The sequence below is a fragment of the Rhodobacter lacus genome (genome assembly GCF_042683065.1).
In the GTDB taxonomy this organism is placed as follows: domain Bacteria; phylum Pseudomonadota; class Alphaproteobacteria; order Rhodobacterales; family Rhodobacteraceae; genus Rhodobacter; species Rhodobacter lacus.
In genome coordinates this window covers 111,392-169,062 of the sequence record NZ_JBHUIX010000013.1, presented here as the reverse complement: position 1 = coordinate 169,062, position 57,671 = coordinate 111,392, and the positions used below count along the sequence as shown (strand labels likewise).

Annotated in this window: 45 protein-coding genes and 1 pseudogene (2 of these 46 running past the window's edge); 25 read left to right on the top strand and 21 right to left on the bottom strand. The window is 66.8% G+C overall.

Annotation, left to right across the window (positions count from 1 at the left end; genetic code table 11):
• On the top strand, positions 1-1,707 hold the 3' portion of the coding sequence (locus tag ACFSM0_RS12970; protein WP_377391028.1) for an RNA degradosome polyphosphate kinase. Its footprint begins 471 nt before the window's first position; 1,707 of the gene's 2,178 nt are visible here — the last part of the coding sequence; its start codon lies off the left edge, out of view; it ends in the stop codon at positions 1,705-1,707.
• 35 nt (positions 1,708-1,742) lie between these two features.
• Positions 1,743-3,296, top strand: a complete 1,554-nt coding sequence (locus ACFSM0_RS12965; protein WP_377391026.1) for a Ppx/GppA family phosphatase — start codon at positions 1,743-1,745, stop codon at positions 3,294-3,296.
• A gap of 93 nt (positions 3,297-3,389) precedes the next feature.
• Here ACFSM0_RS12965 and ACFSM0_RS12960 read toward each other — a convergent pair whose 3' ends face one another.
• The 7 genes and pseudogenes from ACFSM0_RS12960 to ACFSM0_RS12930 form a co-directional block, all read right to left on the bottom strand.
• On the bottom strand, positions 3,390-3,767 hold the full coding sequence (locus ACFSM0_RS12960) for a DUF1850 domain-containing protein (protein ID WP_377391024.1): 378 nt from the start codon (positions 3,765-3,767) through the stop codon (positions 3,390-3,392).
• Positions 3,764-5,838, bottom strand: a pseudogene (locus tag ACFSM0_RS12955) (TRAP transporter permease). Before ACFSM0_RS12955 ends, ACFSM0_RS12960 begins: the two are co-directional and overlap by 4 nt.
• Positions 5,839-5,906: 68 nt before the next feature.
• Complete coding sequence (locus ACFSM0_RS12950) at positions 5,907-6,854, bottom strand: TAXI family TRAP transporter solute-binding subunit (protein WP_377391022.1); 948 nt, start codon at positions 6,852-6,854, stop codon at positions 5,907-5,909.
• A gap of 150 nt (positions 6,855-7,004) precedes the next feature.
• Positions 7,005-8,240 (bottom strand): pyridoxal phosphate-dependent aminotransferase, encoded by a 1,236-nt coding sequence (locus ACFSM0_RS12945; RefSeq protein ID WP_377391020.1) that lies wholly within the window; start codon positions 8,238-8,240, stop codon positions 7,005-7,007.
• 8 nt (positions 8,241-8,248) lie between these two features.
• A complete protein-coding gene (amaB, locus tag ACFSM0_RS12940) occupies positions 8,249-9,760 on the bottom strand; it encodes an L-piperidine-6-carboxylate dehydrogenase (RefSeq protein WP_377391018.1) in 1,512 nt (503 codons plus the stop codon).
• A 29-nt stretch (positions 9,761-9,789) separates the two neighbouring features.
• Complete coding sequence (locus tag ACFSM0_RS12935; protein WP_377391016.1) at positions 9,790-11,223, bottom strand: hypothetical protein; 1,434 nt, start codon at positions 11,221-11,223, stop codon at positions 9,790-9,792.
• Between the two features lie 14 nt (positions 11,224-11,237).
• The gene (locus ACFSM0_RS12930) at positions 11,238-12,521 is read right to left on the bottom strand and encodes an NAD(P)/FAD-dependent oxidoreductase (protein ID WP_377391014.1); all 1,284 of its coding nucleotides are present in this window, start codon (positions 12,519-12,521) and stop codon (positions 11,238-11,240) included.
• Between the two features lie 180 nt (positions 12,522-12,701).
• Here ACFSM0_RS12930 and ACFSM0_RS12925 point away from each other — a divergent pair, with 180 nt between their 5' ends.
• Positions 12,702-13,631, top strand: coding sequence for a LysR family transcriptional regulator (locus ACFSM0_RS12925; RefSeq protein WP_377391012.1), 930 nt, complete (start codon positions 12,702-12,704; stop codon positions 13,629-13,631).
• A 4-nt stretch (positions 13,632-13,635) separates the two neighbouring features.
• On the opposite strand, the gene ACFSM0_RS12920 is transcribed toward ACFSM0_RS12925, so the two are convergent.
• Complete coding sequence (locus tag ACFSM0_RS12920; RefSeq protein ID WP_377391010.1) at positions 13,636-14,835, bottom strand: pyridoxal phosphate-dependent aminotransferase; 1,200 nt, start codon at positions 14,833-14,835, stop codon at positions 13,636-13,638.
• Between the two features lie 2 nt (positions 14,836-14,837).
• Positions 14,838-15,479 carry a TetR family transcriptional regulator C-terminal domain-containing protein gene (locus ACFSM0_RS12915; protein ID WP_377391008.1) on the bottom strand — a complete coding sequence of 214 codons (642 nt, stop codon included), beginning with the start codon at positions 15,477-15,479 and terminating at the stop codon, positions 14,838-14,840.
• A gap of 268 nt (positions 15,480-15,747) precedes the next feature.
• Here ACFSM0_RS12915 and ACFSM0_RS12910 point away from each other — a divergent pair, with 268 nt between their 5' ends.
• From ACFSM0_RS12910 to ACFSM0_RS12880, 7 genes are read left to right on the top strand one after another with little or no spacing between them, the layout of a single operon-like run.
• Positions 15,748-16,521: an ABC transporter ATP-binding protein gene (locus ACFSM0_RS12910; RefSeq protein ID WP_377391006.1), complete on the top strand. Its 774-nt coding sequence runs from the start codon at positions 15,748-15,750 to the stop codon at positions 16,519-16,521.
• A 42-nt stretch (positions 16,522-16,563) separates the two neighbouring features.
• Positions 16,564-17,340, top strand: a complete 777-nt coding sequence (locus ACFSM0_RS12905) for a transporter substrate-binding domain-containing protein (RefSeq protein ID WP_377391004.1) — start codon at positions 16,564-16,566, stop codon at positions 17,338-17,340.
• A 56-nt stretch (positions 17,341-17,396) separates the two neighbouring features.
• A complete protein-coding gene (locus ACFSM0_RS12900) occupies positions 17,397-18,116 on the top strand; it encodes an ABC transporter permease (RefSeq protein ID WP_377391002.1) in 720 nt (239 codons plus the stop codon).
• On the top strand, positions 18,113-18,901 hold the full coding sequence (locus tag ACFSM0_RS12895) for an ABC transporter permease subunit (protein WP_377391000.1): 789 nt from the start codon (positions 18,113-18,115) through the stop codon (positions 18,899-18,901). Before ACFSM0_RS12900 ends, ACFSM0_RS12895 begins: the two co-directional genes overlap by 4 nt.
• Position 18,902: 1 nt before the next feature.
• Complete coding sequence (locus ACFSM0_RS12890; RefSeq protein WP_377390998.1) at positions 18,903-20,081, top strand: M20 aminoacylase family protein; 1,179 nt, start codon at positions 18,903-18,905, stop codon at positions 20,079-20,081.
• Positions 20,082-20,104: 23 nt separating this feature from the next.
• A complete protein-coding gene (locus ACFSM0_RS12885) occupies positions 20,105-21,025 on the top strand; it encodes a DMT family transporter (RefSeq protein WP_377390996.1) in 921 nt (306 codons plus the stop codon).
• Positions 21,022-21,819, top strand: a complete 798-nt coding sequence (locus ACFSM0_RS12880; RefSeq protein ID WP_377390994.1) for a dimethylarginine dimethylaminohydrolase family protein — start codon at positions 21,022-21,024, stop codon at positions 21,817-21,819. The genes ACFSM0_RS12885 and ACFSM0_RS12880 overlap by 4 nt, the downstream gene beginning before the upstream one ends.
• A gap of 57 nt (positions 21,820-21,876) precedes the next feature.
• Here ACFSM0_RS12880 and ACFSM0_RS12875 read toward each other — a convergent pair whose 3' ends face one another.
• On the bottom strand, positions 21,877-23,391 hold the full coding sequence (locus ACFSM0_RS12875; protein ID WP_377390992.1) for an aldehyde dehydrogenase (NADP(+)): 1,515 nt from the start codon (positions 23,389-23,391) through the stop codon (positions 21,877-21,879).
• 247 nt (positions 23,392-23,638) lie between these two features.
• On the opposite strand from ACFSM0_RS12875, the gene ACFSM0_RS12870 reads away from it, so the two are divergent.
• From ACFSM0_RS12870 to ACFSM0_RS12855, 4 genes are all read left to right on the top strand, one after another.
• Positions 23,639-24,445, top strand: a complete 807-nt coding sequence (locus ACFSM0_RS12870; protein ID WP_377390990.1) for an ABC transporter substrate-binding protein — start codon at positions 23,639-23,641, stop codon at positions 24,443-24,445.
• 77 nt (positions 24,446-24,522) lie between these two features.
• Positions 24,523-25,188 carry an amino acid ABC transporter permease gene (locus tag ACFSM0_RS12865; protein ID WP_377390988.1) on the top strand — a complete coding sequence of 222 codons (666 nt, stop codon included), beginning with the start codon at positions 24,523-24,525 and terminating at the stop codon, positions 25,186-25,188.
• 10 nt (positions 25,189-25,198) lie between these two features.
• Positions 25,199-25,852 (top strand): amino acid ABC transporter permease, encoded by a 654-nt coding sequence (locus tag ACFSM0_RS12860; protein ID WP_377390986.1) that lies wholly within the window; start codon positions 25,199-25,201, stop codon positions 25,850-25,852.
• The gene (locus ACFSM0_RS12855; RefSeq protein WP_377390984.1) at positions 25,845-26,567 is read left to right on the top strand and encodes an amino acid ABC transporter ATP-binding protein; all 723 of its coding nucleotides are present in this window, start codon (positions 25,845-25,847) and stop codon (positions 26,565-26,567) included. The genes ACFSM0_RS12860 and ACFSM0_RS12855 overlap by 8 nt, the downstream gene beginning before the upstream one ends.
• 60 nt (positions 26,568-26,627) lie before the next feature.
• Here the strand turns inward: ACFSM0_RS12855 and ACFSM0_RS12850 are convergent, their stop codons facing one another.
• A complete protein-coding gene (locus tag ACFSM0_RS12850) occupies positions 26,628-27,665 on the bottom strand; it encodes an Ldh family oxidoreductase (protein WP_377390982.1) in 1,038 nt (345 codons plus the stop codon).
• 51 nt (positions 27,666-27,716) lie between these two features.
• Entirely contained in the window at positions 27,717-28,367 is a 651-nt protein-coding gene (locus tag ACFSM0_RS12845) for a helix-turn-helix domain-containing protein (protein ID WP_377390980.1), read from the bottom strand.
• A 156-nt stretch (positions 28,368-28,523) separates the two neighbouring features.
• Here ACFSM0_RS12845 and lhpI point away from each other — a divergent pair, with 156 nt between their 5' ends.
• The 4 genes from lhpI (at position 28,524) to ACFSM0_RS12825 (ending at position 33,431) form a co-directional block, all read left to right on the top strand.
• Positions 28,524-30,200 carry a cis-3-hydroxy-L-proline dehydratase gene (gene lhpI / locus ACFSM0_RS12840; protein ID WP_377390978.1) on the top strand — a complete coding sequence of 559 codons (1,677 nt, stop codon included), beginning with the start codon at positions 28,524-28,526 and terminating at the stop codon, positions 30,198-30,200.
• Between the two features lie 33 nt (positions 30,201-30,233).
• Entirely contained in the window at positions 30,234-31,193 is a 960-nt protein-coding gene (locus tag ACFSM0_RS12835; RefSeq protein ID WP_377390976.1) for a dihydrodipicolinate synthase family protein, read from the top strand.
• Complete coding sequence (locus ACFSM0_RS12830; RefSeq protein ID WP_377390974.1) at positions 31,184-32,116, top strand: 4-hydroxyproline epimerase; 933 nt, start codon at positions 31,184-31,186, stop codon at positions 32,114-32,116. The genes ACFSM0_RS12835 and ACFSM0_RS12830 overlap by 10 nt, the downstream gene beginning before the upstream one ends.
• A gap of 64 nt (positions 32,117-32,180) precedes the next feature.
• Positions 32,181-33,431 (top strand): NAD(P)/FAD-dependent oxidoreductase, encoded by a 1,251-nt coding sequence (locus tag ACFSM0_RS12825; protein ID WP_377390972.1) that lies wholly within the window; start codon positions 32,181-32,183, stop codon positions 33,429-33,431.
• A 40-nt stretch (positions 33,432-33,471) separates the two neighbouring features.
• Here ACFSM0_RS12825 and ACFSM0_RS12820 read toward each other — a convergent pair whose 3' ends face one another.
• The 4 genes from ACFSM0_RS12820 to ACFSM0_RS12805 all read right to left on the bottom strand — a co-directional run bounded on the left by ACFSM0_RS12820 (position 33,472) and on the right by ACFSM0_RS12805 (position 42,661).
• A complete protein-coding gene (locus ACFSM0_RS12820) occupies positions 33,472-35,529 on the bottom strand; it encodes a putative bifunctional diguanylate cyclase/phosphodiesterase (RefSeq protein WP_377390970.1) in 2,058 nt (685 codons plus the stop codon).
• A gap of 384 nt (positions 35,530-35,913) precedes the next feature.
• Entirely contained in the window at positions 35,914-38,292 is a 2,379-nt protein-coding gene (locus tag ACFSM0_RS12815; RefSeq protein ID WP_377390968.1) for a methyl-accepting chemotaxis protein, read from the bottom strand.
• A gap of 153 nt (positions 38,293-38,445) precedes the next feature.
• Positions 38,446-41,691 (bottom strand): efflux RND transporter permease subunit, encoded by a 3,246-nt coding sequence (locus ACFSM0_RS12810; protein ID WP_377390966.1) that lies wholly within the window; start codon positions 41,689-41,691, stop codon positions 38,446-38,448.
• Positions 41,681-42,661, bottom strand: coding sequence for an efflux RND transporter periplasmic adaptor subunit (locus ACFSM0_RS12805; protein WP_377390964.1), 981 nt, complete (start codon positions 42,659-42,661; stop codon positions 41,681-41,683). The genes ACFSM0_RS12810 and ACFSM0_RS12805 overlap by 11 nt, the downstream gene beginning before the upstream one ends.
• Positions 42,662-42,873: 212 nt before the next feature.
• Between ACFSM0_RS12805 and serS the strand changes: the two genes are divergently transcribed.
• Positions 42,874-44,163: a serine--tRNA ligase gene (gene serS / locus ACFSM0_RS12800; RefSeq protein WP_377390962.1), complete on the top strand. Its 1,290-nt coding sequence runs from the start codon at positions 42,874-42,876 to the stop codon at positions 44,161-44,163.
• An 86-nt stretch (positions 44,164-44,249) separates the two neighbouring features.
• Here the strand turns inward: serS and ACFSM0_RS12795 are convergent, their stop codons facing one another.
• The 3 genes from ACFSM0_RS12795 to ACFSM0_RS12785 form a co-directional block, all read right to left on the bottom strand.
• Positions 44,250-46,532, bottom strand: coding sequence for a methyl-accepting chemotaxis protein (locus tag ACFSM0_RS12795; RefSeq protein WP_377390960.1), 2,283 nt, complete (start codon positions 46,530-46,532; stop codon positions 44,250-44,252).
• 151 nt (positions 46,533-46,683) lie between these two features.
• Entirely contained in the window at positions 46,684-48,054 is a 1,371-nt protein-coding gene (locus ACFSM0_RS12790) for an ATP-binding protein (protein ID WP_377390958.1), read from the bottom strand.
• Entirely contained in the window at positions 48,051-48,710 is a 660-nt protein-coding gene (locus tag ACFSM0_RS12785) for a response regulator (RefSeq protein ID WP_377390956.1), read from the bottom strand. Before ACFSM0_RS12785 ends, ACFSM0_RS12790 begins: the two co-directional genes overlap by 4 nt.
• 129 nt (positions 48,711-48,839) lie before the next feature.
• Here ACFSM0_RS12785 and ACFSM0_RS12780 point away from each other — a divergent pair, with 129 nt between their 5' ends.
• From ACFSM0_RS12780 to ACFSM0_RS12755, 6 genes are all read left to right on the top strand, one after another.
• The gene (locus tag ACFSM0_RS12780; protein WP_377390954.1) at positions 48,840-49,193 is read left to right on the top strand and encodes a PepSY domain-containing protein; all 354 of its coding nucleotides are present in this window, start codon (positions 48,840-48,842) and stop codon (positions 49,191-49,193) included.
• Between the two features lie 144 nt (positions 49,194-49,337).
• Complete coding sequence (locus tag ACFSM0_RS12775) at positions 49,338-49,820, top strand: hypothetical protein (RefSeq protein ID WP_377390952.1); 483 nt, start codon at positions 49,338-49,340, stop codon at positions 49,818-49,820.
• 12 nt (positions 49,821-49,832) lie between these two features.
• Positions 49,833-50,300, top strand: a complete 468-nt coding sequence (locus tag ACFSM0_RS12770; protein ID WP_377390950.1) for a DUF2271 domain-containing protein — start codon at positions 49,833-49,835, stop codon at positions 50,298-50,300.
• A gap of 24 nt (positions 50,301-50,324) precedes the next feature.
• Positions 50,325-52,532: a PepSY domain-containing protein gene (locus ACFSM0_RS12765; RefSeq protein ID WP_377390948.1), complete on the top strand. Its 2,208-nt coding sequence runs from the start codon at positions 50,325-50,327 to the stop codon at positions 52,530-52,532.
• The gene (locus ACFSM0_RS12760; protein WP_377390946.1) at positions 52,513-53,436 is read left to right on the top strand and encodes an FAD:protein FMN transferase; all 924 of its coding nucleotides are present in this window, start codon (positions 52,513-52,515) and stop codon (positions 53,434-53,436) included. Before ACFSM0_RS12765 ends, ACFSM0_RS12760 begins: the two co-directional genes overlap by 20 nt.
• Positions 53,437-53,553: 117 nt before the next feature.
• On the top strand, positions 53,554-55,353 hold the full coding sequence (locus tag ACFSM0_RS12755) for an ABC transporter ATP-binding protein/permease (protein WP_377390944.1): 1,800 nt from the start codon (positions 53,554-53,556) through the stop codon (positions 55,351-55,353).
• Here the strand turns inward: ACFSM0_RS12755 and ACFSM0_RS12750 are convergent.
• Complete coding sequence (locus tag ACFSM0_RS12750; RefSeq protein ID WP_377390942.1) at positions 55,315-56,541, bottom strand: glucoamylase family protein; 1,227 nt, start codon at positions 56,539-56,541, stop codon at positions 55,315-55,317. The two genes, ACFSM0_RS12755 and ACFSM0_RS12750, sit on opposite strands and share 39 nt — an antisense overlap.
• On the bottom strand, positions 56,538-57,671 hold the 3' portion of the coding sequence (locus ACFSM0_RS12745; protein ID WP_377390940.1) for a glycoside hydrolase family 3 N-terminal domain-containing protein. Its footprint extends 1,212 nt past the window's final position; only the last 1,134 of its 2,346 coding nucleotides appear in the window; its start codon lies beyond the right edge, outside the window; it ends in the stop codon at positions 56,538-56,540. The genes ACFSM0_RS12750 and ACFSM0_RS12745 overlap by 4 nt, the downstream gene beginning before the upstream one ends.

Genomic DNA, 57,671 nt, shown 5'->3' with positions numbered 1-57,671 from the left:
CTTTCGCCGCTCGCCATCGACCCGGCGCACCCCTTCCCCTTCATCCCCAACACCGGCTTCTGCCTGGCGCTCGAGCTTGAGCGCAAAGGCGACAAGCGGCGGATGCAGGCGCTGCTTCCGATCCCGCAGCAGATCGACCGGTTCGTCACCCTGCCGGGCGAAACGGCGCGGTTCCTGCCGCTTGAGGAGCTGCTGCTCCTTCATCTCGACATGCTGTTTCCGCGCTATACCGAGACCGGGCATTGCGCCTTCCGGGTGCTGCGCGACAGCGATCTTGAGGTCGAGGACGAGGCCGAAGATCTCGTGCGCGAGTTCGAGACCGCGCTCAAGCGCCGCCGCCGCGGGCAGGTGATCCGGTTGAAAATCACCGCCGGCGCGCCCAAGGCGCTGCGGCGGCTGATCATGGAAGAGTTGCAGGTCGCCCCCGACGAGGTGGTTGAGGTGAAGGGCCTGCTTGGCGTTGCCGATCTGAAGGAACTGGTGCTCGATTCGCGCCCCGATCTGCTCTGGCCGCCGTTCGTGCCCCGCGTGCCCGAACGTGTGCAAGACCACGATGGCGACATGTTCTCCGCGATCCGGCAAAAGGACATGCTGCTCCATCACCCCTATGAAACCTTCGACATGGTGATCCGCTTCCTTACCCAGGCGGCGAATGACCCGAATGTGCTCGCGATCAAGCAAACGCTCTACCGCACCTCGAAAGACAGCCCCGTGGTGGATGCGCTCTGCGAGGCGGCAGAGAACGGCAAATCCGTCACCGCGCTCGTGGAACTCAAGGCGCGCTTTGACGAGGCCGCGAACATCCGCCAGTCGCGCCGGCTCGAACGCGCGGGCGCGCATGTCGTTTACGGCTTCATGCACCTGAAAACGCACGCCAAAATTTCGACCGTGGTGCGGCGCGAAGGGGACAGCCTTGTCACCTACACCCATTACGGCACCGGCAACTATCACCCGATCACGGCGCGGATCTATACCGACCTGAGCTTTTTCACCTGCAACGCGCCGCTGGGCCGGGATGCCACCAAGGTGTTCAACTATCTCTCGGGCTATGTGCAGCCCGAAGGGCTTGAAAACCTTGCGATCTCGCCGATCACGCTCAAGCCGCGGCTCCTTGATCTGATCGCGGCGGAGGCCGAGCACGCCCGCGCGGGCCGCCCCGCCGAGATCTGGGCGAAGATGAACTCGCTGATCGACCCCGAGGTGATCGACGCGCTTTATGCCGCCTCGAACGCGGGCGTGAAAATCTCGCTGGTCGTGCGCGGCATCTGCGGCGTGCGCCCCGGCATCAAGGGGCTGAGCGCGAATATCCGCGTCAAATCCATTGTCGGGCGGTTCCTTGAGCATTCCCGCATCGTCTGCTTTGGCAATGGCGCGGGCCTCCCTTCGGATTCGGCGCGGGTGTTCTTTTCCTCTGCCGACTGGATGGGGCGCAACCTGACGCGGCGGGTGGAAACCCTTGTCGAGGCGAAGAACCCGACCGTGAAAGCGCAGATCGTCAGCCAGATCATGGCGGCGAACATGGCCGATACGGCGCAAAGCTGGGTGCTCGGCCCCGATGGCCGGTTTATCCGCTCACTGCCCGAGGGCAAGGATCTGTTCTCCTGTCACCGCTTCTTCATGGAGAACCCCTCGCTTTCGGGGCGCGGATCTGCGGGCGCCAAGGATGTGCCAGTGCTTGCCCACGGCCCCGAAGAGAGGATAGTTTGATACCGCTCACACGGACCGACTCGGAAGGCTGCCTGATGACCCCAAAGACCGTTTCGCCCGCCGATGATGGTGAGGACCGGGACGCTTTCGGCAAACCGCTTTTCGACGATCCGTCGGCACGGGCGGTGTCACGCGTCGGCGTGGTCGATGTCGGCTCGAACTCGGTGCGGATGGTGGTGTTTGACGGCGCCGCCCGCTCGCCCGCCTATTTCTACAACGAAAAGGTGATGGCGGGGCTTGGGCAGGGGCTGGCCGAGACCGGGCGGCTGAACCCCCGCGGGCGCGAGCGCGCGCTCTCGGCGCTGCGGCGCTTTGCGCTTTTGGCGAAGGGAATGGACATTGGCCCGCTCACCTGCGTGGCCACCGCGGCGGTGCGCGATGCCGCCGACGGGCCGGAGTTCCAGCGCCTCGTCGAGGCGGAAACCGGGCTCCGGCTGCATGTGATCGACGGCGCCGAAGAGGCGCGGCTTTCGGCGCAGGGCGTGCTTGTGGGCTGGCCCGATGCGCAGGGGCTCATTTGCGACATCGGCGGCAATTCGATGGAGCTCGCGGTTCTGGGCGGGCGCAAGGTGGGCGCGCGCGACACCTCCCCGCTGGGGCCGTTCCGGCTGCAACAGGTTGAGGGCGGCAAGAAGGAACAGCTCGCCCATATCCGCAATCATATGGCGCGGCTGGCAAGATCTGTCGGCACCGGGCATGAGAAGCTCTATCTTGTGGGCGGATCGTGGCGCGCGATTGCCCGGCTCGACATGGAGCGGCAGAATTATCCGCTGCTGGTGTTGCACGAATACCGGATGGAGCCCGAGGGGCTGTTGAAAACGCTCGACTGGATCGGCAAGCAGGATGTGGCGGAGTTGCGCGCGAAAACCGGCACGTCGGCGGCCCGGCTTGAGCTTGTGCCGCTCGCCGCGCTGGTGCTGCGCGAGCTGATCGAGACGTTCCAGCCCAAGGAGATCGACGTTTCCTCCTATGGCATCCGCGAGGGGCTGCTTTACGAGCAGATGCCCGACAAGCTGCGCGCGCGCGATCCGCTGATCGAAGCCTGCCGCCATGCCGAGCGCACGCAATCGCGCCTGCCGGGCTTTGGCAAAAAGCTCCATGCCTTTATCGAGCCGCTTTTTGGCGAGGTGACACCGGCGCGCTACCGGCTGATGCGGGCGGCCTGCCTGCTGCATGACACGACCTGGCGCACCCATCCCGATTACCGGTTCGAGGCCTGTTTTGACAATGTCACGCGGGCGAATATGGCGGCCTTGAGCCACCCGGAGCGGGTGTTTCTTGGCGTGGCGTTGTTGCACCGCTACAAGAATTCGCGCTCGGGGAGCCGGTTCGAGCCGCTCTTTTCGCTGCTTGGGCCCGAACAATTGCGCGAGGCGGAGATCCTCGGCAAGGCGATGCGCTTTGGCGCGATGTTCGCGATCCATGATCCGGCGGATGCCGGGCAGCTCGCCTATAACGAGAATACCAACAGCATCGAATTGACGCTGACAAAGCGCGGCGCCGGGCTGTTTGGCGAGGTGGCGGAGGCGCGGTTCTCCTCGCTCGCGGCGGCGATGAAGGCGACACCGTTGGCGATTGTGCCAAGCTGATCTTTCGCCTCGGCAGGGCCGAGGCGACCCGGCGGGGGGCCTTGCCCCCCGCACCCCCCGCTGTTCACGGGGGGCGAGGCCCCCCGCGCCCCCCTACCCCGCCCCCTCCTCAGGGCAGGGGCGCAAGAGCAGCGGCTCCGAGGCACTGGCCCCGAGCTGCAGGCAGCCCGCGTTGGTGCAAAGGCGCCAGGCGGAGGGCGTGAGGCCGGAGGCGGCGAGGAGGAGTTTATCCACGGGCGCGGCGGCGGGCTCCCAGACCCACCAGCCGTTCTCCAGCCGGGCGCCCGCCCCCGGCTCCATCCCCGCGCCCGAGCCCTTGACCGCAGCGCGGGTGAGCACGAGCGCGCCCGCCACGACGCGCCACTCCTCCTGCCAGCGGGTCTGTTCGACTGAATGGGTCCATTCGAGGCTGAAGGCGGCATCGGCTCCCAGAGCCAGTGTCAAAGCCCCGGCCAGAAGGCAGGCGCTCATGCAAGCGCCCGCGTGCGGCGCAGCCAGAGCAGGGCGCCAAAGCCCGCGGCGAGGGCAAAGCCGATCTCGTCGGTGAGTGGCAGCGCCGCAATCAGCGTGAGCGCGCCCGCGCCAGCAAGCCCCCGCTCCCAAAGCGCAAGCGCGCGCCCCGCCCAGCCGATCACCGTCACCCCCCAGAGCCCGAGCGCGATCAGCGCCTTCAGCACCACATAAGCGACCGCCGGGACGTAACCGATCGCTTGCGCGAGCGGGCCGCCGTCTTGCAGCATCAGCGCGGGCGTATAGACCGCCATGAAGGGCACGACAAAACCGGCCGCGGCGATCATCACCGCCTGCAGGCTGATTTTCAGCCCGCTTTCACGCGCGATCGGCGCAGCCGCAAACAGGCGAGCGCCACGGGCGGGGTGAGATCTGCCAGAATGCCGAAATAGAACACGAACATGTGGCTCACGATCAGCGGCACGCCAAGCGCAAGAAGCGCCGGGCCCGCGATCGAGGCGGTGATGATGTAATTCGGGATCGTCGGGATCCCCATGCCGAGGATCAGGCAGGTGATCATGGTAAGGATGAGCGACAAAAGCAGCGAGCTTTGCCCCACCCCCACAATGAACTGACCAAAGCTGTTGGCGGCGCCCGTCAGTGTCATCACGCCGATGATCACGCCCACGAGCGCGCAGGCGATGCCGACGGGAAGCGCGGTGCGGGCGCCATCGGCAAGGCTGTCGCGGCAGATCCGCAAAGTCTCGCGCCCGCCTTGCGAGGCGAGCGCAACGAGGGCGAGCGCCGCGACCGCGGCGAGAACCACGGTGATGCCAAACTCGAAAAAGGCCGCGGCCACAAGGCCGAGCCCGATCCAGAAGATCATACGCAGCGCCCCCGCAGGCAGGCCGAGCGCGGCAGAGCCGCCAAGGATCAGGAGCACTGTGAGCCCGAGCCCGACCGTGCCGGCATAAAGCGGCGTGTAGCCCGAAAACAGCAGCCAGACGAGCACCGCGAGCGGCAAGAGCAGATGCCAGCCCTCCTTGAGCGCCGCGCGTGCCGAGGGCAGGGCCTCGCGCGCAAGGCCACGCAAGCCGCAGCGCCCCGCCTCCAGATGCACCATCCAGAACACGCCGACGAAATAGAGAATGGCCGGGATCAGCGCCGCGCGCACGATCTCGACATAGTCGACGCCGAGCGTTTCGGCCATGATGAAGGCCACCGCGCCCATCACCGGCGGCATGATCTGCCCGCCCATCGAGGCGGTGGCCTCGACGCCGCCCGCAAAGGCCGCGCGGTAGCCAAAGCGCTTCATCAACGGGATGGTGAACTGACCGGTGGTGACCACATTTGCCACGCCCGAGCCCGAAATCGTGCCCATGAGACCCGAAGAGAGCACCGCCACTTTCGCCGGCCCGCCGGTGCGGTGGCCCACCAGCCCCATGGCCACATCGGTGAAAAGCTTGATCATCCCCGCCTTTTCCAGAAAGGCGCCGAACAGGATAAAAAGGAAGATATAGGTGGAGGAGACATAGGTGGGGATGCCGTAGATCCCCTCCGTGCCATAGGCGAGATGCTCGACCACCTGCGACAGGTCATAGCCGCGATGGTTGAGCGGCGCGGGCAGATGCTCGCCCAAGAGCGCATAGGCGAGAAAGAGCCCGGCAATGATCGGCAAAGCCGGGCCCATCATCATCCAGGCGGCCACGAAAGTGGTGATCAGCGCGGCGATGCCAAACCAGATGTCGCGCGGGAGCGGGTCGCCCGCGCGCAACAGAAGGTCCGTGTACTCAACGGCCTGATAGGCGGCGACGGCAATGGCCAGCGCGGCACAGCCCATGCCGAGCGCGCGAACGAGCGCGCCGCGGTGCTGGGCGAGGATCAGGAAGGGGAAGCCCAGCGCCATCAAAAAGCCGACATGGAGCGCGCGCGCGATCTGGCTTGGCAGGTCGATCAGATGCGCGGCCAAGGCGATCTGGTAGCTGGAAAAGAGGATCGCCAGCCAGAACAGCGCCCGCCCGGCCGCAGTTTTCGGAAAGCCGTCGCCCAGCGGGTCATGCCCGGCCTGGGCCGGGGCTTTGGTCTCGGTCATTGCATGTCTCCCCTCACGCGCGGGCGGCCCGGCAGGCCACCCGCCTCCAGCTCAGCCGCAGCCTCCCCTCAGAGCAGCCCCTGCTCGCGGTAATAGCGCTCTGCCCCGGGGTGCAGCGGCGCCGGGCCGGGCTTGGCCGCCTCTTCAAGCGAGATCGCGCCCGCCGCGGCATGGGCGGCCTTGAGCGTGTCGAGATGCTCAAAGAGAAGCTTGGTCATCTGATAGACGGTCTCTTCGGGCACATCCGACGAGGTGACGAGATAGTTGATCACGGAGGCCGTGGGGACATCTGCCTCCTGCCCCTGATAGGTGCCCGCCGGGATCACGCTCGCCACATAGGGCTGGCCGATCGAGGCCACCACATCTGCCGGAATGGCGACCATGGTGATTGCCTGCGAAGAGGCCAGATCCTTGAGCGCGGCATTGCCAAGGCCGGAGGATTGCAGCGTCGCCTCAAGCTGGCGGTTTTTCATCAGCTCGACCGATTCCGCAAAGGGCAGATATTCGACCTTGCCGAGATCGTCATAGCTCATCCCCGCCGCGCCCAAAATCGCGCGGGCATTGAGTTCGGTGCCCGATTTCGGCGCGCCGACCGAGAGCGTCTTGCCCTTGAGATCGGTGATCGTGGTGATCCCCGCCTCGGACAGCGCGGCGATCTGCACATGGTTGGGGTAAATCGCGGCGAGCACGCGCAGCTTGTCGAGCGGCGCCTTGAAGCCCGCCTCGGCATTGCCGGTCACCGCCGCCATCACTGAATCACCCAGAGCAAAGCCCAGCTCACCCCGGCCCTGCTGCAACAGGTTGAGGTTTTCGACCGAAGCCTTGGTCGCCTGCACCTGCGTGCGCGCGCCCTCGATGCCCTGCGCGTAGATCTCGGAGAGCGCAACGCCAAGCGGATAATAGACCCCGGACGTGCCGCCGGTCAGAACGTTGATGAATTGCTCGGCCCGGGCCGCGGGGGCCGAGAGTGCGAGCGCGCAGCCGATCAGGGCCGCGAAAGAGACGCGTTGAAACATGGTTCCTCCCTTCAGCCGGCCCACCTCCCGCAGGCCGGATTGGGCCCTCCCTTGGGCCGAAGAGAAGTCTGCCGCGCGAAGGCGGGGGGAGACAAGCCCGAGTTTGCCCGCCGGGCAGGTTTTTACCCCGCCCGGCGGGCAAACGCCGCGTCAGGCGCGGCTCAGCCGCGCGCAGGCGGCGGCAATGCGGGCCAGCGCCTCGCGCAGTTCCGCCTCTGCCGTGGCATAGGAAATGCGGAAATAGGGCGAGAGGCCGAAGGCCGCGCCGGGCACCATCGCCACATCTGCGGTTTCGAGCAGCCAGGCGCAAAAATCGCGGTCCGAGGTGATCGTGCCGCCCTCGGGCGTGCGCGCGCCGATCAGCCCCGCGCAGCTTGCAAAGGTGTAAAACGCCCCCTCCGGCACGCGGCAGGAGATGCCGGGAATGGCGTTGAGCCCCGCCACCACGAGATCACGCCGGCGCTGAAAATCGGCGGCGCGCTCCGCCAGCAGGTCTTGCGGGCCGGTGAGCGCCGCCTCGGCGGCAGCCTGAGAGATTGACGACGGGCAAGAGGTGGATTGGCTCTGCACCACCGCCATCGCCTTGATCAGCGCCTCCGGCCCGCCCGCATAGCCGATCCGCCAGCCGGTCATCGCATAGGCCTTGGAAACGCCGTTGACGGTGAGGATCCGGTCTTTCAGCCGCGGCTCGAGCGCGGCGGGCGTGGTGAAGCGGAAGCCGTCGTAGCAGATATGCTCATACATGTCGTCCACCACCAGCCAGAGCTGCGGATGGGCAAGGAGCACATCGAGAAGCGGGCGGTAATCCGCTTCGGAATAGGCGGCGCCCGTCGGGTTTGAGGGCGAGTTGAGCATGAGCCAGCGCGTGCGCGGCGTGATCGCGGCGGCAAGATCTTCCGGTTGCAGCCGGAAGCCGCGCGCCCCCGCGCAGGGCACGGCCACCGGCACCCCGCCTGCGATGCGCACGATGTCGAAATACGAGGTCCAGCAGGGCGTCGGGATGATCACCTCATCGCCGGGGTTCAGGCTCGCCATCATCGCATTGTAAAGCACCTGCTTGGCGCCGGTGCCCACAGTGATTTCCGAAGCTTTGTATGCCACCCCGTTCTCACGACGGAACTTTTCGACAATCGCCGCTTTCAGCCCCGGCGTGCCGTCGAGCGCGGTGTATTTCGTCTCCCCCCGCGCCATCGCCGCCGTTGCAGCGGCCTTGATCGGCTCGGGCGTGTCAAAATCGGGCTCGCCCGCACCAAGGATGATGGTGGGCCGCCCCGCGCGCTTCATCGCCGCCGCCGTCGCGCCGATCTGCACGATTTCAGAAACGCCCAGCGTGGCGATACGGTCGGCAGGGCGGAAGGCCGCGCCGGTCTGATCCTGGATCGTCATGTCACACCTCAATCAATATCGAAAACGACGCCCTGCGCCAGCGGCAGCTCGCGCGAGTAGTTGATCGTGTTGGTGGCGCGGCGCATGTAGCCTTTCCAGGCATCCGAGCCGCTTTCGCGCCCGCCGCCGGTCTCTTTTTCGCCGCCGAAAGCGCCGCCGATCTCGGCGCCCGAGGTGCCGATATTGACATTGGCGATGCCGCAATCCGACCCCGCCGCCGAGAGGAACTGCTCCATCTCGCGCAGATCGAGCGTGAAAATCGACGACGAGAGCCCTGCCCCGACGGCGTTGTGATCTTCGATCACCGCATCGAACGCTGACCAGCGCATCACATAAAGGATCGGGGCAAAGGTTTCCTCAAGCACCGGGCCGGTTTGTGCGGGCATCTCGACCAGCGCGGGGCGGACGTAATAGGCGCCCTCGCCGCCAAACTCGACGCGGCTGCCGCCATGCACCGTGCCGCCCGCCGCGCGCGCCGCCGTGAGCGCCGCCTGCATCGCCTCATAGGCCGCGCGGTCGATGAGCGGGCCGACAAGGGCGTTCGTTTCCAAGGGGTTGCCGATTGAAACGGAGGCATAGGCACGCACCAGCCGCGGCACCAGCGCATCGTATACGCTCTCATGCACGAACAGGCGGCGCATCGTCGTGCAGCGCTGGCCCGCCGTGCCCATGGCGCCAAAGGCCACCGCGCGCAGCGCCATGTCGAGATCGGCCGAGGCGCAGACCACGCCCGCATTGTTGCCGCCAAGCTCAAGGATCGACCGGCCAAAGCGCGCCGCCACCCTGGGGCCGACAATCCGGCCCATCCGGGTCGAGCCGGTGGCGGAAATGAGCGCCACTTTCGGGCTCTCGACCAGCACTTCGCCCAGCTCCGGCCCGCCGATCAGCACCTGCGCAAGGCCCTCCGGCAGCGCCCCGAAGCGGGCCGCGGCGCGCGCGAACACCGCCATTGAGGCGAGCGCGGTGAGCGGTGTCTTTTCCGAGGGTTTCCAGAGCACCGGATCGCCGCAGACAAGCGCAAGCGCCGCGTTCCAGGCCCAGACCGCGACGGGGAAGTTGAAGGCGGTGATCACCCCCACCGGGCCGAGCGGGTGCCAGGTTTCCATCATCCGGTGGCCCGGGCGCTCGGTGGCGATGGTGAGCCCGTAAAGCTGACGCGAGAGGCCAACGGCGAAATCGCAGATGTCGATCATCTCCTGCACCTCGCCCAGACCCTCGGACGGGCTCTTGCCCGCCTCGATCGACACAAGCCGGCCCAGATCGGCTTTGGCCGCGCGCAGCTCCTCGCCCAGAAGGCGCACCAGCTCCCCGCGCCGCGGCGCAGGCACCATCCGCCAGGCGCGGAAGGCGGTGGCCGCGCGTTCCACCGCCGCCGCCGCGCCCTCTGCCGTGTCGGGCGTGAGCGCGCCCACTTGCGCGCCGCTCACCGGCGAAAAGCTCGCCATCGCGCCGCCCTCAAACCGGTCGGGCGCGACCCCGAGGCGCAGGAGCAGGCTCTTGGTCTCGTCACGAAGCGTCATCGGAAGTCCTTTCGTTCGGCTTTGGCCGGTCATTCGAAGAGATAAAGAAGGGAGACGAGCACCGCCGCCGCCGCCATCAGCCCGAGCGTGAAGCGCAGGTTGAGCGCAAAGGTGACACGGGTTGGCGCCACGCCAAGTTCACGCCCGGTGATGATCGCCATGGCCGAGATCGGCGAGGCGGCAATGGCCAGCGCCCAGGCGAAAAGAAGCGCGATGCCAAGCGCATAGGGATGCTCTGCCCCCACCGGCCCGGCGCCAAAGAGCTGCGCGGCCATGATCATCACGATCGTATGCGGGATCATCATCGCCCCCACCGCCGGGATCAGCACGAGGCAGGCGAGGATCACCGCAAGGGGCGGAAGCTGGCCGCCCGCGATCAGCGCGTCGATGCCCGCGGCCTTGGCGGCGGCGGCAACGGCGGCCCCAATCACCGCGGCGGCAAGAAAGATCGTGCTTTCCGTCGCCATGCCCTCGGAGGCGGCGGAGAGCCGCGCAAGCCCGCCCGGCTCGCCCGGGGCCGCGCGCAAGCCGGGCTCGATGCGCGGCCAAAGCGCTGCAAGCAGCGGCAGCACGAGGCAGGCGGCAATCAGAAAGCTCACCTCCAGCAGCCGATGCGCGGCGAGCGTCAGAACGATCAGCCCGAGGATCGCGGCGATCACCGCGCCCAGCGCCCGGCCCGCACCCGCAGGCGCCGGATCATGCACGGGCACCCCTTCGGGCAGCGGCGTGGCCGCGGCCTGCAGCAGCGCCGCGGCCACCGAGAGCAGCGCGACAAGGCCAAAGGCGAGCGCGAGGATTGCCACCGGATCAAGCCCCGGGATCGCGCTTGTGACGATGGCAAAGCCCAGCCCGATCGGCGACCAGACCGTCATCAAAAGCGTGCCGCGCAGCGCCGAAAGGGTCATCGCGCGGGTGTCGATGCCGCGCTTGCCCGCGGCCTTCCGCGCCCCGTCGTGGTTGCGCGCGATATCCGAGATCATGCCGATCGTGCCGATGTTGAAGAGCACCGAAATGCCCTGCGCGCCAAGGCTGACGGCCAGCACACGGGCGCGGGCGGAATGGGCAAAGAGCCCCTCTGCGGCACGGGCAATCAGCTTTGAGCGGCGCACCGGCGCGCGAATGAGGCCAAGCGCGGTCAAAAAGGCCGCAAAAGCCGTGCCCTGCATCAGCGCCTGTTGCATCGCGGGGAGCGCGCTGGGCAAGAGCACAGCCACCGCGAGTGTCGAGACCACGGCCCCGGCCAGAAACACCTGCGCGATGCGCGAGACCCGGCCAAGGCGCAGGAGCGCCAGCACCACCGCGGCACCGGCGGCAAGCGCGAGCAGCGCGCCCGCGCCGGGCATCCGCCCCTCTCCGATCTTGCCCAGCACCAGCGCGGCGAGCATCACAAGCGAGAGCACACCCCCCGCTGCCAGCGCGATTTGTGGCGCCCAAAGGCGCGCGATACGGGGGGAAAGGCTCACTCTCATCCTGCTCCTCAGATCCGGTCGGCAACAAGATGCAGCGCCGCGGCACCGCCGGTATACCAGGCCTCTCGCAGCCGTCGCCAGGGCGCGGGGGTGATCGTGCTCACCGGCAGCGGCATCGCCTCCAGCCGGCAATCGCCACAGATATACCGGGCAATCGCCTTCCCGAACACCGTGCCCGGCGCGATGCCGCGGCCGTTGTAGCCGCTCACCGCAATGGCGTTGCGCCCGGGCAGATGCAGCCGCGGCAGGTTGTTGGAGGTCATGCCGATCCAGCCGAACCATGCGCTTTCAAAACCGATCCCCTTCAGCTGCGGAAAGATCCGCACCATCGCCCGCTCGGCCCAGGCGCGGTGGAGCGCACGATCTGCTAACCCGAGCCGCCCCACCGAGCCGAACACGAGCCGGCCCGCCGCATCGGTGCGAAACGAGGAGAGCACCTCGCGCGTATCCCAGCAGCCTTCGCCCCCGGGCAGGATCGTGGCGCGCAGCGCCTCTGGCAGGGGCGGCGTCGCCATGTTGAAATAGGGCAGCCCGACCTGCTCACGGCGGAGGGAGTCATTCGGGCCCCGGGTGTAGGTGTCGGTCGCGGCCACCAGCCAGCGCGCGCGCACCCGCCCGGCCGGGGTCGTGACCTCCCAGCCCAGCCCCTGCTCCGCCACGGCGGAGGCGGGGCTTTCGGTATGGATCTGCGCTCCGCAGGCAAGCGCCGCGCGCGCAAGGCCGCGCACATAGGCCAAGGGCTGGATCGTGCCCGCGCGCATATCCAGAAGCGCGCCCATGTAGCGCCCGCCGCCGAGCCGCAGCGCGGTCTCGTCTCCGTCCAGAAGTTCGACCGGCGCACCGCGCGCCGCCCATTGGCGCGCCCGCGCGCCGATTTCGGCCAGACCCGCACCGCCAACGGCACAATGCAGCGTGCCATTGGCCACCGCCTCGCAGGCGATGCCATGGCGCCGCACGAGCGCAAACACCTCTGCCGGGGCATTGCCCAGAAACTCCAAAAGCCGCGGCCCATGGACCGGGCCGAGCGCCTGCGGCAGCTCTTCGGGCATCACCCACATGCCGGCATTGACAAGCCCGACATTGCGCCCCGAAGCGCCAAAGCCAATCATCCCGGCCTCAAGCACCACCACGGATTTGCCTGCCTCAGCCAGATGCAGCGCCGCCGAAAGCCCGGTAAAGCCCGCGCCAATCACCACGACATCGGCCTCGACGAGGCCCGAAAGGGGGGTGGTTGCGGGAGCGGCCGGGGCAGAAAGCGCCCACAGACCATGGCTGGAAGAGGTGTTTTTCATGAGAGATCCGAAACGGCAATCAGGCAAGGCGCCTGCCCCTTCCTGCCCGGTTCCGCGTCCGGGCGCCAGTGCTCTGTCAGACCGAGGTCATTCCATTATGGAATGATCTGGGGCCAAAACCCCTTGCCCTCGCAGGCGCAAGACGGCAGGAATGGTCCATTCCGCCCCGGAGAGACGCCGATGAAAACGCCGCGCCGCTTCCTGCCCTCGCTCTCGCTTTTGCAAGCTTTCGAGACGGCGGCGCGCACGCAAAGCATCACCGCCGCGGCGCGGGAGCTGTCGCTCACGCAAAGCGCCGTTTCCCGGCAGATCCGCGCCCTGGAGGCGCAACTCGGCAGCGTGCTTTTTTACCGCGAAAAGCAGACCATCCGCCTCACCCCAGCGGGCGCGGCCTATGCCGTCGAGATCCGCGCGGCCTTGCACAAGATTTCCAGCGCCTCGCTCACGCTGCGCGCCAATCCGGGCGGGGGCACGCTTTCGCTGGCGATCCTGCCCACCTTTGGCACCCGCTGGCTCGCCCCGCGCCTGCCCGAGTTCCTCGCCCTTCACCCCGGCATCACGATCAATCTGGTGACGCGGCTCACCCAGTTCGATTTCGCCACCGAGGCGGTGGATGCCGCGATCCATTTTGGCGCGCCGGACTGGCCGGGGGCAGAGTGCAGCTATTTGCGCGGCGAGCATGTGGTGCCCGCCTGCGCGCCCGGTCTGGTGGAAAAATACGGCATCACCGCGCTTTCCGATCTGCGCGCGGCGCCGCTCCTGCATCTGGCCTCGCGCCCCGATGCCTGGGAAAAGTTCTTTGAGCGCAACGGGCTCGCGCCGCAGCGGCTGCACGGGATGCTGTTTGACCAGTTCGCCACCGCGGCGCAGGCGGCAATGGTGGGGCTTGGCGTGGCGCTTTTGCCCGAATTCCTGATCGAGGAGGAAATCGGCTCGGGGCGGCTGGTGGTGCCGCTTGAGGCGCGCATGCGCTCGGACGAGGCCTATTACCTCTGCACCCCGCACGCACGCGGCCAGAACGGCCCGGTCGAGGCGTTCCGCACTTGGCTCGGCGCGGTGGCGCAGGCGGCGGAGGCGGCCGAAACCGCCCGCCGCGCGGCACAGCCCTGAGCGCTCAGGCCGTGGCGGCGTGCGTGTCGCGCCCGGCAAAGCCTTGCGCACAAGCCGCAATCCGGCCGCAAGCCTCGGTGAGCAGGGGATCGGGCACGGTCAGGCTCAGTCGCACCAGCCGCTCCGCCTGCGCGCCAAAAGATGAGCCCGGCATCACCGAGACCCGATGCCCGGCAAGCAGCGCCTCGGCAAAATCATGGCCCGAAATGCCAAGCGCGCCGACATCGAGGAGAATGAACATCCCCGCCTCGGGCGGCAGCGGCTCGATGCCCGGCACATCTTGCAAAAGCTCCGCCACAAGCCTTGCCCGGCGCGCATATTGCGTGCGCATCAGTGCCGCGGTGGGCAGATCATGGGTGAGGGCATAGGCCGTCATGTCGGAGATGAAGGGCTGGCCGCCGAACAGCATCGATTCCGAGAGCGGCAGGATCCGCTCGCACAGCTCGGGCGTGCCCACCGCCCAGCCGGAGCGGAACCCCGGCGCGGCATGGGATTTGGAGATCGAGGCGGTAACAACCACCCGCTCTTCGAGCGCGGCAATATCGAGCGGAGAGGCGAAGCTGCCCTCGAACACAAGCTCTTCATAAACCTCGTCGGCGATGATCCAGAGGTCATGGCGCCGGCACACCTCGCCAATCGCCGCCACTTCCGCGGCGCTGAGCACCGCGCCGGTCGGGTTGTGCGGCGTGTTGAGCAAAAGCACCCGGCAGCCGGGCGTGATGGCCGCCTCCAGATCCTCGGCGCGCAGGTGGAAGCGGTTTTCCTTGCGCAGGCGCACCGGCACGATTTCGGCGCCGGTGGCGCGGATCACGCCTTCATAGGTCGCGTAATAGGGATCGGGCAGCAGCACCTTGTCGCCCGTGCTCACCAGCCCCAGCATGACAATGGCAAGCGCGGTCTGCGTGCCCGGAAAGCACAGGAAATTCTCCGGCGTGAAGGTCCGCCCGGTGCGGCGGCTGTATTTGGCCGAAAGCGCCTCAAGCATCGCGGGCTCGCCGCGACCGTTGGAGTAGCGCACCCGCCCCGCCCGCATCGCCCGGTCACAGGCATCGTAAAGCGCGGTATCGGGCGCAATGTCCGGCTCGCCAATCGTCAATTCGATCACCGGCTCTCCCGCCGCCACCATCTGACGGCCGCGGAAATGCAGATCCCACTTGTCCGAGCCGAGGTTTTTGAGCCGATCCGTCATCGGTGCGTAATGCATGGTCAGTCCTTCGTGTTGGTCGGGCGCGGCAAGGCCACGCGCAAAAGCGCCTCGGCGGCCTCGAGGCCGATGGCGACGTAATCTTCCGAGGTTTCAGCCTGTTTCGGCAGGCAGCCCTCAAGCCAGAGCCCGTCGATCACGGCGGTCATGGCAATCGCGAGCCGGGCGATCTCTGCGGGGGCGAGGTGGCGCCCCTCCGCCGCCATCACCGATCCGATCAGGGGCTCAAAGCTTGAGCGGTAGGGCAAATGCGCCTCATCATGGATGCGCTTCATCTCCGGGTCGGCATTGAGCTGGCTCATGAAGGCCGCCCAGAGCGAGAGAATGCGCAGATCCGAGATCTCGCCACCGATGCTCGCGCGGATGAAGCGGGCAAGCCGTTCATGCGGGCTGTCGATCTCGGCCACCAGCACCCGGTCACACGGCGCGGTGAGCATGCGGATGGTCTCGCGGTAGGCCTCGAGCACCATGTTTTCCTTGGTCTCGAAATGGTGCCGGATCAGCCCGATGCTGACCCCCGCCGCAGCCGCAACCGCCCGCACGGTCGCCCCCTGAATGCCCTTGTCGGCGATACAGTCGAGCGTGGCGCGCACCAGTTCCGCGCGCCGGTCGAACTCTTGCATGCGCCGGAATGTGTCCGACATTCTCGCCTCCCTCCGGCTCTGGCCTCTCCCTGCCATCCGGCGCCCCCGCCGCCAGTGCAAGCGGGATTCGCCCCCCGCAACAATACGACCGTATAGTTATTGCACGTTTGTATAGTCTTTGGGCACTGCATACCGAAAACAGCCAAAATTTCATCCCGGCGTCATTTTTGACCGCATTCCGCACGCCGCGGGGCAGACAAGGGCGCAAAGCCCCGTCAAGCCTGAGCCTCGAAGCGCCACGGCGGCGCCAGACCGGCAGGAGGAATGCGTGGCACAACCGGCCCGAGCGATCGAAGTGAAAGACCTGCACAAGCGCTTCGGCACGCTCGATGTTCTCAAGGGCGTTTCGCTCTCGGCCAAGAAGGGCGAGGTGATCGCCATCATCGGCGGCTCGGGCTCGGGCAAGTCGACCTTCCTGCGCTGCATCAATTTTCTCGAAACGCCCTCGGCGGGCTCGATCCGCATTCATGGCGAGGAAATCGAGATGCGGCCGGACCGGCATGGCGACTTGCACCCGGTCGATCCGCGGCAGGTGCAACGCATCCGCACGCGCCTTTCGATGGTGTTCCAGAACTTCTGTCTCTGGCAGCACATGACGGTGCTGCAAAACGTGATCGAGGCGCCGGTGCATGTGATGGGCGTGCCGAAGGATCAGGCGATTGCCACCGCCGAGGCGGTGCTCAAGCGCGTTGGCCTTTATGAAAAGCGCAACAGCTACCCCGTGCATCTCTCGGGCGGCCAGCAGCAACGCGCCGCGATTGCGCGCGCGCTGGCCGTCGACCCCGAAGTGATCCTCTTTGACGAGCCCACCTCGGCGCTCGACCCGGAGCTTGTGGGCGAGGTGCTCACCGTGATCGGCGATCTCGCCCGCGAGGGGCGCACGATGATCCTTGTCACCCATGAGATGGCCTTCGCCCGCAACGTCGCCACCCGTGTCGCCTATTTCTGCAACGGCCTGATCGAGGAGGAGGGACCGCCAGAGCAGATCTTCGGCGCCCCCCGGTCCGAACGGCTGCAACGCTTCCTCAACCCGGCTCAGTGAACGCGCCGGGGTCCACCAACCACTACAACCGACAGGGAAATCATGAAAAAGCAAATCGTTACGCTGCTCGTGGCCGGGCTGGCCGCGGTTTCGGGCGCCACTGTGGCGGCGGCCGATCCGGTCAAGGTCGGCATCGCCGCCGAGCCCTACCCGCCCTTCACCGTGCCCGATGCGGCGGGCAACTGGAGCGGCTGGGAGATCGACTTCATGAACGCCGTTTGCGCGGAGGCAAAGCTTGACTGCGTGCTCACCCCGGTGGCCTGGGACGGCATCATCCCGGCGCTGACGAGCGGCAAGATCGACATGATCATCGCCTCGATGTCGGTCACGCCCGAGCGCAAGCAGGTGATCGACTTCACCGATGGCTATTACCGCTCGAAAGCGGTGGTGATCGGGCTCAAGGACATGACCTTTGACGCCACCCCCGCCGCGCTCGCCGACAAGATCCTTGGCGTGCAGGTCGGCACGATCCACCAAGCCTATGCGCAAAAGCACTTTGCCCCGGAAGGCACGACTTTGCGCGAATACCAGACCCAGGACGAGGCGAATGCCGATCTGGCCGCGGGCCGTGTCGATGCGGTGCAGGCCGACGAGATCACCCTGCGCGACTTCCTCGCCTCGGAGGCGGGCCAAGCCTGCTGTGACCTGAAAGGCGTGGTCGAGAGCGACCCGGAGATCTTGGCCGAAGATGCGGGCATTGGCCTGCGCAAGGAAGACACGGAGCTGAAAGACAAGCTCAACACCGCGATCAAGGCGATCCGCGAAAACGGCACCTATGCCGCCTTCAACGCGAAATACTTCGACTTCGACATCTACTGAGATGCTCCGGGCGGGCCAGCGCTGGCCCGCCCCTTTCCTGACAAGGCCGCGACAGCATGGATCAGACCTTCTGGCAGCTTCTTGCGCTCGCCCCCCCCGGCTGGGGCGGCGTGCTTCTGACGGGGCTGGCGCATTCGCTTGAAATCGCCGTGGGCGGCTATCTGCTCGGGCTGATCCTCGGTGTCGGCGGTGCGGTCGGCAAGCTATACGGCAATGAGATCGTGCGCGATCTGATGGAGACTTACACCGTCGTCGTGCGTGCGGTGCCCGAACTCGTGCTGATCTTGCTTCTCTATTATGCGGGCACCGATGCGCTCAACCGGCTGATGGCGGCCCTGGGCCATGGCCCGGTCGATATTTCGGGGCTCGCCGCAGGCATCTTCGTGATCGGCGTGGTGCAGGGCGCCTACGCAACCGAGGTGATCCGCGGCGCGATCAAGGCCATTCCGGCAGGCGAGATCGAGGCGGGGCGCGCCTACGGCATGCCGGGCGGGCTGCTTTTGCGCCGCGTCACGCTGCCGGCAATGCTGCCCCATGCGCTCCCGGGGCTGGCAAACCTCTGGCTCATCGCCACCAAGGATACCGCGCTTCTGGCGGTCGTGGGCTTCAGCGAACTCACCCTCGTCACCCGGCAAGCGGCGGGCGCAACCAAGCATTACATGCTCTTTTTCCTGGCTGCGGGCGCGCTTTATCTGGCGCTGACGCTCCTTTCCAACCTCGCCATCGCCCGGATCGAAAAATGGGCCCGGCGCGGCATGCCACAGGTGCACGCATGAGCGCCCCCTCCCCTCTGCGCGGCTGGCTGCGCCCGCACCGGCTCGTGATGCTCGCGCTTGCGCTCGGCATCGTTCTTTGGGCGGTGCTCGCGGGCGACTGGACGTGGCTGCCAAAATACACCCCGCTCTTGCTCAAGGGCCTTGGCACCACGCTTGCCATCCTCGCCGGATCGGTGATCCTCGGCGCGGCGGTGGCGCTGCCGATCGGGCTTGTGCAGGTGACCGGGCCGCGCTGGCTCTCGGCCCCGGCGCAGCTCTTTTGCACGGTGATCCGCGGCACGCCGCTTCTGCTGCAACTGTGGCTCCTTTATTACGGCATCGGCTCGCTGTTCCCGATGATCCCCGGCATCCGCGGCAGCTTCCTCTGGCCTTACCTGCGCGAGGCCTGGCCCTACGGGCTGGCCGCGCTCACCATTTCCTTTGCCGCCTATGAGGGCGAGGTGATGCGCGGCGCCTTTGCCGGTGTGCCGCGGGGTGAGTTGCAGGCCGGGCGCGCTTTCGGAATGAGCCCGCTCAAGCTCTTTTGGCGGATCTGGCTGCCGCGCGCGCTTTACCGCGCGCTGCCAACGCTCAATGGCGAGATGGTGCTGCAGCTCAAATCCACGCCGCTCGTCGCCACCATCACCGTGGTCGATCTTTACGGCGTGATCTCGCGCGTGCGCTCGGCCACGCTGCTCACCTATGAGCCGCTGCTGCTGCTCGCGCTGATCTACCTGATCCTGACCGCGCTGATGGTCGCGATCTTCCGCTTCTTTGAAAACCGCCTGCCCACAAGGGGAGCCTGACGTGACCCCGATCTCTTCGCACCAGATCACCGACCTCGACCATTTCATCGCGCTGCGCCAAGACCTGCACCGCCATCCCGAAATCGGGCTGGAGGAGCTGCGCACCGCCGATATCGTCGCGCAAGAGCTGGAGCGCTACGGCTATGCCGTCTCGCGCGGGCTTGCGCGCACCGGCGTGGTGGGCACGCTCAGCTGCGGCGCGGGCAATCGCGCCATCGGCCTGCGCGCCGATATGGATGCGCTGCCGATCCTTGAGGAAACCGGCGCCCCCTACGCGAGCCAGACCCCGGGCAAAATGCATGCCTGCGGCCATGACGGCCATACCGCAACCCTGCTCGCTGCCGCCAAAACCCTGGCGGAGCGGCAAAATTTCGATGGCACCGTGCATCTGATCTTCCAGCCCGCCGAAGAGAATTTTGGCGGTGCGCAGATGATGGTCGAAGAGGGGTTCTTTCGCGCCTTCCCCTGCGATGCGGTCTTTGGCATGCACAACGACCCCGCGCTGCCCTTTGGCCAATTCACCTTTCGGGACGGGGCGATCATGGCCGCGGTCGATGAATGCACGATCACCGTGACCGGCCTTGGCGGGCATGGCGCCACGCCCGAACTCACCCGTGACCCGGTGGTGGCGGCGGCCTCGATCGTGATGGCGCTGCAAACCATCGTGGCGCGCAATGTCTCCGCACTCGACAATGCCGTGGTGACGGTGGCGGCAATCCATTCGGGCACGGCGAGCAATATCGTGCCCGAGCGGGCCGAGATTGTCGTGGGCATCCGCACCTTCGATGCCGGCGTGCGCGACGCGATCGAGGCGCGGATCAAGGCGATTGCCCTTGCGCAGGCGCAAAGCTTTGGCTGCGCGGCGCACATCGATTATGTCCGCAGCTACGACCCCACCATCAACCACGCGGCAGAAACCGCCTTCGCGCGCGAGCTCGCCGCCGAGATGTTTGGCGCGGAGAAGGCCAAGGACTTTCCCCGCCCGATGATGGGGAGCGAAGATTTCGCCTATTTCCTGAACGAATGCCCGGGCACCTATTTCTTCCTTGGCACCGCAAAAGGCCCGAACGACCCGGCCCATCACCATCCGAAGTTCGACTTCAACGATGCGGCCATCGCACCCGGCGCGGCCTTCTTTGTCGGGCTGGCGGAGCGGTTTTTGGAACGTGGCCGGTCATGACCCGGCCCGCGCGCGAGGCTTGAATGAAACGTCTCGATCCCGCCTTGACGGGCGTGCTTTTGTGCGTGCTCGCCTATGGGCTTCTCGGGCTGCAGGATGCGGCGATGAAATGGCTCGTCGCCGATCAATCGGTGCCGGTGTCGCTGTTCTTCCGCTCGCTTGCGGTGACGGCGGCCTGCGTCGCCTTCGGGCGCGGGCCAATGGTGCGGGGCGCGCTCGCCTCCTCGGCGCAGGCGATGGTGATCTTGCGCGCCGCGATCTCGATCGTGGCCTGGATCCTTTATTATACCGGCGCGCGTGACCTCTCGCTCGCCGAGATGACGGTGATCTATTTCTCCGCCCCGGTGATGGTGGTGGTGCTTGCCGTGCTGGTCCTGAAAGAGCGGGTCGGGCCCTTGCAATGGGCCTCGGTCGCGGTTGGGTTTGCGGGGGTGATCGTGGCGGTGCATCCGACCCATGCGCCCGCGCCCACGGCGACCGCGCTCGTGCTGCTTTCGGCCCTCCTTTGGGCCTTTGGCTACATCTTGCTGCGCCGCATCAACGGGCGCATGACGGTGGGCGCGCAAGTGCTTGTGACCAATATCGTCTTTTGTCTCGTCACCGGCGTGATGCTGCCCTTTCAGGGGCCGATGCCGGGGCTTTCGCAGATTGCGCTGATGGCTGCGGTCGGGCTGATCGGCGGGGCCGGGCAATATGCGCTTTTCGCGAGCTTCGAGCGCGCCAGCGCCGCGGTGCTCGCGCCCTTTGAATATACCGGCCTGATCTGGGCCTTCCTCCTTGGCGCGCTGATCTGGGGCACGCGCCCCGATCTCGCGCTGATCCTCGGCGCGGTGCTGATTGCGGCGAGCGGGCTGATAGGTGTGCATGCGGTCAACCGCGACAAACGCCGCCCCGCCCCGCTTCCCGACCCTGCCCTTTCTCCCCTCAACGGACCCACCCCATGACCCAGAAGATCCCCGTTACCCGTTTCAATTCCATCCTCGCGCGCACGCCCTCCCGCTCGATCACCGCAGGGCTGCGCGCTGTCGACATGGGCGATCCGAGCTATGAGGGCGTGATCGCCGAACACCGCGCTTATGTGACGGCGCTTGAGGCGGCGGGCTGCACCGTCACCGTGCTGCCCGCGCTCGAAGACTTCCCCGATTCCGTCTTTGTGGAAGACCCCGCCCTCGTCTTTACCGAAGGCGCGATCGTGCTGCGCCCCGGCGCCCCCACCCGCCGCCATGAGGCGGGGTTCATGGCGCCGGTGCTGGCCGAGCATTTCGAGACGGTGCTGCATCTGCCCGGCACCGGCTTTGCCGATGGCGGCGACATCCTGCGCACCGCCGACAAGGTGATGATCGGGCTGAGCGCGCGCACCAACGCCGAGGGCGCCGAGGCATTGCAGGGCTGCCTGAAAGCGCTGGGTCATGCCTCTGAAATCGTCACCACGCCGAAGGGTGTGCTGCATTTCAAGAGCGATTGCTCGCTGCTTTCGGAAGACACCGTGCTCTCGACCGCGCGGCTCGCCGCCTCGGGCGTGTTTGGCGATCTGCGCACGCTGCTTGTGCCCGAGGGCGAGGAAGAGGCCGCCAACGCACTGCGTGTGAACGATGTGGTGCTGGTGGGCGCAGATTTCCCGCGCACGATCGAGATGCTGACACAGGCGGGTTACGCGGTGGTGCCGCTCGCCACGCGGGAAATCCGCAAGGTCGATGCGGGGCTGTCGTGCATGTCGCTGCGCTGGTTCGCCGCCTGAGTTCAGCGCCGAACGAGAGCCTTGCCCGCCCCCGGCTGCCCGAGGGCGGGCATTTTGTCAGCGCAGGTCTTCGGGCAGAAGATCGGCAGGGATGTCCTGATAGCAGACCGGGCGCAGGAAGCGGCGGATCGAAAGCGTGCCCACCGAGGTGGCGCCAAAGTTCGTCGAGGCCGGGAACGGCCCGCCATGAACCATGCTGTCACAGACTTCGACGCCGGTCGGGAAGCCGTTGGCAAGCACCCGGCCCGCCTTGCGCTCGAGGATCGGCAAAAGCCGCCCCGCCAGCGCGCGGTCGCCCGCATCCATGTGCAGCGTTGCGGTAAGCTGGCCGCGGAAGCTTTGCGCCACGGCCACCATCTCTTCCACGTCACTGACTTCGATCACAAGGCCGAGCGGGCCGAACACCTCTTCCGAGAGCGCGTGATTGCCAAGCCAATCCGCCGCGGACACCTTGTAAAGGAAGGGCCGCGCGGAGCGCGGTTCGCACATCGAGGTGAGCAGCTCCTGCACACCGGTCTGCGCGCCGATTTTTTCGGCCCCCGAAACATAGGCCTTGGCGATCCCCTCGGTCAGCATCACCTGCGCCGCGCTTGCCGCGAGCGCGGCATGGGCTGCGGCCACGAAAGCCTCCGCCGCGGCGCCCTTGATCACCACGACGATGCCCGGATTGGTGCAGAACTGCCCCGCCCCCATCGTCAGCGAGCCCGCCCAGCCGCTGCCCAGCGCCGCGCCGCGCGCCGCCACCGCTTCGGGGAGCAGGAACATCGGGTTCACCGCGCCCAGTTCGCCAAAGAACGGGATCGGCTCGGGGCGCGCGGCGCAAAGGTCATAAAGCGCACGGCCCGCGGCATAGGAGCCGGTAAAGCCCACGGCAGTGATCAACGGATGCTGCACCAGCGCGGCGCCGACCTCGCGCGCGCCGCCCTGCACGAGCGAAAAGACCCCCGCGGGCATGCCGGTGCGCGCGGCGGCGGCGGCAATCGCCTCGGCGACGATCTCGCCGGTGCCCGGATGCGCCTCATGGCCCTTCACCACCACCGGGCAGCCCGCCGCCAGCGCCGCCGCCGTATCGCCGCCCGCCGTCGAGAAGGCGAGCGGGAAGTTCGAGGCGCCAAACACCGCGACCGGGCCGATCGGGCGCTGCATCATCCGCAGATCGGGGCGCGGCAGCGGCGCGCGCTCGGGCAGCGCCGGGTCGTGGCGCCGGTCCAGATAATCACCCGCCAGAATGTGACGCGCAAAGAGGCGCAGCTGGCCCGTGGTGCGCCCCCGCTCGCCCTCCAGCCGGCCCTTGGGAAGGCCGCTTTCCTGCATCGCGATTTCGGTGAGATCGGCGCCGCGGGCCTCGATCTCATCGGCAATCGCCTCAAGAAAGGCCGCGCGCTCCGCACGCGTGAGGGCGCTGTAGGCCGGGAAAGCCGCCTCGGCCGCCTGCGCGGCCTGATCGACCAGCGCGGGCGTGCCCTTGGCAAAGCTGTGCACCGGCCCCTCCACCGGCGCCGAGGCGAAGCGTTCGCCGCCACCGATCCAGGTTCCGGCGATCAGATGCATGCCGCGGGGGGTGAAACTCATGGGAGGTCCTTCCATCTGTGCCCGCAAACCGGGCAACCGGCTCGCGAAATCTGCGTCAACGTGACCTATTGCTCTGGGCTTCCTTCATAAACTGCCCTTTTAAGAGCACGAATTCAGCCGTTTAGATCGCAACTTCGCTCTATCCAAAATTTTCCTGTTGCGCCAGCTTTTTTCTTATATGAAAATTTATTGCGAGAAAGAAAAACCCCGGGCAGGGTTGCCCGAGAATCAGCAGAGAGGTTCCCCTATGAAAACGCTCACCATGGCCGCGGCCCTGATCGCCACCACGGCGCTTGCGGGCACGGCGCAAGCCGACAAGCTCGATGACATCATCGCCTCGGGCACGCTGCGCTGCGCGGTCGTGCTCGACTTCCCGCCGATGGGGATGCGCGACGAGAACAACAACCCGATCGGCTTTGACGTCGACTATTGCAACGACCTCGCGGCCGCGCTCGGCGTGACATCCGAAATCGTCGAGACCCCCTTCCCCGAGCGCATCCCGGCGCTGATGTCGGGCCGTGTCGATGTGGGCGTTGCCTCCACCTCGGACACGCTTGAGCGGGCCAAAACCGTGGGCTTCTCGATCCCCTATTTCGCCTTTGAAATGGCCGTGACCTCGAATGACGCCGCGGGCATCAAATCCTTCGACGACATGAAGGGCCACACCGTCGGCGCCACCGCGGGCACGTTTGAAGCGATCGCGCTCGAAAAGCAGATCAACGAATGGGGTTCGGGCAGCTTCCGCCCCTATCAGACGCAGGCTGACGTGTTCCTCGCGCTGAGCCAGGGTCAGATCGACGCCACCGTCTCCACCTCGACCGTCGCGCAGGCCAACGTGAAGACCGGCAATTTCCCCGGCATCTCGGTGGTTGGCAAGGCGCCGTTTGACACCGATTACGTTGCGCTTTTCACCAACCGCGACGAATACGGGCTGATCAACTACCTCAACCTGTTCGTGAACCAGCAGATCCGCACCGGTCGCTATGCCGAACTCTATGAAAAATGGGTCGGCGGCGACCTGCCGGCCTTGACGGTCCCGAACGCCTACCGCTAATCGGCGCCGGAACCGGCGGCGGCGCGGGCCCTGCCCGCGCCGTTTGCCTTCCGCACTCCTCCAGCCAGGACACAGCCATGTTCGGATATACCTTCCAGTGGAACCAGGCGTTTGCCCGGCTTCCGAAGATCCTGGACGGCGCGGCGGTGACGATGGAAGTGGCGGTGCTTTCGATGCTGATCGGCATCGCGCTCGCCATTTTGCTCACCCTGCTGCGTCTTTCCGGCTCCCGCCCGCTCGGGGCGATCGCCACCACCTGGGTCGAAGTGGCGCGCAACACCCCGGCGCTTTTCCAGATCTACATGGCCCATTTTGGCGTTGCGAGTTTCGGGATCCATTTCAGCCCCTTCGTGTCGCTGCTGATCGGGATCACCTTCAACAATGCGGGCTATCTCGCGGAAAACTTCCGCGGCGCGCTGAAAGCCATCCCGGAAACGCAAACCCGTGCCGGCCGCTCGCTCGGCATGTCGCAGGGGCAGGCGTTTCGCTACATCATCCTGCCGCAGATGCTGCGCATCTCGTTTTTGCCAATGACGAACCAGATGGTCTGGGCCGTGCTGATGACCTCGCTCGGCGTCACCGTCGGCATGAACACCGACCTTTACGGCGTGACGCAGGATCTCAACGCGCTCACCTTCCGCACCTTTGAGCTTTTTGCCATCGCCGCGGTGATCTTCTACCTGATCACCAAGATCATCACCCTCGGCGCCCGGGCAATTGCCTGGCGGCTGTTCCGGTACTGAGGGAGCCATCATGTTTCACACCGCTCTCTCCTCGGCCGATCTGATCTTCCTCGTCAAGGGCGCGGGGATGACGATCCTCGTCACCGCGATCTCGGTGGCCATCGGCACCGTGCTCGGCATCCTCTTCGGGGTGATCAGGGTGCAGCTTGGCGCCGTGCTGGCCGCGCCGCTGACCTTCTTTCTGGATATCTTCCGCTCGGTGCCGCTCTTGATCCAGCTTGTGCTCGCCAATGCCTTCATGGGCATGGTGCTGCATCTGCGGTTCTCGGGCTTTTCCATCGCCTGCATGGTGCTTTCGCTCTACACGGCCGCTTACTGCGCCGAGATCGTGCGCGGCGGCATCGACGCGGTGCCCGCCACCACGCGCCGCGCCGCGCGCTCGCTCGGCATGAGCTGGTTGCAGGACATGCGCTATATCGTGATGCCGCTCGCCACCCGCGTGGCGCTTCCGTCCTGGATCGGCCTCGCGCTCGGGGTGATGAAGGACTCCGCTCTCGTCTATGTCGTGCAGGTGACCGAACTGCTCAAATCCACCCAGATCCTGATCACCCGGCTCCAGGAACCGCTGTTCCTGCTGATGATCTGCGGTGCCTTCTACTTCATCATCAGCTTCCCGCTTGCCCGGCTCGGCGGATATCTCGAAAAAAGGTGGTCCAATGATTGAGATCCAGAATGTCCACAAGTCCTTTGGCATGCTCGAAGTGCTCAAGGGCATCGACCTGACCGTCGAGAAGGGCGAGGTGGTGACGGTGATCGGCGGCTCCGGTTCGGGCAAGTCGACGCTTCTGACCTGCATCAACGGGCTTGAGCCGATCGACACGGGCAAGATCGTGGTGGACGGCACCGAGGTGCATGCAAAATCCACCAACCTCAACAAGCTGCGCCAGAAGATCGGGATCGTATTTCAGCAATGGAATGCCTTCCCGCATCTGACCGTGCTTGAAAACGTCACGCTGGCGCCGCGCAAGGTGCTGGGCATGGGCAAGGCCGAGGCCGAGGCGATCGGGGAAAAGCAGCTCAAGCATGTGGGTCTGGGCGACAAGCTCACCACCTATCCTTCGCGGCTTTCGGGCGGGCAACAGCAGCGCATGGCGATTGCCCGCGCGCTCGCCATGTCGCCCGATTACATGCTCTTTGACGAGGTGACTTCGGCGCTTGACCCGCAGCTTGTGGGCGAGGTGCTCGAAACGCTGAAGATGCTCGCCGAGGAAGGCATGACGATGATCTGCGTCACCCACGAGATGGCCTTTGCGCGCGATGTCTCGGACCGGGTGGCCTATTTCCACAAGGGCATCATGGCCGAGATCGGCAAGCCCGAGCAGATCTTCAACGACCCGCAACACCCGGAAACGCAAAAGTTTCTCGCCAGCGTGCGCTGAGACGGCAAATATAAAAGGCGCGCGCCCCAGCCCGGGACGCGCGCCTTATTATGCGTGGGCTCAGGCCTTGAGCGCGTCGAGGCCGAGCCGCTCGAACCGGTCGAGTTGCGCCAGTTCCGCCTCGCTGAGCGCGATCCCCTCCGCCATCGCTTTTGCCCGCGCCGCAAAGCGGCGCTCGGAGGGCAGCCGCGCGCCTTGCGCGCCAATCGCGGTGAGCAGCTTTTCCCCTTCTGCAATCGGGTCGCGGCCGCTGCGGGCCGCAAAAACCCGCGGATCAAGCGCCAGCACCAGCGCGCCATGCCGCGGCAAAAGATCCGTGCCGCCCATGAAATCAAGCGCTTCCTTGCTCATGAACTCGCCAAGCATCGCGCCCGCAAGCAGCTCCACCATCGTCGAAATCGCCGAGCCCTTGTGGCCGCCAAATGTCAGCATCGCGCCGCCGAGCGCTGCCTCCGGGTCGGTGGTGGGGTGGCCGTCGCTATCCACCGCCCAACCCTCCGGGATCGGTTTGCCCGCGCGGCGATGCAGTTCGATCTCGCCCCGCGCCGCAACGCTCGTGGCAAAGTCGAACACATAGGGAAAGGCGCCGGGGCGCGGCCAGCCAAAGGCAAAGGGGTTGGTGCCCAAAAGCGGTTCCTTGCCACCCGCCGGGGCCACAAAGGCATAGCTCGGGCACATGGAAAGCGCGGCAAGCCCGTCTTCCGCCAGCGCCTCGACATCGTGCCAAAGCGCGGAAAAGTGGAGACAATCGCGGATCACCAGCGCGGCGATGCCATGTTTGCGCGCCCGCGCCACCAGCACCTCCTGCGCGGCATAAAAGGCCGGGTTGGAAAATCCGCCCTTGGCATCAACCTCGATCACCGAGGCGCCCGCATCATGGATTTCGGGCAGCGCCTCGGGGTTGACCTTGCCCGCCGCAAGCACCCGCAAGCAGCCCTCAAGGCGGTAGATCCCATGCGATTTGCAATGGTCACGCTCGCCCGCGACGATCACCTTCGCCACCGCCTTGGCAGCGGCGGGCAGCACGCCCACAGTGGTGAAAATCGTCTCGACGCGCGCCAACAGCGCCGCGTAGGAAATCATGTTCGGCTCGGCCATGGTCGGGCAAACTCCTTGAGAAGGGATCAGATCGGCAGCGCGGGGGCGGTGCTATTTGTCAACGTCGACATAGGTGCAGGCCCAGAACACCCGCGCCTCCTCGGCATCAAGCGCGCGCAGCCCGTGCCGGATCGTGCTGTCAAAATAGGCGCAATCGCCGGGTTCCAGCACGACGGGCTGGTAATGCTCGACCACCAGCTCGATCCGGCCAGAAAGCACATAAAGCGTTTCCTCGCCGGTATGGGCCTCCAGCTCCTCGGGCCTGAGCGGGCCGCGCTGCTCCACCCTGGTCACAAGCGGGATGATCTTCTTTTCCGCGAGCGCGTTGCAAAGCACCTCATATTCGAAGTTCTTGGAGCGCACCTTGCGCCCCTGCCCCGCCTTTGTCACCGTCATCCGCGTTGTCTGCACCGCCTCATGGTCGGCCGAAAACAGCCGCTCCATGCCGATGTCATAGGCGCGCGCGATCCGCACGAGGTTCTCATAGCTCGGCGACACGCGCCCGTTCTCGATCTTGTGGATCGTCGAAAGCGCGAGCCCGGTGCGTTGCGCCGCCGCCTCAAGCGTGAGTCCGCAGGCCTGCCGCACCGCCTTCATCCGGCTGCCCAGATCCGAGCGCAATTGCAGCCGCTCCGCCTCCCAGCCCTCGGCGCTTGACGCGGGCTCGGCCTCATCGCGGGAAGATTTTTCCGTTTGCGTCATATTTTTCTTTTCTTACCATTTGTGATCGTTTAAGCACATTTCCATGGCCGTTGCAACACTCGCAAGCGCGCTGGAGCAAAGAGAGTCCCAAACGCGGATGCGGGCGGATGCCGCTGGGTCAGCGGTGCGACCGTTTTCGACCGAACGAGGTTCATCATGGCACAGGTCATCGTTCCCGCCAGCGTTGAAGGGCCGGTTCTGGTTTGCACCGAGGGTCTGAGCGTCTGGGGCGGGGTTGATCCCGAGACCGGCGTGATCATCGACGCGCTGCACCCGCAACACGGCGCCTCGCTCGCCGGGCATGTGGTGATGATGCCGACAAGCCGGGGCTCGTGCACCGGCAGCGGCGTGCTGCTGGGGCTCGCCTTTGCAGGCACTGCGCCGCGCGCGCTGATCTTTCGCGAGGGCGAAGACATTCTCACCCTCGGCGCGCTCGTGGCCGGGCGGCTCTTTGATCATCCGATCGCCGTGGTGCGCCTTTCGGCGGCGGAATATGACGCGCTCGCGCAGGAGCGCCACGCCGCGATCACCCAAACGCATCTGCACGCCGGTGCGCTCACCCTCCCGCTCGCGCCGGTCTCCGAAACGCTGGAGCTGAGCGCCGAAGACACGGCCTTTCTGGCGGGCGCGCAGGGCCCGGCAGCGCAGCTCGCGATGGAGATCATCACCACGATGGCGCGCGCGCAGGGCGCGCCCCGGCTCATGGATGTGGCGCGCGTGCATATTGATGGCTGCATCTATGCAAGCCCCGCCTTTCTGACCTTTGCCCGCGCCATGGCGGATCGCGGCGGGCGGGTGCGCGTGCCCACGACGATGAACGCAATCTCGGTCGATCATGCGAACTGGCGCGCTCAGGGCGTGGCGGAGCGCTTTGGCGCGAGCGCCGCAGCCCTTGCCGATGCCTATGTCGAGATGGGCGCCGAGCCAAGCTTCACCTGCGCGCCCTATCTGCTCGCAAACCGCCCCGCACAGGGCGAAGACATCGCCTGGGCCGAGAGCAATGCGGTGATCTATGCCAACAGCGTGCTGGGCGCGCGCACCGTGAAACACGCCGATTTCATGGATCTGTGCATCGCGCTCACCGGCCGCACGGCGCAGGCGGGGGTTTACCTCTCCGCGCAGCGCGCGCCGCGCCGGATTGTGGATGTGGTGATGCCCGCAGGCGCGGACGATGCCTTCTGGCCGATGCTCGGCTGGCTTTTGGGGCAAGCCGCGCCGGACCGCATTCCGCTTTTGCGCGGGCTTGAGGCCAGCACCCCCTCCGAGGATGACCTCAAGGCGCTTTGCGCGGCCTTTGGCACCACCTCGGCGGCGCCGATGCTGCATATCGCGGGCCACACGCCCGAGGCCGATATGCCCCCCGCCCCCGGCGCCGATCAGGTGACGATCACACAAGCGGATTTTGCCCGGCTCTGGGGCATCTTCAATCGCGGCGCCGGCAAGGTCGATCTGATCGCGCTTGGCAGCCCACATTTCTCGGGGGGCGAATGCGCCGCCTTTGCGCAGCTTGTTGAGGGCGCAACGCCTGCCCCCGGTCTGAGCACCCTCATCACGCTGGGGCGCGCCACGCTCTCCGAGATCTCGCAAAACGGCGTGCGGGCCACGCTGGAGGCTGCCGGGGTGCGGATCATCCCGGATCTGTGCTGGTGCTCGATCTCCGAGCCGGTGTTTCCGCCGCAAACGAAAGTCTTGATGACCAATTCGGGCAAATACGCCCATTACGCGCCGGGGCTGAGCCAGCGCGCGGTGCGCTTTGGCAGCCTTGCCGATTGCGCGCGCACCTTGCGCACCGGCCTTGCCCCCGCCGCGCCCCCCAAATGGATCACGGCCTGAGCGCCCCCACGAACAACCAACGGAGCCCCCACGATGAACAAAGATGTTTTCCTCGGCACGATCCCCGCGCTGCTGACCCCCTGCACCCCCGACCGCCGCCCCGATTTTGACGCGCTGGTGGCGAAGGGGCAGGAGCTGATGGCGGCGGGGATGTCGGGCGTCGTTTATTGCGGATCCTGCGGAGAATGGCCGCTTTTGACCGACGCAGAGCGGATGGAGGGCGTGGAGCGGCTCACCAAGGCGGGCGTGCCCGTGGTGGTTGGCACCGGCGCGGTGAGCCCGAAATCGGCGGTGGCCCATGCCGCCCATGCGCAAAAGATCGGCGCGGCGGGGCTGATGGTGATCCCGCGGCTGTTGTCCCGTTCGCTCTCGGTGCCCGCGCAACGCAACCACTTCAAGGCGATCCTCGAAGCGGCGCCCGATGTGCCCGCGATCATCTACAACAGCCCCTATTACGGCTATTCGACCAAGGCCGATCTGTTCTTCGCGCTGCGCGCCGAACACAAGAACCTCATCGGTTTCAAGGAATTCGGGGGCCGGGCCGATCTGAGCTATGCCGCCGAGCACATCACCTCGCAAGATGACGAGGTGATCTTGATGGTCGGCGTCGATACCGAGGTCTACCACGGTTTCGTCAAATGCGGGGCCGTTGGCACGATCACCGGCATCGGCTCGATCTTCCCGAAAGAGTCGCTCCTGCAAGTCGCACTGTCGAAACGTGCCGCCGCGGGCTGCCCGGAGGCGGACCTGCGCGCGCGCGAACTGGCCGAGGCTTTCTCGGTGCTGGCAAAATTCGACGAAGGCGTCGATCTCGTGCTCTACTTCAAGCATCTGATGGTGCTGAAGGGCGAGACCCAATATGCAATCAACCTCAACGAAACCGATGCGCTCTCGCCCTCGCAAGCCAAGTTCTGCGAGGCGCAATTCCACCAGTTCAACCGCTGGTTTGCGAACTGGTCGAAACAGGGCGGGGTGATCGCTGAATGCATGTGATCGACAGCCACACCGGCGGCGAGCCGACGCGGGTGATCCTCGATGGCGGGCCGGACCTTGGCACCGGGCCGCTTTCGGAACGCGCGGCCGCCCTCGCCACCGACCACCGCGATTTTTACCGCTCGGTGATCCTTGAGCCGCGCGGTCAGGCGGCGATGGTCTGCGCGCTGCTGGTGCCGCCGGTCGATCCGAGCTGCGTCACCGGCGTGATCTATTTCGACGCCGAGGCCGTGCTTGGCATGTGCGGGCACGGCACCATCGGGCTTGCGGTGACGCTTGTGCACATGGGCCGGATCGGGCTTGGCCAGCACCGCATCGAGACGCCGGTGGGCGTGGTGACGGTTGATGTGCGCGACCCGAACACCGTCACCGTGACCAATATCGAGAGCCGGCGCATTCACCGCGCCGTCTCGGTCGAGGTGGCGGGGCTTGGCACCGTGACGGGCGATATCGCCTATGGCGGCAATTGCTTCTTCCTGGTCGATCCGAGCCCGATCCCGGTCGAGCCCGGCAACATCAAGGCCCTGACCGAGGCGACCATCGCCGTGCGCACGGCACTTCATGAAGCCCGGCTTGGCGGCGAGAACGGGATGCCCGTCGATCACGTGATCTTCTATGGCCCCGCGCGCACGCCCGAAGGGCATTCGCGCAACTTCGTGCTCTGCCCCGACGATGCCTATGACCGCTCCCCCTGCGGCACCGGCAGCTCGGCCCGGCTCGCCTGCCTCGCCGCCGAGGGGCGTTTGCCCCAGGGCGAAGAGATCGTGCAGGAAAGCGTGATCGGCAGCTCCTATCGGCTCTCGTGGCAGCCCGGTGCGGGCGGCGGCGTGATCCCCTCGATCACCGGACAGGCGCATGTGATGGCCGAAAGCCAGCTCTTCTTCCTGCCGAATGACCCGTTCCGGCAGGGCATTCACCTCTGACCTCCTGCGCCCCCGGCACCCGCTGCCTCGGGGGCGCCTTTCCTCCAACCGCGCGAGCCTCGCCATGCCTCAGTCGACCCAACCGGATATCCTCGTCATCGGCGCCGGGATCATCGGCATCAGCACCGCCCTCGCCCTTCAGGCAGAGGGGCATCGGGTCTATATCCTTGACCGCAAGGGCGTGGCGGCAGAGGCCTCGCGCGGCAATGCCGGGGCCTTTGCCTTCACCGATGTCGAGCCGCTGGCCGCGCCCGGCATCATGCGCAAGGCGCCGAAATGGCTCCTCGATCCGCTCGGGCCCTTGTCGCTGCGCCCGGCCTATGCGCTCAAGATCCTGCCCTGGATGGTGCATTTCTGGCGCGCCACCGCCAAGGCCCGCTTTGCCGCCGCCATCGAGGCTCAGGCGGGGCTGATGGCGCTCTCGCGCGCCGCGCTGGAGCGCCAGATCGCGGCTGTCGACGGCGAGGCGCTGATGCGCCGCGAGGGCCAGCTTCAGCTTTATGAGGGCCGCGGAGAATTCGACGCCGCCGCCCCCGCCTGGGCGCTGCGGCGTGCCCATGGCATCGCCTTTGATCTGTTGCAAAGCCCCGAAGCGATTGCAGAAATTCAGCCCGGGCTGAGCCCGCGCTTTACCCATGCGGGCTTTACGCCGGATTGGATGAACACCGTCGATCCCGCACTCTGGACCGAACATCTGGCCGAGCGTTTCCGCGCGCAGGGCGGCACGATCGAGATTGCCGAGGTGACATCGGTGCGGCCCTTTGACGGCGGGGTCGAGGTGGTCACGCCCGCGGGGCTGCGCCGCGCCGGGCAGATCGTGGTTGCAGCCGGGGCCTGGTCGCACCGCATCGCGCGGATGCTGGGCGACAAGATCCCGCTTGAAACCGAGCGCGGCTACAACACCACCTTCCCGACCGCGAGCGTCGATCTGCGCACGCATGTGACATTCGCCAACCACGGCTTTGTGGTGAGCAAGATCGGGGGCGGGCTGCGCGTCGGCGGCGCGGTGGAACTGGGCGGGCTCGACCTCGCGCCGAATTACCGCCGGGCCGAAATTCTCGTGGAAAAGACCGCGGCCTTTTTGCCCGGCTTTGACCCGAAGGGGGGCGTGCAATGGATGGGGTTCCGCCCCTCGCTTCCCGACAGCCTGCCGGTGATCGCCCGTGCGCCGGGCTGCGAGCGGGTGATCTATGCCTTCGGGCATGGCCATCTGGGGCTGACGCAATCGGCGGGCACGGCGGAACTGGTCGCGGCGCTGGCCGCGCATCGCGCGCCGCCGATCCCGCTTGCGCCCTTCGATCCGCGCCGCTTCTGACGCGCCGCTTCTGACGCGGGCCGGGGCGCGTGCCCCAGGCTCAGGGCGCGCTCCGCCCCGGTTCGGAGGGGGGCGCGGCCAGCTTGCCCGGCACAATCTCGGGGCGGCCAAACAGATAGCCCTGCAGATAGGTGACGCGCATCGCCCGCAGCAGATCGGCCTGCGCCTCCGTCTCCACCCCTTCGGCAACGGTGGCAATGCCGAATTTCTCGGCAATGCTGACGCTGCCTTCGATGATCGCCACCGCCTGCGGGTCCATCCGCCGCACGAAGGACTGATCGATCTTGATCGCCTGAACCGGCATCTCATGGAGCCGCGAAAGCGACGAGAAGCCGGTGCCGAAATCGTCGATATGGATGTCGATGCCGAGATCCTGAAGCTGCCGCAGCACGCGGTGCGTCAGATCCAGATAGGTATCGGCAAAGATCGTCTCCGTCACCTCGACGACAATGGCGCTGGGCGGGATGCCGTGGCGCGCCGCCGCCGCGCGCAGGGTCTCCACATAGCCCGGCGCAATCAACTGCCGGATCGAGGCATTGAGCGCGATGCGGCAGCCCGCCCCCTGCCCGCCCCATTGCGCAAAGCGGCGCAGCGCGGCCTCCATCGCAAAGGCCCCAAGCTCGACGATCAACCCCGCCTCCTCGGCCATCGGAATGAACTCCTCCGGCGAGATCCGGCCCAGAACCGGGTTGTTCCAGCGCAGCAAAACCTCATAGCACTCCGGCTCGCGCCGCACCGCATCGACGATGGGCTGAAACACGACGGAAAGCTCACCATTGCTCACCGCCCCCTTGAGCGCCTGCACAAGGATCGCCTGCCGTTCCTGCCGGGCGGCAAAGGCCTCGGAAAAGACCACGGTGGCGCCCCGGCCCCGGCCCTTGGCCTCGCTTGCCGCGAGATCGGCAAACCGGATCGCCGCGCTCACAGCCGCAGCCTCAAACGCGCTCACGGCAACACCGGCGCTCAGAGATACATGGATTTCGCGCCCGTTGACGCAGATCTTCTCGCTGATCGCCGCGCGCAGCCGGTCTGCAAGCGCCGCCCCTTCGGCAATGGCCTCGCCCGCTTCGGCGGGGGCAATCGCCACGAATTCATCGCCGCCCCACCGGCACAGCGCCGCGCCCTCCGGCAGGGCCGCGGCAAGGCGGCTTGCAACCTCGGTGAGCACGCAATCGCCCACCGCATGGCCAAGCCCGTCATTGATCTGCTTGAAACGGTCGAGATCGAGAAAGATCGTGGTGCAGACCCGGCCCGGCCGGGTCTGGCCATCCACCCATTCGACAATCCCCGCACGGTTGAAAAGCTGGGTCAGGCAATCGTGCTCGGCCGCGAATTTGAGATCTGCGGTGCGCAGCGCAACGCGGCCCTCAAGGGTGGCATTCAACTCTCTCAGCGCGCTCTGTTTCGCTTTCAGATTGGTGACAAGATCATCATTGCGAAACCGCAGGTCGAGCGATTGCACAAGGATCGTGTGGTTGTTGCGGTGCACGAACAGCATCACCACCAGAAACACCACCGCCAGCGCGGCCAGAACGGAATCGCCATTGCCGTCAAGGGCAAGTTGCGCCGCGCCCTGCACCAGCATCAGCGCAATATAGACCCGCCCGATCCACAGCTGCGCGGCCAGAATGCCGGTGGCGCCCGCCGCCAGCGCCGAAAGCACGATCAACGCGGTGTAGCGCACCCGATCATCGCCCGAGGCAAGGGCCAGTGTGGTCATCCCCGTCCAGAGCAACGCGCCAAGCATCAGCCCCGTGGCATAGCGCCTCCGCAACGTGCGAAACCGCTCGGCCGACGCCAGCAACGGATCGTCGCAACCGACCCCGGGGCCGCAACTGAAGGCAAACCGCGCCGCCGAGAGCAGGACCATTGCCCCCCCCCAGAGCGTCGCAGGCCAGACGCTGGCCGAGGCCTTGGCCAGCAGCACCGCCATCGCCACCCCGGCCACAAGATTGACGCCGATATTTGCGAAATTGTTGCGGTAAGCGGTCTGAAGGAGCCAGCGGTCGATCTTGTCGGGGGGCGACCCGGCTGCACTGGCCTGCACTCTGGGCGGCACATTGGCCTCCCGCTCGGAAGGGCCCAGAACTGCTGTCATACTCACACCACCATCGCTTCGCGGCGCCCGCGCGCCCGCCCGCTCACCCCCGGCATCGGCCCGAAGAGCGCGATCCTCTCGGCCATCCACCCTATGAAGCAGGCGTTAAAAAACTATGCGCAACGGCTGTTTTCCGGCTTCGGGAGCGGCTTCGATGGCGGATTTCCGAACGCGCGGAGACCCGTGCCACCTTTGAGCGCATGTCACGCGAGCGCGGGATGCGCTCGCGGTTCTGGCAGCGGGGTTTGCGGCGCCTGTGGGCCGGGTTAGGCTGTGCCTTCCGTGCTTCGCGACCGCCCTGCCGGGGCGCACCGAATGCCGCACGGGGCCCGCCATGCGGGCCCCTTCGTTGCAAAGGGTCTGACCCCGCCGCGCCATTGGCGCTCAGGCGATCTTGCGCTCTGCCGGGGCGTGCTCTTCCCACCCGCTGAATTGCGCAATCAGCTTGCTCAGATCGGCCACGGCTGCCGCCAGAGAGCTGGTCGCCGCGGTCGTCTCTTCAAACATCGCGGCGTTTTCCTGCGTGGCATTGTCCAGTTGGCTGAGCGCGCGGGTCACTTCCGAAATGCCCTGCTCCTGCTCGCCCGCGCTCCCCGCGATCTCGCTCACCCGCCCGGAAATATCAGAAACGGCGCTCGAAATCGTCTCAAGCGCGGTGCCGCAATCGCGCACGAGGCTCACCCCCTCGCGCACCTGCGCCCCGCTGTCGGCGATCAAGGTGCCAATCTGGCCCGCCGATTCCGCGGCCCGCTGCGCCAGCGCGCGCACCTCCGAGGCCACGACCGCAAAGCCGCGCCCCGCATCGCCCGCCCGCGCGGCCTCTACCCCCGCGTTCAGCGCCAGAAGGTTGGTCTGGAAGGCGATATCGTCAATCACCGTGACGATGCGGCTGATCGCTTCTGACGAGGCCTCGATCCGCTGCATCGCCTCGACCGCGGCGCGCATCGTTTCCTGCGAGCGGTCGGCACGGTCGCAGGCATCATGGGCGAGCGTGCGCACACTGTTGATCCCGGAGTTGGTCTGCCCCACCGCGGTCAGCATCTCATGCATCGCCGAGGAGGTCTCGTCGAGCGCCGCGGCCGAGGTCTCGGTGCGGCGCGACAGGTTCTGGGCCGCATTGGCGATCTCGTCGCTGTCGGTGCTGATCGAGCGCGCGGCCACCGAGATTTCGCGCACCATCTGGCGCAGGCTCTTGGCGGCGTCGTTGAAATCCATCCGCAGCGCCTTGTAGGAAACGCCGAAGAACTCGTCGATGGTGACATCGAGCCGACCATCGGCAAGCGCGCGCAACGAGGCGCTGAGCGCTTTCACCACCTGTTGCAGCGCCGCATCGGCGCTGGCGCGCTCGGCATCGATCTCGGCACGCTGCGCATCCTCGGCGGCGCGTTGCGCCGCTTCGGCTGTGCGCGCGCGCTCCTGCTCAACGCGGTCGCGCTCTGCCGCCTCGACCAGCAATGCGCGCTCGCGCTGCGCCGCGGCCTCGCGCTCTGCCGCAAGGCGCGCATCGGTCTCGCGCGCCTCAATCAGCGCAAGGCGGAACCGCTCCAGCCCGCGCGCCATCCGCCCGACCTCGTCCGCGCGCGCGCGGTCGGGCACCTCATGATCAAAGCGCCCCCGCCCCACCTCGTCCATCGCAACGGTGAGGCGCGTGAGCGGCTGGCTGATCGAGCGCGAAATCCGCATTGCGAGCAGCGCGGCCAGAACAATCATCAGCGCAGTCGTCGCCGCAAAGGCGAAGCGCAGATGCCACAGCGGCGCGAGCATTTCGGCCGCGCTCTCGCTTGTCAAAAGCGCCCAGCGCGCACCGAGGAAACTGAACGGTCGGTAATCGACGTAGCGGTCTCCGAACCCGTCCTTCAGTCGCATCACCCCGGTTTGCCCGGCGAGCGCCGCCTTGAGCGCGGCATTGTCCTCCCGGGTTTGCAAGATGTCATCAACCGGCGTCTTCAACATGTCGGAGCGCAAGAACCCGTCCGCCCCCACCAGATAGGCGGATTTGGTGTCGCTGCCATCGGCAACGCTCTGCAAAGCGGCATTCATCGCGCCGACCGGCAACTGGATTGCCATCACGCCAAGCCGTTTGCCATCTGCATCCAGCACCGGGGCGGCAATGAACGCGGCGGGCGCATCGGCGCTCGGCGCATAGGGGGCAAAATCACGGAAAGACGCCCCCCCGGCGGGCTGCGCCATCGCCTCGCGGAACACCGCGGCCAAACCAGTCTCTTTCCACTCGCCCGTCAACAGATTGGTGGCGAAATCGCGTTCCTTGAACACGGTGTAGACCACGCTGCCCGAGGGCGCGATCAGGAAAATGTCATAGTATCCGTGTTCTGCGAGGCGTTTGGCCAGCCCCGGATGCAGATCGGCATGAAGCGCATCATAGGCGCTGCCATCCTCCGCCGAGACCATCAGGTTCTTTTCGCCCAGCGGGTTCGGATTGGTGTCGATATAGGTATTCTGAAGCGTCTTGCGCGGATCGGGCAGCGCGTCATAGGCGCCGGACATCGCCACGAGCGCGCGCTGGATCGCGCGATCTTGCGCCATCGCGACAAGCTCGGCCCGCGTGCCATTGAGCAAAAGGTCGAGCGCCTGCTCCGGCCCGCGGCCGAGCGTGTCGAGCGTATCCTCGGCGCTTTCGATCAAGGCATTGCGGGTGATGAAATAAGCTGGCACCGCGGTGCAGAGCCCGGCAACCAATGCGATGAGGGTCATCAACAACGGCAGCCGCCGAGACAGATCCAGCGCATTCATTCTCGAAAACATGAGGGAACCTCGGAACAGATCACTAACGACAGGTCGCAACAGTAGCCTGTCGGAATTAATAATCACCAAAGGCGCTCATTGGCGCCGGGATCGGGCCAGATGAAAACGCCCCCCGCAAGCGGAGGGCGCTCTGGTTTGCGTGCCCGGCACGGCTCAGGTCTTGAAGATGCGGTAGATCGCCGGGATCACCAGCACCGTGAGCAGGGTCGAGCTGAGAAGCCCGAACAGGAGCGAAATGGCCAGCCCCTGAAAGATCGGGTCGGCAAGGATCACCGCCGCGCCGATCATCGCCGCAATCGCCGTGAGCAGGATCGGCTTGAACCGGATCGCCCCCGCCTCGATCAGGATTTCAATCTCGGATTTGCCCGTCCGGTCGGCATGGCGGATAAAATCGACCAGCAGGATCGAGTTGCGCACGATGATGCCCGCCAGCGCGATGAAGCCGATCATCGAGGTGGCAGAGAACGGCGCGGAGAACATCATGTGCCCGAGCATGATGCCAAGGAAGGTCAGCGGCACCGGCGTCAGCACCACGAGCGGCAGCCGGAACGAGCCAAATTGCGCCACCACGAGAATGTAGATGCCCACCAGCGCAATGCCGAACGCCCCGCCCATGTCGCGGAAGGTGACCCAGGTCACTTCCCATTCGCCATCCCACAACAGCGTGACATGGCTCTCATCCTCGGGCTGGCCATGCAGGCTGATCTCGGGCTTGGTGCCCTCGGCCCAGTCCATCGCATCGAGCGCATCGCCCACCGCGAGCATGCCGTAAAGCGGCGCCTCGAAACTGCCGGCAAGTTCGGCCGTGACCATCTCCGCCTCGCGCCCGTTGTGGCGAAAGATCGGAAAGGAGGCTTTTTCCGCGCGCACCTGCACCACGTCGCCCAGTTCCACCACCCCGCGCGCGCCGGGCAGAACATCGGCCGGGATCGGGGTCGAGAGCGTCGCCTCGTCCATCACCTTCGCGCCCTTGGCGCGTTCCATCACGATGGGCAGCGGCGGGCGCTCGTTGCCGCGGTGCGAATAGCCCACCGTGGTCGCGCCATTGAGCAGCCCCAGCGTGTCAAAGACATCGCTTTCCTGCACCTGATAAAATTCGAGATTGTCCGGGTCGACCGTGGCGCGCAGCCGCCGCGCCTCGACCCCGAAGGAATTGTCGACATCGACGATGAACGGCACCGAACGGAAGGCCTGTTCGATCTTGCGCGCCGACTCGCGCCGGGTCTCGGCATCGGGGCCATAGACCTCGGCCAGAAGCGTCGCGATGACGGGCGGCCCGGGCGGCGGCTCCACGGTCATCAGCCGCGTGCCCTCGGGCAGCTTGAGCGCCGTCACCCGCTCGCGGATCTCGAGCGCGATCTCGTGGCTGGTGCGGTCGCGCCCGTCCTTGCCATGCAGGTTGATCTGCACATCGCCCTGCCACGGGTATTCGCGCAGATAGTAATGCCGCACCAGCCCGTTGAAGTTGAAGGGCGCGGCGGTGCCCGCATGGGTCTGCACCGAGATCACCTCGGGCATCTGCGTGACCTCTGCGGCAATCTGCTGGGCGACGGCATCGGTCGCCTCGACCGAAGAGCCCTCGGGCAGGTCGATCACCACGGAAAGCTCGGATTTGTTGTCAAACGGCAGGAGCTTGACCGTGACATCCTTGGTGTAAAGAAGGCCCAGAGAGCCGAAGGAGAGCACCACCGTGGCGAGCAGGAAGAGCCCGGAGCGCCCCTTGCTGGCAAGGATTGGCCGCGCCACGCGGGTGTAAAGCGCGCCCAGCTTGCCGCCATGGGCATGATGCGCGTGACCATCGCCCCCGCCATGCGCCGACATGTCGGCCCGCCCGGCAATCTTCACCATCAGCCATGGCGTGATCATCACCGCAACGAAGAACGAAAAGATCATCGCCGCCGAAGCGACCGAAGGAATGGGCGACATATAGGGCCCCATCAGCCCCGAGACGGCAAGCATCGGCAAAAGCGCCGCGACCACAGTGAGGGTGGCGACGATGGTGGGGTTGCCCACCTCCGCCACCGCCTCGATGGCCTTTTGCACCCGGCTTCCGGGCGTTTTCATCGCCCAGTGCCGCGCGATATTCTCGATCACCACGATCGCATCGTCGACCAGAATCCCGATCGAGAAAATCAGCGCAAAAAGGCTCACCCGGTTCAGCGTGAAGCCCATTGCATTGGCGGCAAAGAGCGTGAGCAGGATCGTCACCGGAATGACGATGGCCACAACGATGCTTTCACGCCAGCCGATGGCAAAGAACACGAGCGCGATGATCGAGATCGTCGCAAGGCCGAGGTGGAAGAGAAGCTCGTTTGCCTTCTCGTTCGCGGTCTCGCCATAATCGCGCGTCACCTGCACCTCGACGCTTTCGGGGATCAGCGTCCCCTCCAGCTCATGCACCCGCTCCAGGATCGCCTCGCCCACCACAACGGCATTGGCCCCGGCGCGCTTGGCAATCGCGAGCGTCACGGCAGGGGAGCGGTGGAGCGCCGCCCCCTCGCGCGTGACAGTGGCCACGATATGCTCCGAGGTATCGCCCACATAGGCGACATCGGCCACATCGGCCACATAAACCGGGCGGCCATCGCGCGCGGTGAGCAAAAGCCCCGCGATCTCGGCGGGCGCGACCAGCGTTTTGCCGGCAACAAGGTCGATCTGCTCGCCGCCGTCGCGCAGCCGCCCGGTGTTGAACGCGCGGTTCGCCTGTTCGACCTTTTGCGAGAGCTGCTGCAGCGTGATCCCGTAAAGCGCGAGCTTTTCCGGGTCGGGCGAGATGCGGATCGCCTCGGTCGCCTCGCCGACGATATAGGTCAGCCCGACGTTCTCGATCTTCGTCACCTCGGTCTGCAATTCGCGGGTGATGCGGGTCAGGTCATTGGCGCCGATCTCGCTGCCGGGCTTGCCCGAAAGCGTGAGCGAGACAATTGCCACATCGTCGATGCCGCGGCCCACGATGATCGGCTCGTCGATGCCGGTGGGGATGCGGTCCGCATTGGCGCGCACCTTTTCATGCACGCGCAAGATCGCGGCATCCGACGAGGTGCCGACGATGAAGCGTGCCATCACAAGGGCATAATCGTCCATGGTGCGGGAATAGACATGCTCGACCTCGTTGATCGAGGTGACGATGGTTTCCATCGGCTCGGTGACGAGCTTCATCGCATCTTCCGCCTTCAGGCCGGGGGCCTGAATGTGGATATCGACCATCGGCACGGAAATCTGCGGCTCTTCCTCGCGCGGCAGGTTGACGAGCGCCACAAGCCCCACGGCGAGCGCCGCAAGGATGAAAAGCGGCGTCAGCGCCGAGCCGATGAAGCTTTTCGTCAGGCGGCCCGCAATGCCGAGCTTTGCCTCATGCAGATCGGCTGTTTCCTCCCCGGAGCGGGTTTCACTCGACATGTGCCACCACCTCTTCGCCGCCGGTCAGACCGGACAGGATCTCGACCATCGGCTTGCCCTCGATCACCTCGACCGGCCCCGGCACCACCGCGCGCTCCACCGTGCCGCCCGGCCCGGAGACATTGACGAAATCGAGCCCGGAGCGGGTGCGCACCATCTCCGCCGGGATCAGCACCGCCTCGCGCATCGCGAGCGGCAGCTTCACAAGCACCCGCGCGCCCACAAATTCGGAATTGAGATCCGCCACTTCGACATCGGCCTCGACACGGCCACCGGCGATCAGCGGATAGATTTTCGCAAGCCGGCCCTCGACCGAGCGCCCGGCGGTGTCGATGGCGATCGGCGCATCCTGCTGCAGCGCCCCGGCAAAACGTTCGGGCACCGAGAGCCGCAGGTAAAAGCCGCCGCCCGCGACCGTCGCCACGCTCTCGCCCGCCATCACCACAGCCCCCTTGGCCACCGGCACCTCAAGCACGCGCCCGGCCACCGGCGCCAGAACCACGCCCTCGCTCGCCTGTTGCTCGGTCACTTGCCGGGATGCCTTTTGCGCGGCGAGCTGTTGGCCCACGACCTCGGCCTGCGTGCGCAGGGTATCAAGCTGCTGCACCGTGATCACGCCGCGCGTGCGCAGCTCCTCACCGCGGGTCAGCTCGCGCGCGGCATTCGCCATCTGGCTCTCGAGCGCGGCGATCTGTGCATCGAGCGCATCCAGCTGAAAGGCGATCTTGGCATCGACCACGCGGCCAAGCTCCTGCCCCGCCGTGACCATATCCCCCTCGGAGACGCTCAACTCAACCAAAGTGCCACCAAGGCGCGCCCGCGCCGGGATCTGGTCTTTTGCCTCGATCTGGCCGTAGACAGTTTTCCAGTCAGTGACCATCGTCGGCACCACCCGGTAGCCGCTTTCGGCCAGCGCGAGCTGCGGCAAAAGCCCCGCCAGCGCCACCAACGTCACGACAAAGAGTTTCATGGCGTCATCCCTTCCCTGTGCGGCCTCACCAGAGGACTGATATTCCGGTCTTTGAATATTTGAAGCTCTTAACGCATTATACGTCTGATCCGCAAGCCCCCCCAAGGGCTTCGGTCACGGTTTCAGCCCTGCCGTGGCGCCCGCACCGCGGGCCGGGGCTTTTCTGGCCCGGCATTTATGCTAAACGCATCGCAGCAGCTTCGGAGGCTTTCATGCACGACATCCGCGCCATTCGCGAAAATCCCGCCCAGTTCGATGCCGATCTCGCCCGTCGGGGGCTCGCGCCGCTTTCGTCCGAGGTGCTCGCGCTCGACGAACGCCGCCGCGGCGCGATTCTTGCCGCCGAGACGGCGCAAGCCGCACAGAATGCCGCCGCCAAAGAGGTGGGGGCCGCCAAGGCCAAGGGCGACGAGGCCGAATTCGAGCGGCTGCGCGCGCTCGTGGCGGAAAAGAAATCCGAAGTGGCCGCACTTCAGGCCGAGGCCGCAACCCTTGATGGGGAGCTGCGCGACAAGCTTCTGACGATCCCGAACAGCCCGCTTGCCGAAGTGCCCGAGGGCGAAGACGAGGCGGGCAACGTCGAGATGCACCGCTGGGGCACGCCCAAAACCTTCGCCTTTGCGCCCAAGGAGCATTACCAGCTCTCGGGCGTGGGCGGCGCGATGGATTTTGAGACTGCGGCCAAGCTTTCGGGGGCGCGGTTTGTGGTGCTGAAATCCGGCGTTGCCCGCGTGCACCGCGCGCTGGCGCAATTCATGCTCGATCTGCATGTGACCGAACACGATCTGCAAGAAACGATCACCCCGGTACTGGTGCGCGCCGAGGCCATGCTTGGCACCGGGCAACTGCCGAAATTCGCCGAGGACAGCTATGAGACGACCAATGGCTGGTGGCTCATTCCGACCTCGGAGGTGACGCTGACGAATACGGTCGCGGGCGAGGTCTGGGATGAGGCCGCGCTGCCCTGCCGGATGACCGCGCATACCAACTGCTTCCGCTCCGAGGCGGGTTCGGCGGGCAAGGACACCTCCGGGATGCTGCGCCAGCACCAGTTTGAAAAGGTGGAGATGGTAACGATCTGCCACCCGGATGAAGCGATCGCCGAGCATGAGCGGATGACGAAATGCGCCGAGGCGGTGCTTGAGCGGCTCGGCCTGCCCTATCGGCGGATCGTGCTGTGCACCGGCGACATGGGCTTTGGCGCGCAAAAAACCTATGATCTGGAGGTGTGGCTGCCGGGCCAGAACACCTACCGCGAAATCTCCTCGGTCTCGACCTGCGGCCAGTTTCAGGCGCGGCGGATGAACGGGCGGTTCAAGCCCGCGGCGGGCGGCAAGCCCGATTTTGTCGCCACGCTGAACGGCTCGGGGCTTGCGGTCGGGCGCTGCCTGATCGCGGTTTTGGAAAATGGCCAGGAGGCGGATGGCTCTGTCACCCTGCCGGCGGCGCTCCACCCCTATCTTGGCGGCAAGACGCGCCTTGTCGAGGGCAAGCTGGTCTGACCCCGAATTTCGCCATCTCATCCGAGGCGAGCCAAAACCAAAGGGCGGGCCATGGCCCGCCCTTGTCGTTGCAGATGCGTTCCCGCTCAGGCTGCGCGCGCGGCGCGCTCCTTGTCGCCACCGACCTGAAACTGCCCCATCAGTTGCCCCAGCCCCTGCGCCTGCTCATTGAGCGCCATGCAGGCCGCCGCCGTCTCTTCGAACCCGGCCGCATTATGCTGCTGCGCCCGGTCAAGCTGCCCCATCGCCGTATTGATCTCGGCAATCCCGGAGGCCTGCTCATCCGCCGCCGAGGCAATCTCGCGGACATGGCCCGAAATCTGGTCGATCGACTTCACGATCGCCTCAAGTGCCTCCCCGGCCCGGCCCACAAGCGTCACACCATTGCTCACCTGCGCCTCGGAATCGGAGATCAGCACATTGATCTCGCGCGCCGCTTCCGAAGCCCGCTGGGCGAGCGCGCGCACTTCGGAGGCGACCACGGCAAACCCGCGCCCGGCCTCGCCTGCCCGTGCCGCCTCCACCCCGGCGTTGAGCGCCAGAAGGTTGGTCTGAAAGGCGATATCGTCGATCACCGAGGTGATGCGCGAGATCTGCGCGGAGGAATCCTGAATCGCGCCCATCGCCGCCACGGTCTCATCCACCACCCGGCTTGAATTCTGCGCCTCGTCGGTGGCCGAGCGCATCGCGCCATCAACACGTCGCGCATTTTGCGCCGCCGCCTGCACCGAGGCGGTCAGCTCGTTCAGCGCGGTCGCGGTTTCCGCGAGCGTCGCCGCGGAGGATTCGGTCTGGCTCGACAGATTCGAGGTGGCCCCCGTAATCTCCTGCACACCCGCCACGATGCTCACGGTGGCCGCGCCAATCGAGCCGATCAGCTCCGAGAGCCGGATCACGGTCTCGTTGAAATCCTGGCGAAGCTGGTCATAGCCTTCCGGGAAACGGTCCTCGATCGCGACATCGAGCCGGCCCGCCGCAAGACCGCGCAGCCCGGTGGCGAGCGTTTCGACCACCGCGCCCTGCTCGGCCTCATGCGCGGCCCGCACGGCCTCTTCGTTTGCGCGTTGCGCCTCGGCCTCGGCACGCTGACGGATCTCGCGCGCGGCATCCTCGGCCTGCCGCGCCTCGCGCTCGGCCCGCATCGCCTCTTCCTGCTGGGTGCGCCGCTCGCGCGCCGCCTCGGCCTCGGCCTGAAGCCGCTTTTGCTCGGCTTCGAGCTTGCGTCGCTCGATCAGCCGCTCGCGCAGCTCCTGCACCGCCCGCGCCATCGCCCCGATCTCGTCGCGCCGCGCCGCGCCCGTCACCGAGGCATCGTATTGGCCCTTGGCCAAGCCATCGACCGTCGAGAGCATCGCCGCCAGAGGCCGGCGCACCATCAGCGTCGAGGCAATGAAGTTCGAGCCCACCGCCATCAGCAGAATCAACAGCCCGCCCAGCGAGGTGGTGAGCACGTCATGGCGCACCGGCGCGGCGAAAACCTCTCCGGGCACGTCAAAAATCACCGCCCAGGTCGCGTTGGTGCCACGCGCAAGGAACGGATAAACGATCCGCCGCGCGCCCCCTTCAAGCCCAGTGATCACGCGCATCTGGCCATCGGCGAGCGCTGCCTGCACCAGATTGGCGCCCGCCTCCTCATAGGGCTTCGTCAACAGCTCCGGGTCGGGGTTTGCCACCCATTTGCCACCGTTGTCGACCAGCGTCATCCGGCTGCCCTCGAAGGGTTTCAGCGCGCCAAGCATCTCTGTCATCGCCTTGAGCGTGATGTCCACGCCCACCAGGCCAACCACCTTGCCCTCGACCCGCACCGGGACCGAAACCGAGGTGATCATGTAGCCCTCGTTGGCCACATAGGGCTCGGTCAACAGGCTCTGGCCGCTCGTCAACGGCCCCTTGAACCAGCTTTGCGCCTCGTCGATGTTGAAGGTCGAGAAATCGAGCCCGCCGCCATCGGCTTTGGTCCAGTAGGGCGTGAAAACCCCGGCCGCGTTGCGCCCGGTCTCGCCGGTCAGATAGCGGTCGGTGGTGCCGTCGGGCAAGCCCGACATCCAGGCCGAAAAGAGCGTGTCATAATGCCCGGGCACGGTCTCGAGCGTGGCGATGAGCGTATCGGTCGAAACCGGCCCCTTCGCCATCATCCCCTCGAGCATCCCCGCGAGCGCCGCCCCGGCCGATGTGGCCTCGGTGAGCTGCTGGGAAATCTCGCTCGACGCATTGCGCGCCTGCGTGCTCGCCAGCTCGATAACCTGTTCGTTGACACGCACAGACGTGCGCCAGCCGTTATAGGCCGTGTAACTGAGCAAGATCACGGCAATCGCCGCGCCCGTGACAAGCACCAGCTTGCCAGAGACGGTACGGAAAGGATTGTGCACGGTCGACCTCTTCGCAAAGAACTTTGCGCGCACCGTCTCGCAGAAATAAAAACATCCCGTAAATTTCGGCTCCGCTCGGTCGGCATCTGTCGTTGTGCGACCCTGGGTCGCGCTCGTGATCACGGCGCAAGGTTTTGTTCAGTATAAGATTTTATGCGGCGCTGCGCGCGAGGGGCTCGTGTGGCTGCAGCGGCACGAACCGCGCCGACGCGCGGAACCCCTGTGCTTGCCCGGGGATCGGCGAGGCAAGATCAAGCCCGCCGCCGGCACGTTCTGCAATGGCCCTCGCGATCGCAAGGCCAAGCCCCGCGCCCTCCGCCTGCGTCGCCGCCGCGCGCTCGAACCGCGCCGTGATCCGCGCCAGATCGGGCGCCTGAAGCGCCGGGCAGGCATTCTCGACCACGAGCCGGCCCGCTGGCGCGAGCCGCACCAGAACCGGCGCGCCGGGGGTGCCATGACGCAGGGCATTGACGATCAGATTGCGCGCGAGAATGCCAAAGAGATCGGGATCGAGATCAGACATCACCGGCGCTTCGGGCAGATCGAGCCGCACGGGGGCGCCGCCCGCAAGCCGCGCCGCATCCTCCGCCACAAGCTGCAACACGGGGGCCAGATCGCTTTGCACCTTGCGGCGCACCGGCCCGCCTTCGGCCCGCGCAAGGCTCATCAGCCCCTCGGAAAGCCGGGTCAGGCGTTTCAGCACCGTCTCGATCTCGCCCGCGCGCGCGGCAATCCCCGGTTCCGTGGTCTCGGTGCGCAGCCGCTGCACCTGCGCAATCGCCCCCGCCAGCGGCGTGCGCAACTCATGCGCGGCATTGGCGGCAAAGCTGCGTTCGGCCTCGAACGCCGCCGCAAGCCGGGCCAGCAAGCGGTTGATCGTCTCTGCCAAGGGCAGCGCCTCGGCGGGAAGGCCCTCCAGCGGCACCGGCGTCAAATCGGCGCCGGTGCGCCGCGCGAGGGAGACCCGGAACCGGCGCAGCGGCGCAAAGCCAAGCCGCATCAGCGCCGCAATCCCCGCAAGCGTGAAGGGCAAGAGCACGGCGAGCGGCGCGAACAGCCCGACCCGCAATTCCTGCCGCAGCGCACGGCGATGGGTGACAGGCTCCGCCACAGCGATTGTGACCGCCCCGCGCAGTGCGGCATCCTCATAGATCCGCAACCCCCGTGCGGTGCGAAAGCCCGGCCCCTCGTAGGGCGGAAAATCGGTCTCGCTTGCGCCATGGGAGAGCATCAGCACCTCCCCGCCCGCGGCACGCACGATATAGATCATCGGCTGTTCGCCGCTGTCATCGCGCAAAAGCGGCAGGATCTGGGCGCCGGTCTCGCCCTCTTCGCGGCCAAGCACCTCGGTCACCGCCAGCGGCAAGATCCGCTCTGCCGTGGCCTCGATCTCGGCGTCGAAAACGGCATCCACCCGCGTCAGCAGCCGATGCGCTGTGAACGCCGCCCCGGCTGCCCAGAAAGTCACCACAAGCGCGCCCAGCGCCCAGGCAAGCCGGGTTTGCAGCGACCAGCCCCTCATGGCTTGCGCAGCCGGTAGCCAAGGCCGCGTTCGGTCTCGATCAGCCCCGGGCCCAGCTTCTTGCGCAACCGGCTCACCAGCACTTCAAGCGTGTTCGAGCCGATCTCGTCATCGAAGGAATAGAGCCGTTCCTCAAGGGCCGCTTTCGGGAAGATCTGGCCCGGGCGGCTCAGCAGCGCCTCCAAAAGCGCCCATTCCCGCGCCGTGAGCGCAATCGCCTGCCCGCCCCGCGTGAGCCCGCGCCCCGCCAGATCCACCTCAAGATCGCCCAGCCGGATCAAGGGGTTGGGGTTGCCCGCATAGCGCCGCGCCACCGCCCCCACCCGCGCGGAAAGCTCGCTCAGATCAAAGGGCTTCACCAGATAATCATCCGCCCCGGCATTGAGCCCCTCGATCCGGTCCGAAATCTGGTCAAGCGCGGTGAGGATGATCACCGGCGTCACCGCCCCCCCGGCGCGCAGATGCTTGAGAAAGGGAATGCCGCGCCCGTCGGGCAGCATCAGATCGAGCGCGATCAGGTCGTGATGCGCCACCGCCATCGCCTCGGCGGCAGCATCGAGCCGGGTCACCCAGTCGACGGAATGGCCATCCGCCGCGAGCTGATCGCGCACGGCGGCGCCCAGAACGGCGTCGTCTTCGACGATGAGGATGCGCATCCCTACCTCCCGATTGCTCTCACCCTATCGCGCCCCAAGCTGACAGCAAGCTGAACGAGAAATTTTGTCCGGGTCAGGTTGATGTCAGATTCGTCCGCCACACCCTCCTCATCCTGATCGGAGGACACCATGACAAAACTGCTTCCCTTGCCGCTCCTGCTGGCCGCCCTTGTCGCGGCAACACCGGCAAGCGCGCATGAGATGGCGCGTTGCAATGTGCCGATGGCCGACTGGCAACCGCGCGAGGCGGTGCAGGCGGCGCTTGAGGGCGCGGGGCTGAGCGTGGTGCGGATCAAGATCGACGATGGCTGTTACGAGGTCGATGCCGTCGACACGACCGGCCAGCGGCTCTGGATGCGGCTCGACCCGGGCTCGCTTGCGGTGCTGCGCCAAGGCATTCCGCATCGCCGCCACGGTGGCGGAGATGACGACGACGACGATCAGAAATCGGGCGGGCGGAGGAAACACGCCAGCCCCGACTGAGACGGGCGCCCCCGCGCCCTGACCGGCGCGCAGCGGCTTTCCTTGGTCGGACCGCTGCGCGCCTCCCCTGTTTTCGGGTTTTCCCTGCCGCTTCCGGCGGGCGGAAGCCTGTTGCCTGACCCTCTGACCCTGAAAGGACATGCGATGAAATCCGCTCTCCCCCTTTTCGCCCTTGCGGCACTGGCCACAACGAGCATTTTCGGCGCGCTTTCCGCCGCCCCGATCAATGCGACGGTTTCTGCCATCCCTGCAGCCCGCACCGCGCCGGTGGTCTCCGCCCCCGCGGCCGAGACCGCCTCCCAGACTTCTGCCAACCTGCTCTTTGCCAGCCGTCCGATTGCCGCGCCGGTGGCCGCCGCGGACACGGCGACGGACACCGCAACGGCGCCAATGCGGCTGGCCGATGGCCACGGCCATGGCGGCTGGTTCTTTGGCATGTTCGGCGATGACGATGATGACGACGATCATCGTGGCGGTCGCCATGGCCATCACGGCGACCACGATGGCCGCAACTGCCCGCCCGGTGCCGCAAACTGCGCCCAAAGCCCCGCCGCCGCGGGCACGACCACGGCCCCCACGAATGGGCTCTTTACCCCCGGCACCAAGCCGCAAGTGCAATCGAACTGAGAGGCCTTTGACATGAAACCGTTTTCTGCACCGCTCGCGCTCACCACCGCGCTCGTGCCCGCCATGGCGGCGGCCACCCCCGTCACCTTCACCACCCAGATGACGAATTACGGCGGCGACGGCGCCTATCTCGCCTATTACGTCACCGATGCCTCGGGCGCCTATCTGGGCAGCCTCTGGATGGCCGGTGGCAAGGCGAAATACTACCAGCACCTGAGCGGCTGGTACGCGGCCACGGGCGGCACGACCGCGCAGGTCGATGGCATCACCGGCGCCTCGGTCGGCGCCGGGCGGAACCTGACGATCACCCTCGATCTGCAGGATACGCTTTTTGACGCGGGCTATGTGCTCCATGTCGACAGCTCGGTCGAGAAGATGTCGGACCAGCCCAATGACGTGGTGATCCCGCTCACCTCGGCCAATCTTGGCCAGAAGATGCCCGGCAAACGCTACGTGCAAAGCGTGACGGTGTCCAAGTAACCCCCTGATCTGGAGGGCAGATCCGTGTTGCGATTTTTTCACCGCTGGCCCGGGCTTCTCGCCCTTGCGCTTGTGCTCCTGCTCGCCGTCACCGGCGCGGCGCTCTCGCTTTACCCGATGGCGGAGCGGCTCGCCGGGCCGCAGGCGGAGGGCAGCCTCTCGGTGGCCGATCTCGCAACGCGCGTCGCCACGGCCCATCCGGGGCTCGAACAGATCCGCCGCGCGCCCTCGGGGCGCGTGGTGGCCTGGTGGTTCGAGGGCGGCACCCCCGGCGCCGCGGTCATCGACCCGGCGACGGGGGCCGAGATCGGCAGCCCCGATCCGGCCTTTGGCCTGAGGGTTCTGACCGATCTGCACCGCAAGCTGTTGCTGGGCGACGGCGGGCGGATCACGGCAGCGGCAGGCGCGGCCCTGATGCTCTTTCTCTCCGTCTCCGGCGCAGTCCTCGTGGCGCGCCGCATGGGCGGCTGGCGGCGCTGGTTTGCGCGCGCCCGCGGCCCGTTTGCAAGCCGCCTGCATACCGAGCTTGCGCGCTTTGCCATTGGCGGGCTCGTGCTCTCCTCGGTCACCGGGCTCTGGATGACCGCCTCGGTGTTCTCGCTGATCCCGGATGCGGTCCGCGAGCCCGCGCCGGCAAGCGCGCTTCCCGGCCTTGCCCCCCTGCCCCTCGCCAAGATCCCGCTTTTTGCCGAAACCCCGGCCAGCGCCTTGAAAGAGCTTTCGTTTCCCTCCTCCGACCTGCCGGGAGACAGCTTCAAACTCACCACCGATGGCGGCGCCGCGCGGATCGACCCCGGCACCGGGCAGATGCTCTCCTTCACCACGCCGGGCTTTTTTGAGCGCGTGACCGAGGTGATGGTGATGCTGCACACCGGGCAGGGTGCCGAAACGCTTGGCCTGATCCTCGGGCTGATGGCCTTGGCGGTGCCGGTGCTGGGCTGGACGGGCTTCACCCAATGGCGCGGCGCGCGGGCCTTTGGCACCCGCATCAAGGCCAATGTCGCCCCGACGAAAGCGCAAACCGTGATCCTGGTCGCCTCGGAGGGCGGCACGACCTGGGGCTTTGCGCGCACGCTCCACAAAGGCCTCACCGCCGCGGGGCGCGCCGTTCACACCGGCGCGCTGGCGCGGTTCGACCCCGCGCGCTTCCCCCATGCGGAGCGCTTCGTGATCCTTGCCGCCACCTATGGCGCGGGCGAGGCCCCCACCGCAGCCCGCGGCGTCGCCGAACGGATCGCGCGGTTGAAACAGGCCCCCTCCGCCCCCCTCGCCGTGCTCGGCTTTGGCGACAGCGCCTTCCCTGCCTTTTGCGGCTATGCCGAAACGCTCACCGCCGCCGCGCGCACCGCAGGCTGGGCAGAGTTGATGCCGATGGCGCGCGTGGACCGGCAATCGGCGCAGGATTTCACCCGCTGGTCGCGCGATTTTGGCGCGGCAATCGGGGTGCCGCTCGATCTCACCCACCTGCCCGAACGCCCCCGCACCGAGGCGCTCACGCTTCTGGCGCGGCGCGACTACGGCGCCGAGGTGCAGGCACCAACCGCGATCCTGCGCTTCGCGCTCCCGCACTCCTCGCTGCTGCACCGCCTTGCGAGAACAGGGTTTTCGCGCTTCGAGGCGGGGGATCTGATCGGCGTGCTGCCGCGCGGCTCCGAGGTGCCCCGGTTCTACTCGCTCGCCTCCTCGGCGCGTGACGGATTTCTGGAAATCTGCGTGCGTCGCCATCCGGGCGGGCTGTGCTCGGGCCAACTCACCGGCCTCGCCCCCGGCGACCGGATTGATGGCTTTTTGCGCCCCAACCCGGCCTTCCGCCCGCAACCGGGCCGCAAACCCGTGATCCTGATCGGCGCGGGCACCGGCATCGGGCCACTCGCGGGCTTCATTCGCGCCAACCGCCGCCACCGGCCGATGCATCTTTATTTTGGCGCGCGCAGCCCGCAAAGCGATCTGCTTTACGGCGAAGACTGCGCAGTTTGGCAACAATCGGGCCAACTCACCCGCCTCACCACCGCCTTCTCGCGCAGCGCCCCGCGCCGCTATGTGCAAGATGCGCTGCGCGCCGATGCCGCAGCGCTGGCAAAGCTGATCAAGGGCGGCGCGCAGATCATGGTTTGCGGCGGGCGCGACATGGCAGAGGCGGTGCGCGCGGCGCTGAGCGAGGTTGCCGCGCATGTGGGCGAGAGCCCGGCCAGCCTGAAGGAAAAGGGGCGTTATGTCGAAGATGTCTACTGATCTCACCCGTCAGGTGCTCAGCGGCCCCACCATGGGCACGCGCTGGTCCGTGGTGCTCTTCGCGCCTGCGGGCACCGATCTTGCGCCCCTTCAGGCCGGGTTTCAGGCCGCCGTCGACGAGGTTGACCGGCAAATGTCGACCTGGACCCCGGACAGCGATCTGATGCGGTTCAACCGCGCCCCGGTCGGGGTCTGGCATCCCGTGCCGGCTGCGCTGATGGAAGTGCTGGAGGCCGCTTTGGAAATTGGTCGCGCCTCAAAAGGCGCCTTCGAGATCGGCATGGGCGATGCGGTGCGGGCCTGGGGCTTTGGCCCGGTGCCCGCCGATGAGGCCGCAATCCGCGCCGCGCGCACCAGGCTGCGCCGCCCGAGCTATGAGGTGATCGAGCTTGCCCCGGGCCGCAATTGCGCGCGCAAATCCGCCGAGATCACGCTTGATCTGTGTGGCATCGCCAAGGGCTACGGGGTGGACCGGCTGATCCGGGTTGCCCGGACGCAGGGCATCGCCCATGCGCTCGCGGCGATTGATGGCGAGTTGGCCGCGCGCGGCGCCCAGCCCGACGGGCGCGGCTGGACGGTGGCGCTGGAGCGGCCCGAAATTGGCACCCGCGCCCTTCATTCCATGTTCGAAATCAAGGACATCGCGCTTGCCACCTCGGGCGATTATCGCCATTTCGTCACCGTTGGTGACCGCCATCTTGCGCATACGATGGACCCGGCCACGGGCGCGCCTTTGCTCAAGAGCCCGGCCTCTGTCACCGTGCTCGCCCCCACCTGCATGCGCGCCGATGCGATTGCAAGCGCGGTGATGGTGCTGGGCGCCGCCCGCGGCAAGGCGCTCGCCGCGCGCCTTGGTGCAGAGGTGGTGGCGCTGGAGGAGCGGGTCGCCGCAGCCGGGCTTTAAGCTTTTGCTCACCGCTTCGCGCGAAACCGGGCGGGCTGCCCGCTCGCGGCACCACGCCACGCTTGCGCCCGGCCCGGTTTGGCGCTTTGCTGCCCCAAACCGCGCCATAAGGTTCTGATGAGCAGCCCCTCCAGCCTCAAGCCGCAAGACCTCGCCCCGGAAGACCGGCCCGATGCCGGTTTTATCGGCCAGTTGCGCGATTTTGCCCGGCTGCTGCGGCGCGACCATCAGGGGCGGCGGCTTCTGGCACTGATCGGCGGCATCGTCGTCGTGATCGGCTTAACCGCCTTCATGCAGATCCAGCTCAACGCCTGGAACCAACCGTTTTACGATGCGCTCACGCGCAAGGATTTTGCCGCCTTTCTGACGCAGCTGGGCGTGTTCGGCGTGCTTGCCGGGCTGCTTTTGGTGCTCAACGTCTCCCAGACATGGATTGACCGGACGCTGAAGCTCACGCTGCGGCGCGGCCTTGTGGCCTCGGTTCTGGCCAGTTGGCTGGTGCCGGGCAAGGCGCTCACCCTCGCCCGCGCGGGCCGGATCGGCGAAAACCCCGATCAACGCCTGCAGGCCGATATCGACCTTCTGGCCGATCTCACCGTGGCGCTCGGGGTAGGCCTTTTTCAGGCCTCGCTGCTGCTTTTTTCCTTCATCGGCGTGCTTTGGCACCATTCCGAGGGGCTGACGATCACGCTGAGCGGTCACACCTACGTGATCCCCGGCTTCATGGTGTGGTGCGCGCTCGCCTATGCCGGGCTCGCCTCCTGGCTCAGCTGGCGCGTGGGCCGCCGCCTTGTGCCGATGACGGCGGAAAGTGCCGCGCGCGAAGCCGACTTCCGCTTTGAGATCGTGCGGGTGAACGAGGCGGCCGAGGCCGTTACGCTGGCGCGGGGCGAGGCGGCCGAGGCGCGCCGGATCGAGGCGGCGTTCACCCGGCTCGTCATGGTGCTGAAATCGGTGATCCGCGCCACCGTCGGGCTGACATGGGTCACGGCGGGTTCGGGCTGGCTCACGCAAATCGCCCCGATCGTCGCCGCCGCGCCGTTCTATTTCACCACCGACATGACGATTGGCGAGCTGATGCTCGTGGTCGGCGCCTTCAACCAGGTGCAGGGGGCGCTGCGCTGGTTCATCAACAATTTCGCCTCCATCGCCACCTGGCGCGCGGTGCTGTTCCGCATCATCGCCTTCCAGCGCGCGCTCGACCGGCTCGAAACGGTCGATTGCACCGCCGCACGGGGCGGCATCACCCGCAAGATCAGCGCGGGCGAGATCGAAATCTCGGGTCTGAGCATCGCCACGCCAAACCTTACCGTGCGCCTTGCCGAGGATCACATCCGCCTTGCCCCCGGCGAGAGGATGCTGCTGCGCGGCAGTTCCGGCTCAGGAAAAACCCTTTTGTTCCGCGCCATTGCCGGGCTTTCGCAAGAGGGCAAAGGCTGCCTTGCCCTGCCCGCGCCAAACCGGGTGCAATTCATTCCCACCCGCGCCTATCTGCCGCCCGGTCGTTTGCGCGATGTGCTGGCCTACCCCGATGCGGCCGAGGCCTTTCCGCGCGAAGCGATGGCCGCCGCGCTGGCCGCGGTGGGGCTGCCCGGTCTCGTGGCGCAACTGGACGAAGAGCATCACTGGGCGCGCAACATGGGCGAGAGCGACAAGCAAAGCCTCGCCTTTGCCCGCATCGCCCTGCACCGGCCCGATTGGCTGGTGATGGATGACGCGCTGATCAGCCTCGACCCGGAGGCGCTGGCCCATGTGCTGGCACTCCTGAACGGGGATCTGCGCCACATGGGGATGCTCGACATCGGCAATGGCGCCACCCCGCCCGGCGTGTTCCCGCGCGAGGTGGCGATTGTCACCGAAGACCCGCGCCAGACCGGCTCAGACGCCCCCGCCCCCGCCGCCGAGCCAAGGGCTTGAAAAGCCGAGCCTTGTGAGCCCCGCGCGCACCTCTGGCGCCGACATGAAGAGCCGCCACAAAAGCCCCGAACGGGCGTTTTCGATCATTCCCACGATCGGCCCCTGATCAATGGCGATATGGCTTTGGGCCACCCAGTCGCGGCTGTCACAAAAGGCATCGTAAAAGCCGCATTGCCCCCAGAGCGCGCCGCCCCTGTGGGTGGCATAATGGCGCGCGGCGGCCATCGCCGGGCCCGGCAGATAGGGCAGCGAGGCAAGCGCCCCGGTGGGCGCGATCACGCCATGGTCATTCGTGGGCGAGAAGGCATTGTAGCCATCCGGCCCGTCGCAGGCGGTGAGCCCCCAGGCCGGGCCATAGCCCGCAAACCCGCCCGGATTGGCGCGACAATGGGCAAGGTTGATGCGCGCTTGCGCCCGGTTTTGCGCAAAATAGTCGATGCCGCCCTCGGTCAGCGCGCGCGGATCAAGCCCCATGAAGCTGTAATGCGCAAAAAAGAGCGGCCCGCCCGCCTGTGGCCCGAGCGGCAGGCGGATGCGGTGATAAACCTGACCGTTCTGAAAGCTCGGGCTCTCCTTCCAGCCGATCCGGTAGGCGGCGGGGTCAAGCGGGTGTTCGGGCGCGCCCGCGCCCAGCACAAAGGTCACCAGCGCCTCGTGCCAGCCCTGCAGCGGCACCCGGCCAAAGCCATGGGTCGGGCTCCAATGCCAGTGCAGCACATCCGCGCGCGGGCAAAAGCCCGCCCATTCCACCGCGCGCCAGAGCGCATCGAGCCGGGCACTCAAAGCGGGCGCAGTGGGGCCAAGCCATTGCCGCACCGTCAAAACGCCCATCATCAAAAAGGCGGTTTCAACAATATCGCCACCGTCATCATGGGGCGAAAACGCAATCGTCGCCCCGCTCGCCCCATCCATCCAATGCGGAAAGGCGCCGCGGTAGCGCGGCGATGCCTCGAGGTGGTGGGTGATGCGCTCGATCCGCGCCAGCGCCGCCTCTCGCGCAAGAAAACCCCGCTCCACCCCCACGATCAGCGCCATCAGGCCAAAGCCCGTGCCCCCCGTGGTCACCACATGGTCAAAGGACGGATCGCCCAGCCGCTCGCGTGCCATGCCGCTCGCCGGATGGGCGAAGCGGGTGAAATACTGAAGCGTCTCGGACTGGATCCGGTCGAGCAGCCGCGCATCTGTCATTTTGCCCACCAGATCGAGACCTCCTGCCCGGAGAGCGCATGCGGCCCGATTTGCAGGCGGAACTCGCCCCCCTCCCAGTCGCGCCGCATCGCCGCGAGATCGGTGCCACGGTCGTAGCTCAGATGCTCCGGGGTGAGCCGAAAGAGCGCCTGTTTCGTTTCGCCCGGCGCCAGCGCCACCCGCGCAAAGCCCTTCAACTCGCGCACGGGGCGCGAGATTTCGGCCACCGGGTCGCGCAGCCAGAGCGTGACCAGCTCAACCCCCGCCCGCGCGCCGATATTGGTGACGGGGAGCGAGATCTCCAGCACCGCATCGGCGCCCTCCAGCCGGGTCGAGGAGAGCTCCGGCGTGCCATGGGCAAAGCGCGTGTAGGTGAGCCCGAAGCCCGCCGGGAAAAGCGGCGTGAACGGGCTTTCGAGAATGCAGGCGGTGGTGAATTTGCGAAACACATGCTGGCCGTGCTCATCCAGCGCATGATCGCCCGCCACATCAACGCCGATGCCGCGCGGCGGGCGGCCAGAGGGCAAATCCTCCGTGCGCAGCGGCAATTGCCCGACATGGCGGGGCAGCGCCATCGAAAGCCGCCCCTCGGGCGCGCGTTCGCCCAGAAGCACCTCGGCAATCGCCGGGCCGCCCTCGGCGCCCGGATGCCCGGTCCAGATCAGCGCATCGGCAAGATCGGCGGCCTCGGTCAGCGCCAGCGGGCGCCCCGCCAGCACCACAACGATGAGCGGCACCCCGCGCGCCTGTGCCACCGCGGCGACCTCGGCCAGAAGCCGCGATTGCGCGCCGGGAAGCCCGATGTCGAGCCGGGTCGAGCTTTCGCCCGCATGTTCCTTTGCCTCGCCGAGCGCCAGCACCACCGCATCGGCCTGCCCCGCAAGCGTGCGCGCCTCGGCCAGCATCTCCGACAGCGGCCGCTCTTCGGGCGGGACCGAGGGCATGGTGCGGTTGTGCATGTTGAGCCGCGCGGCAAGATCCGGGTCTTCAACAATCGAGCAGCCCTTGGCATGGATCACCGCCATCTCGGCGCCCGCAAGGCTGCGCATCCCCTCCAGCAACGTCACGCTGTCGGCGGGGTCAACGTCGATCGCCCAGGTGCCCTGCATGTCGATGCGCGACTGCGCCAG

Excerpts from the sequence above, each read along its gene's own strand:
- ACFSM0_RS12965 (WP_377391026.1), top strand. The coding sequence starts at position 1,743 with ATGACCCCAAAGACCGTTTCGCCCGCCGATGATGGTGAGGACCGGGAC.
- ACFSM0_RS12960 (WP_377391024.1), bottom strand. The coding sequence starts at position 3,767 with ATGAGCGCCTGCCTTCTGGCCGGGGCTTTGACACTGGCTCTGGGAGCC.
- ACFSM0_RS12950 (WP_377391022.1), bottom strand. The coding sequence starts at position 6,854 with ATGTTTCAACGCGTCTCTTTCGCGGCCCTGATCGGCTGCGCGCTCGCA.
- ACFSM0_RS12945 (WP_377391020.1), bottom strand. The coding sequence starts at position 8,240 with ATGACGATCCAGGATCAGACCGGCGCGGCCTTCCGCCCTGCCGACCGT.
- amaB (WP_377391018.1), bottom strand. The coding sequence starts at position 9,760 with ATGACGCTTCGTGACGAGACCAAGAGCCTGCTCCTGCGCCTCGGGGTC.
- ACFSM0_RS12930 (WP_377391014.1), bottom strand. The coding sequence starts at position 12,521 with ATGAAAAACACCTCTTCCAGCCATGGTCTGTGGGCGCTTTCTGCCCCG.
- ACFSM0_RS12925 (WP_377391012.1), top strand. The coding sequence starts at position 12,702 with ATGAAAACGCCGCGCCGCTTCCTGCCCTCGCTCTCGCTTTTGCAAGCT.
- ACFSM0_RS12920 (WP_377391010.1), bottom strand. The coding sequence starts at position 14,835 with ATGCATTACGCACCGATGACGGATCGGCTCAAAAACCTCGGCTCGGAC.
- ACFSM0_RS12915 (WP_377391008.1), bottom strand. The coding sequence starts at position 15,479 with ATGTCGGACACATTCCGGCGCATGCAAGAGTTCGACCGGCGCGCGGAA.
- ACFSM0_RS12905 (WP_377391004.1), top strand. The coding sequence starts at position 16,564 with ATGAAAAAGCAAATCGTTACGCTGCTCGTGGCCGGGCTGGCCGCGGTT.
- ACFSM0_RS12900 (WP_377391002.1), top strand. The coding sequence starts at position 17,397 with ATGGATCAGACCTTCTGGCAGCTTCTTGCGCTCGCCCCCCCCGGCTGG.
- ACFSM0_RS12895 (WP_377391000.1), top strand. The coding sequence starts at position 18,113 with ATGAGCGCCCCCTCCCCTCTGCGCGGCTGGCTGCGCCCGCACCGGCTC.
- ACFSM0_RS12885 (WP_377390996.1), top strand. The coding sequence starts at position 20,105 with ATGAAACGTCTCGATCCCGCCTTGACGGGCGTGCTTTTGTGCGTGCTC.
- ACFSM0_RS12880 (WP_377390994.1), top strand. The coding sequence starts at position 21,022 with ATGACCCAGAAGATCCCCGTTACCCGTTTCAATTCCATCCTCGCGCGC.
- ACFSM0_RS12875 (WP_377390992.1), bottom strand. The coding sequence starts at position 23,391 with ATGAGTTTCACCCCCCGCGGCATGCATCTGATCGCCGGAACCTGGATC.
- ACFSM0_RS12870 (WP_377390990.1), top strand. The coding sequence starts at position 23,639 with ATGAAAACGCTCACCATGGCCGCGGCCCTGATCGCCACCACGGCGCTT.
- ACFSM0_RS12865 (WP_377390988.1), top strand. The coding sequence starts at position 24,523 with ATGTTCGGATATACCTTCCAGTGGAACCAGGCGTTTGCCCGGCTTCCG.
- ACFSM0_RS12860 (WP_377390986.1), top strand. The coding sequence starts at position 25,199 with ATGTTTCACACCGCTCTCTCCTCGGCCGATCTGATCTTCCTCGTCAAG.
- ACFSM0_RS12855 (WP_377390984.1), top strand. The coding sequence starts at position 25,845 with ATGATTGAGATCCAGAATGTCCACAAGTCCTTTGGCATGCTCGAAGTG.
- ACFSM0_RS12850 (WP_377390982.1), bottom strand. The coding sequence starts at position 27,665 with ATGGCCGAGCCGAACATGATTTCCTACGCGGCGCTGTTGGCGCGCGTC.
- ACFSM0_RS12845 (WP_377390980.1), bottom strand. The coding sequence starts at position 28,367 with ATGACGCAAACGGAAAAATCTTCCCGCGATGAGGCCGAGCCCGCGTCA.
- lhpI (WP_377390978.1), top strand. The coding sequence starts at position 28,524 with ATGGCACAGGTCATCGTTCCCGCCAGCGTTGAAGGGCCGGTTCTGGTT.
- ACFSM0_RS12835 (WP_377390976.1), top strand. The coding sequence starts at position 30,234 with ATGAACAAAGATGTTTTCCTCGGCACGATCCCCGCGCTGCTGACCCCC.
- ACFSM0_RS12830 (WP_377390974.1), top strand. The coding sequence starts at position 31,184 with ATGCATGTGATCGACAGCCACACCGGCGGCGAGCCGACGCGGGTGATC.
- ACFSM0_RS12825 (WP_377390972.1), top strand. The coding sequence starts at position 32,181 with ATGCCTCAGTCGACCCAACCGGATATCCTCGTCATCGGCGCCGGGATC.
- ACFSM0_RS12820 (WP_377390970.1), bottom strand. The coding sequence starts at position 35,529 with ATGACAGCAGTTCTGGGCCCTTCCGAGCGGGAGGCCAATGTGCCGCCC.
- ACFSM0_RS12815 (WP_377390968.1), bottom strand. The coding sequence starts at position 38,292 with ATGTTTTCGAGAATGAATGCGCTGGATCTGTCTCGGCGGCTGCCGTTG.
- ACFSM0_RS12810 (WP_377390966.1), bottom strand. The coding sequence starts at position 41,691 with ATGTCGAGTGAAACCCGCTCCGGGGAGGAAACAGCCGATCTGCATGAG.
- ACFSM0_RS12805 (WP_377390964.1), bottom strand. The coding sequence starts at position 42,661 with ATGAAACTCTTTGTCGTGACGTTGGTGGCGCTGGCGGGGCTTTTGCCG.
- serS (WP_377390962.1), top strand. The coding sequence starts at position 42,874 with ATGCACGACATCCGCGCCATTCGCGAAAATCCCGCCCAGTTCGATGCC.
- ACFSM0_RS12790 (WP_377390958.1), bottom strand. The coding sequence starts at position 48,054 with ATGAGGGGCTGGTCGCTGCAAACCCGGCTTGCCTGGGCGCTGGGCGCG.
- ACFSM0_RS12785 (WP_377390956.1), bottom strand. The coding sequence starts at position 48,710 with ATGCGCATCCTCATCGTCGAAGACGACGCCGTTCTGGGCGCCGCCGTG.
- ACFSM0_RS12780 (WP_377390954.1), top strand. The coding sequence starts at position 48,840 with ATGACAAAACTGCTTCCCTTGCCGCTCCTGCTGGCCGCCCTTGTCGCG.
- ACFSM0_RS12775 (WP_377390952.1), top strand. The coding sequence starts at position 49,338 with ATGAAATCCGCTCTCCCCCTTTTCGCCCTTGCGGCACTGGCCACAACG.
- ACFSM0_RS12770 (WP_377390950.1), top strand. The coding sequence starts at position 49,833 with ATGAAACCGTTTTCTGCACCGCTCGCGCTCACCACCGCGCTCGTGCCC.
- ACFSM0_RS12760 (WP_377390946.1), top strand. The coding sequence starts at position 52,513 with ATGTCGAAGATGTCTACTGATCTCACCCGTCAGGTGCTCAGCGGCCCC.
- ACFSM0_RS12755 (WP_377390944.1), top strand. The coding sequence starts at position 53,554 with ATGAGCAGCCCCTCCAGCCTCAAGCCGCAAGACCTCGCCCCGGAAGAC.
- ACFSM0_RS12750 (WP_377390942.1), bottom strand. The coding sequence starts at position 56,541 with ATGACAGATGCGCGGCTGCTCGACCGGATCCAGTCCGAGACGCTTCAG.